This is a genomic window from Mycobacterium sp. E2733, assembly GCF_001667585.1.
Lineage (GTDB): Bacteria > Actinomycetota > Actinomycetes > Mycobacteriales > Mycobacteriaceae > Mycobacterium.
Genome location: NZ_LZJZ01000032.1, coordinates 1 through 57,671 on the forward strand (window position 1 = coordinate 1; position 57,671 = coordinate 57,671).

Sequence of the window (57,671 nt, forward strand, 5' to 3'; positions counted from 1 at the left end):
GAACCTCGATACGGCCCTGCTCGCCGGTAGGCATCTCGATGTCGTCTTCGACGGTCAGCAGATGGATCTGGGTGCCGGGCCGGGGCGCGCCGGCGCTTCCGCGGGCGCCGCCGGGGCCGCTTGCGCGGCTGCGGTCGTCGTTCCGCCGGCGGCTTCGCCGTTGGCTTCACCATTGCCGATGGCCTTGTCGAGGGCCTGGTCAAGCGATGTGTCCGGGCCCTTGGCCGGGGCCTTGGCGGCCGCCTTGGCCGCGGTCTTCTGGGGAGCCGGCTTGCCGCCCCCGAATGATTCGCGCAGTCGACGAGCGACCGGCGCCTCCACCGTGGACGATGCTGACTTTACGAATTCGCCCTGTTCATTCAGCCGGGCGAGAACTTCCTTGCTGGTAACACCGAGTTCCTTGGCCAACTCGTGTACGCGGGCCTTACCTGCCACTACATCTCCTGTCTAAGAGGCGACAGTCGTGGGGCCGCGCCTCGGGTTTAGCTATGACGCATGGTCATCGGGACTTCACGGTGTGCTCATGTTCTTTGCTACCTGTTCTGTTGCCGTGCTGGTCGAGCCCTTCCACGTGCCCGACCAGCGCGGATGTGTCCGGTGGACGGTCGATGCGCAGCGCCCTGGTGAAAGCCCGCCGCCGAATCGCCTGTTGCACGCACTGCGGTACAGGGTGCAGCCACGCACCCCGCCCCGGCCGGTTGGTCTTGGTGTCAACGAGCACGGCATATTCGCCGTTCCCGTTCGACACAGCCACCACGCGAAGCAGTTCGACGGCCAGCTCTCGCTTTCGGCACCCGACGCACGTTCGGACTGGTCCGTCCTCGCGTCTGTGCGCCCGGGCCGAAGGCTCACGCTGGATCACGGCTCAGTCTAGCGTCACTTATTCGATGGTCAGAACCGCCCGAGGGTGCCGGTGCGGAACCCCCGCGTCGGCGCCGTCCGACAGGGTCGGCCGCTAGTTAAGTTAGCGGTCGTGCGCCATCCCGTGGGTGGCGCCGTTTTCGGGGTGGCTCTCCGAATGCGACTCGGATCCCCCCGGCGTATCGCCGCGGATGTCGATGCGCCACCCGGTGAGCCGAGCGGCCAACCGCGCGTTCTGGCCCTCCTTGCCGATCGCCAGGGACAGCTGGAAATCGGGCACCACCACGCGGGCGGCGCGGGCGTTTTGGTCGATGATCGACACGGAAACCACCTTGGCCGGCGACAACGCGTTGGCGACGAAGCGGGACGGGTCCTCGTCATAGTCGATGATGTCGATCTTCTCCCCGGAGAGCTCGCTCATCACGTTGCGGACCCGCTGGCCCATCGGGCCGATGCAGGCCCCTTTCGCGTTCAGGCCGGGAACGTTGGACTTCACCGCGATCTTCGAGCGGTGGCCGGCCTCCCGGGCCACCGCCACGATTTCCACCGACCCGTCGGCGATCTCGGGGACTTCCAGGGAGAACAACTTGCGGACCAGGTTGGGATGCGTCCGGGACAGCGTGATCAGCGGCTCCCGGGACCCGCGGGTCACACCGATGACGTAGCAACGCACCCGGTTGCCATGTTCGTAGCTTTCGCCGGGCACCTGTTCGGCCGCCGGGATCACGCCTTCGGAGGCCTTGGTCTCGGTGCCCATCCGGACCACGACGAGGCCGCGGGCGTTGGCGCGGTTGTCGCGTTGAATGACGCCGGCGACGATCTCGCCCTCGCGGGTGGAGAACTCACCGTAGGTGCGCTCGTTTTCCGCATCCCGAAACCGCTGCAGCATGACCTGACGGGCGGTGGTGGCGGCGATCCGGCCGAAACCCTCGGGGGTGTCGTCCCATTCGCTGATGACGTTGCCGTCGTCGTCCGTCTCACGGGCGACCACCTTCACGACACCGGTCTTGCGGTCGATCTCGATGCGCGCGTCGTTCTGGTGTCCCTCGGTGTGCCGGTAGGCCGTGAGCAGCGCCGACTTGATCGTCTCGAGCAGCTCGTTGACCGAGATGCCGCGATCCACCTCGATGGCATGCAGCGCGGCCATGTCGATATTCATGATCCGGCCTCCGTCCTGTCGGCCTGGCCCGCCAGTTCCAACTCCGCTTGGGCTGGGGGCGAAAACTCCACCTGGACAACGGCTTTGGCGATATCGGCGAGCGGGAGCTCGCGTACCCGGTAGTCACGTCCCGCGCGGACCACCAGGGCAACGGAGTCGCCGCGCGTCTCGCCGACGCGACCGGTCAGCCGCGAACCGTCCGCGAGGACGACGTCGACCTTGCGGCCGCGGGCGCGACGGAAATGTTTTTCACTGGTCAGCGGGCGGTCCACGCCCGGCGAACTCACCTCGAGCACGTAGCGGTCCGCAACGTCGTCGAGGCCGTCCAGCAAAGCCGACGCCGAGCGCGACAGCGTCGCTATGGTGTCCAGGTCGAGGGCCTTGTCACCGTCGGCGACGACCATGATCCGCGGCGGGCGCGTCCGGGCGTCGATGACCACGTCTTCGATCTCGTATCCAGCGCGCGCGAACTCATCACCGAGTAGCTCGATCACCTGCGTCTGCGAAGGTAGCCCGGTGGTCACGGCGAGCTCCTCATCTTGAGTTGTTCGGTCAGCTGCAGGGCGTCGCCGCCCCCTTGGCCCTGCGGGCGGCTCCAGTGTCCTGGCGGAACGCGAAGGCTGCCGTTCCGCGAGAGCAGCTATCAACGATACGCCAGGAATCGCGTCTGACGGCGGGATCGCGTCCTGGCTTCCTACCCACCTCCGCAGCGATGGCAGGATGTGTTTGTGTCTAGCGCATTTCCGGTCGTCAACCGGCGGGGTGTGCTCGCCGGCGGCGCGGCTTTGGCTGCGCTCGGGGTGGTGACCTCCGCCTGCGGCGAGTCCCCGCCCAAACCCCCGCCAGTCGAAGAGCTGCTGGGCCCGCTGGACCAGGCCCGCAAGGACAGCGCGCTGGCCGGTGCCGCCGCGGCGGCCGTCGGCAATCCGCCGCAGATCGCCGCCGCGCTGGCGGTGGTCGCAAGCCAGCGCGCCGCGCACGCCCGCGCCCTGTCCACGGAGATCTCGCGGGCCGCCGGCAAGATCACCGCCTCGTCGACCAGCGAGACCGCGGGCCCCAGCTCGAGCGCCGCCGAACCGGCGGGACCGCCGCCGCCTCCCCCACCGGTGTCCGACGTGATCAACGCCTTACGCGCCTCGGCGGACAGCGCCAGCCGGATGGTGGCGGGAGAATCCGGCTACCGGGCGGGGTTGCTCGCCTCGATCATCGCGTCCTGCACGGCGTCGTACACCGTCGCCCTGGTGCCGGGGGGCCCGTCGATATGAGCTCCGGCAAAGACGCGGACAACGCGGCGCTGTGCGACGCGCTGGCCATCGAACACTCGACAATCTACGGCTACGGCATGGTCTCGGCGCTGTCGCCGCCGAGCGTGAACGACATGGTGGTGGAGGCCCTGGGCCAGCACCGCCAACGCCGCGACGACGTGATCGCGATGCTCAACGCCCGCAAGGTCACCGCGCCGGTCGCCGCCCCCGGCTACCAGTTACCGATCCTGGTGGGCAGCGCGGCGGATGCGGCGCGCCTGGCGGCGCGGATGGAGAACGACGGCGCGTCGGCCTGGCGCGTGGTGATCGAGCACGCCGAGACGGCCGACGACCGCGCGTTCGCCTCGACGGCACTGACGCAAAGCGCCGTGATGGCCGCCCGATGGAACCGGGTGCTGGGCGCCTGGCCCATCACGACGAGCTTCCCCGGCGGAAACGACTAGCGGCGCAAGGGTTTTCGAGCACTACCCGGTCAGGGCGGCCGCGACGTCGGTGGCCAGTGACGGCCCGGTGCCCAGCTCGCGCGTCTGCCCGCTGAAGCGGTCGCGCAGCTCCACCACGCCGTTACCCCAGCCGCGCCCCACCACCAGGATCCACGGGACGCCCAGCAACTCGGCGTCCTTGAACTTGACCCCCGGTGACGCCTGACGGTCGTCGAGCAGCACCTCGACGCCCAACCGGTCGAGGTCGGCGGCCAGCGCGGTGGCTCCGGTGCGGGCGTCCGCATCCTTGTTGGCGATCACCAGGTGGACGTCGAACGGCGCGACCGCCGACGGCCAGCGCAGGCCCAGCTCGTCATGGTGCTGCTCGGCGATCACCGCCACCATCCGCGACACCCCGAGGCCGTAGGACCCCATGGTCAGCCGCACCGGCTTGCCGTCCTCACCGAGCACGTCGGCGGTGAAGGCGTCGGTGTACTTGCGGCCGAGCTGGAAGATGTGCGCGACCTCGATACCCCGGGCCGCCACCAGCGGGCCGGCGCCGTCGGGAGACGGATCGCCGTCGCGCACCTCGGCGGCCTCGATGGTGCCGTCGGCGGTGAAATCCCGGCCGGCCACCAGGCCGACGACATGCCGCCCGGGCTCGTCCGCCCCGGTGATCCAGCTCGTGCCGTCCACCACCCGCGGGTCGACAAGGTACCGAACGCCGTTGTCCCGCAGCGCTTTCGGTCCGATGTAGCCCTTCACCAGGAACGGGTATTTGGCGAAGTCGGTGTCGTCGAGCAACGCGTAGTCGGCCGGTTCGAGCGCCGCGCCCAGCCTCTTGTCGTCGACCTCCCGGTCGCCCGGCAGGCCGATGGCCAGCAGCTCCCACTCGCCGCCGGGCTGACGCACCTTGAGCAGCACGTTCTTCAGCGTGTCCGCCGCGGTGACGGTGCGGCCCAGGCCGGCCGTGTTGGCCCAGTCCACCAGGGTGGCGATGGTTGGGGTGTCGCCCGTGTCGTGGACCACGGCGTCGGGCAGCCCATCGATGGGTTTGGCCTCCGGGCGGGCGGTGATGACCGCCTCGACGTTGGCCGCATACCCGGATTCCAGGCAGCGCACGAAGGTGTCTTCGCCGACCGGGCTTTCGGCCAGGAACTCCTCGGAGGCGCTGCCGCCCATCGCTCCCGATACCGCGGACACGATCACGTAGCTCACCTGGAGCCGGTTGAAGATGCGCTGGTAAGCCTCCCGATGCGCGTGATAGGCCGCCTTGAGCCCGGAGTCGTCGATGTCGAAGGAGTAGGAGTCCTTCATCAGGAACTCGCGCACCCGCAGGATCCCCGCGCGCGGACGCGCCTCGTCGCGGTACTTGTTCTGGATCTGATAGAGCAGCACCGGAAAGTCTTTGTAGGAGCTGTATTCGCCCTTGACGGTCAGCGTGAAGAGCTCTTCGTGGGTGGGGCCCAGCAGGTAGTCGTTGCCGCGGCGGTCCTGGAGCCGGAACACCCCGTCGCCGTATTCGGTCCACCGGTTCGTGGTCTCGTACGGCGCACGCGGCAGCAGGGCGGGAAACAGGATCTCCTGACCGCCGATCGCGTTCATCTCCTCGCGGACAATGCGCTCGATCTTGCGCAGCACGCGCAGCCCGAGCGGCAGCCAGCTGTACAGCCCGGGCGCGATCGGCCGGATGTAGCCGGCGCGGATCAGAAGTTTGTGGCTGGGCACTTCGGCGTCAGCGGGATCGTCGCGCAACGTGCGCAAGAACAGCTCGGACATCCGGGTGATCACAGCGGGCCAGCCTAACTTGTCAGGGGTGGGCGCCTGACAGCCGAGGACCCGCGCGAGGCTCCGCGAATCTGATATCGCCCGCGCTATCGCATCCGGCGCAACGACATTGGAGTTGGCCGCCATCGGCGGCCCGCCGCCTTACAGCTCGCCGGCGTCGATCGCTTCTTTGACCTCTTGCGCGTGGGCCACCTGCGCGGGCGTGTAGCCGATCAACAGCGCCGCGGCGCCGACGACGACGGCCACCCCGGCCACCCACAGCAGGCCGTAGGTGTAGCCCTGGTCGAGCGCGTGCAATTGGAGGTCGTTCATGATCTTCACCGGGCCGGTAGTGCCGCCCAGGTACAGCGTGCGGGAGGTGATCACGGCCTGGATGACGGCCAGCACTAGCGGCCCGCCGAGGCTCTGCAGCATCAACGCGATCGCCGACACCGGACCGATCTGGTCGAAACCGACCCCGGCGATCGCCGACAGCGTCAGCGGGACGACGCAGATGCCGATGCCGATTCCACCGACGATGATGGGCAGCACCAGGTTGGGGAAGTAGGGCACGCCGCGGTGCATGAAGCCCCAGCCGTAGAGCATCGCCCAGAACAGCAGGATGCCGCCGCCGATGGTCAAGACCCGGGGCGAAAACCGCGACACCAGTTGCGAGGAGACGCCCAGACCGATCCCCATCGCGATGACGAACGGGATGAAGCCGACGCCGGCGCGCAGGGCGCTGTAGCCGAGGATGTCCTGCACGTACAGGCCGATGCACACCGTCAGGCTGAACATGAGGCCGCCGGCCAGGAAGATCGCGGCGAAAGTGACCAGCCGGTTGCGGTCGCGGAACAGATCGAATGGGACGACGGGGTTTTCGGCGGTGCGCTCGACGATGATGAAGGCGAGCGCGGCGGCCATGGCGACCACGCCGGAGCCGATGGTGGTGATTGACACCCAGCCCTTCTCCGGTCCCATCGAGAAGGCGTAGACGGCGGCGGTGCACGCCAGCGTGGCCAGCATCGCCCCGGTCGCGTCGAGCTTCATCCGCTCCCGGTTGGTCTCGCGCAACGCGGTGCGGGCCAGGTAGATCATCACCAGCCCGATCGGGACGTTCACCAGGAACGCCAGCCGCCACGACACCTCGGTCAGCGCCCCGCCGACGACCAGCCCCATCACCGAACCGATGGCGGTCATGGCGGCGAACACCGCCGTCGCGAAGTTACGGGCCGGGCCTTTGGGGAAGGTGGTCGCGACCAGCGCAAGGCCCGTCGGCGAGGCGATGGCGGATCCGACACCCTGCGATAGCCGCGCGATGACCATGGTCGCCTCGTCCCAGGCCACCGCGCACAGCACTGAGGAGATGGTGAACAGCGCGACGCCGACGATGAAGGTGCGCTTGCGTCCGATGGTGTCGCCGAGCCGGCCGCCTAGCAGCATCAGCCCGCCGAAGGTGAGCACGTACGCGGTGATCACCCAGCTCCGGCCGGCGTCGGAAAGGCTGAGCTCGTTCTGGATCCGGGGAAGCGCGACGATGGCGACGGTGCTGTCCATGGTCGCCAGCAATTGCATACCGCCGATGGCGATCACGGCCGCGATGAAGCGACGGGACGGCAGCCAGGCCGGGTAGTACTTGCTGATGCGGGTGGAGGCGGTCTCCGCCAAGCGCGTGGCGCGCGCCGGGGCCGGACGATCGGGGCGCGCGGACGTGAACTTCCGTACCGCGCGCTCTGTGTCGTTGAGAGCCGTCATAAAGGGTTACCTTACAGTAATCTTAAGATCCGTTTAAAGCCCGAAGGCCGCCACCGGCCCGATCACGATGATCGCGGGAGGTCGAATGCCCTCGGCGCGGATCTTTTCCGGCGTGTCGGCGAGAGTGGCCCGCAAAGTTTGCTGAGCCGCCGTCGTTCCATGTTGAACCACCAGCACCGGTGTTTCCGCAGGTCGGCCGCCCGCTATGAGCGCGTCGGCGAAAAGCTCGATGCGTTCGACGGCCATCAGCAAAACGATGGTGCCGGAAAGCGCAGCCAGCGCATTCCAATTTACTAACGATTCGGGATGGCCGGGCGCCAGATGGCCGCTGACCACGACGAATTCGTGATTGATGGCCCGATGTGTGACCGGAACGCCGGCCAGTGCGGGCACTCCTATGGCGCTCGTCACACCCGGTACGACGGTGACCGGGATCCCCGCGCCGACGCACGCCTGCACTTCCTCGTAGCCGCGGGCGAAGACGAACGGGTCGCCGCCCTTGAGGCGGACGACGAACTTCCCGGCCCGGGCGCGTTCGATCATGACGTCATTGATCGCGTCCTGCGCCATCGCCCGCCCGTAGGGAATCTTGGCGGCATCGATGACCTCGACGTGCGGTGGCAGCTCGGCCAGCAGTTCCGGCGGCGCCAGCCGGTCGGCGACCACCACGTCCGCGTGCGCCAGCAGCCGGCGCCCGCGCACGGTGATCAGTTCGGGGTCGCCGGGCCCGCCGCCGACGAGCGCCACACCACCGCGCACCACGTCGGGGCTCGCCGCGCTGTCCGGGGTGATGACCCCGGTCTGCAGCGCCTCCCGGATGGCCGAGCGAATCGCCGCGGACCGGCGGTGCTCGCCGCCGGCGAGCACCCCGACCGATAACCCTGCGTAGCTGAAGGACGCCGGGGTGACCGCGGATCCCTCCACGGCGATGTCGGCGCGGACGCAGAAGAGGCGGCGGCGCTCGGCCTCCGCGACGATGGCCGCGTTCACTTGCGCGTCGTTGGTGGCGGCGATCGCGTACCAGGCCCCGTCGAGGTCGCCGTCGCGGTATTCGCGGAGCGACAACGTGATTCCGGTCATCGCCTCGACCGACCTGGTGGCGCTGCGGGAGATGACATGGACGTCCGCGCCGCTGGCGATGAGCAAGGGCAGCCGACGCTGGGCAACCGAGCCGCCGCCGACCACGACGACCTTTTTGCCGGCCAGCCGCAGTCCAGCGAGGTAGGCGTTCTCGGTCACCGGGCAAGCCTAGTGGCGACCGCGAGCGCGGCGGTAACGCCGGGCGCTGCGGGTCGCCACCGTCGGAACTAGTGGCGACCGCGAGCGCGGCGGGCGGCGGCGTGCGCGACGAACCGCGCGACGGCCTGTGGTGCCGCGGCCGGATGCGTGTGCAGGTATGAGGCGTGCACGCCGGCGTGCACGACGCCTTCGCGCACGGTATCCGCGTCATTGCCCCGATAGGCCCACGCGGGCTGGTAGCCGTCGCCGAAAGTAATTGCGGTGCGGTGGAATTCATGCCCCACCGCCCGCTGGCCGGCGGCATAGAGCGGCGAATCGGCCACGGCGACGGCGTCGCGGTAGGCCAGCGTCAGCTTCGGCGTGAACCGCGCCGACCCGGCCAGCACCCCGCACATCGGGTAACCGTCCAGTTCGGTGGCCAGATAGATGAGGCCCGCGCATTCGGCGTGCATCGGAGCGCCGGCGGCGGCCAGCTCGTTGATCTGCCGGCGCACGGCCTCGTTGGCCGAGAGCTCGGCGGTGAACTGTTCCGGAAAGCCACCGGGCAGCAGCACCGCGTCCGTGCCGTCCGGCAGTTCTTCAGCCAGCGGGTCGAATTCGACCACGTCGGCGCCGGCGGCCCGCAGCAACTCCGCATGCTCGGCGTAGCCGAAGCTGAACGCCTTCCCCGCCGCCATCGCCACGGTGGCCCGCCCGCCGGGCGTCTCCCCCACCGCTGTTGCCGGGTCCCAGGCCGTGGCGGTCCGGCTCGCGGCGACAGCCGCCAAGGCCCTCAGGTCGACATGACGGGCTACCAAGTCGGTCATCGCCTCGACCGCGAGCCGCGCCCGCCGACCGTACTCCACCGCCGTGACCAGACCCAGATACCTTGTCGGCAGCTCTAATTCGGCGGTGCGCGGAATCGCCCCCAGCACCGCGACGCCCGCCTGCTCGCAGGCCTGCCGCAGCACGTGTTCGTGCCGGGCCGAACCGACCCGGTTGAGGATCACGCCGCGGATCCGGGTCGCGGCATCGAACGTCGAAAAGCCATGCAGCAGTGCGGCGATGCTGTGGCTCTGGCCGCGCGCGTCGACCACCAGGACGACGGGCGCACCCAACAGGCCGGCCACGTGGGCGGTGGAGCCTTCCGCCGGGGCGGCCGCGGCGGGCCCGATCCGCCCGTCGAAGAGCCCCATCACCCCTTCGATCACCGCGATGTCCGCACCGCCGGAGCCGTGCGCGTACAGCGGTCCGATGAGGTTCTCGCCGACCAGCACCGGGTCGAGGTTGCGGCCGGGACGCCCGGCGGCGAGGCCGTGATAGCCGGGGTCGATGAAGTCCGGGCCGACCTTGAACGGTGCAACGGCATGGCCCGAACGCCGCAGGGCACCGATCAAACCCGTTGCGACGGTTGTCTTTCCGCTGCCCGACGCCGGCGCGGCGACGACGATCGCGGGGACAGTCACCACTCGATACCCTTCTGCCCCTTGCGCCCGGCGTCCATCGGGTGCTTGACCTTGGTCATCTCGGTGACCAGGTCGGCGGCGTCGATCAACCGCTGCGGGGCGTCGCGCCCGGTGATGACCACGTGCTGGTGGCCGGGCCGCGCCAGCAGCACGTCCACCACCTCGTCGACGTCCACCCACCCCCATTTCAGCGGGTAGGTGAATTCGTCGAGCACATAGAAGTCGTGGCGCTGCTCGGCCAGCCGGCGCGAAATCTCCGCCCACCCGTCGGCCGCGGCCGCCGCGTGATCGAGTTCGCTGCCCGCCTTGCGGGACCACGACCAGCCCGCGCCCATCTTGTGCCATTCCACGGGCCCACCGATGTTGTGCTGTTGGTGCACCTGGCCGAGTTGAGCGAGGGCGGTCTCCTCGCCCACCTTCCATTTGGCGCTCTTGACGAACTGGAACACCGCGACGGAGAGCCCAACGTTCCAGGCGCGCAACGCCATTCCGAATGCGGCGGTCGACTTCCCCTTGCCGGCGCCGGTGTGCACCGCCAGCACCGGGGTGTTGCGCCGGGCCTTGGTGCTCAGTCCGTCATCGGGGACCTGAAGCGGGCGGCCTTGTGGCATCGGGCGGTTACCTCTCTCAGGCCGCGTTGCGCACGGCGCGCGTCAGAGAGTCCGCATGCAGCTGCTCCAGGCGCACGGCCGGCGCGCCGAGGTGGCGGGCCAGTTGCTCGGCCAAACCCAGCCGCACGTAGGAGGTTTCGCAGTCCACCACCACCGCGGCGGCACCCTCGGCCACCAGCCGGGCGGCCGCGGCCCGGCTGCGGCCCAACGGGTCCGGCCCGGCGGTGGCCCGGCCGTCGGTGAGGACCACCACCAGGGAACGCCGGGCCCGGTCGCGCGCCTTCTCCCGGACGATCAGCTCACGCGCGGCGAGCAGGCCCTCGGCGAGCGGAGTCTTGCCGCCGGTGTCGAATCGAGCCAGTCGCCGCCCGGCGATGTGCGCCGACGATGTCGGCGGCAGCAGCAGCTGCGCCTCCTGCTGGCGGAACGTGATCACGGCGACCTTGTCGCGGCGCTGATAGGCGTCGCGCAGCAGCGACAACGTCGCGCCGCTCACCGCGGCCATCCGATCGCGCGCCGCCATCGACCCCGACGCGTCCACTACGAAGATGACCAGGTTGCCTTCGCGCCCCTCCCGGATCGCCCGTCGCACGTCGTCCGGCCCCGGCCGCAGTGGGCCGGGCCCGGCGCGCTCGGCGGCCGACAGCAGGGTGGCGAACAGGTGCAGCCCGTGCGCGCCGGAACTCGCGTCGTTGCCGTCGGCGGCCGCGATCACGCTGCCGTTGGCGTTGCGGGCCCGCGACCGCCGCCCGGGCGCGCCCGCACCGACCCCGGGCACCCTCAGCGCTCGGGCGCGGAAGGTCTTCGACGGCGGCGCGCTCGAGTTCGGTGACGATCGCGAGCGCGGCGCAGCCGGGCGCGGCGGGTCGTCACCCATCGAGTTCGGTGACGATCGCGAGCGCGGCGCAGCCGGGCGCGGCGGGTCGTCACCCATCGAGTTCGGTGGTTGCGGCTTCGACGGCGCCGATGAGTTCGATTGCGCCGCAGGATCGTCCGCGGACCGACCGCCCCCCGGCGGGTCGGGCTCGGGCTCGCGGTCGTCATCGCCGGCTTGCGCCAACGCCTCGTCGAGCTGGTCGCGGTCGATGCCCGGGTCGTCGAACGGGTCGCGGCGGCGACGATGCGGCAACGCGAGCTCGGCGGCCACCCGGACGTCTTGCTCTTCGACGGTCTTGGCCCCGCGCCAGGCGGCGTGCGCGGCGGCGGTCCGGGCCACCACCAGATCTGCCCGCATTCCGTCGACGTCGAACGCCGCGCACACCGCCGCGATGCGGCGTAACTCGTTGTCGGGCAACACCACTTCGCCGACAAGCGCCCGCGCGGCGGCGATGCGCCGGGCCAGTTCGGCCTCGGCGTCGGCGTAGCGCTCGGCGAACGCGTCCGGGTCGGCCTCGTAGGCCATGCGCTGCCGGACGACCTCCACCCGGACGTCGACGTCGCGAGAGGCGTGCACGTCGACGGTGAGACCGAACCGGTCCAGCAATTGCGGACGCAGTTCGCCCTCCTCGGGATTCATGGTGCCGATCAACACGAACCGGGCCTCGTGCGAATGCGAGATGCCGTCGCGTTCGATGTGCACCCGCCCCATCGCCGCGGCGTCCAGCAGCACGTCCACCAGATGGTCGTGCAGCAGATTGACCTCGTCGACGTAGAGCACCCCGCCGTGCGCGCGGGCCAACAACCCAGGCGAGAACGCTTGCTCGCCATCACGCAACACCCGCTGCAGGTCCAGCGAGCCGATCACCCGGTCTTCGGTTGCGCCGAGCGGCATTTCGACGAGGCCGGCGCTCGCGTCGCCGGTCGCCTCGGAGAGCAAGGCCGCCAGACCGCGCACGGCCGTCGACTTGGCCGTGCCCTTCTCGCCCCGGATGAGCGCGCCGCCGATCTCCGGGCGCACGGCGCACAGCAGCAGCGCGAGGCGCAGCTGGTCGTGCCCGACGATCGCGCTGAACGGATACTGCTTCACGGTAGCTCCGTCATTCCGGAACCCGGGCGTGGCGGCTTCACCATCGGCACGTGCGGAATGCCGTCGTCGACGAAATCATCACCGGCGCGGACGAACCCGTGCTGAGCGTACATGTCGGACAGGTAGGTCTGCGCGTCGATCCGGCACGGGTAGTCGCCGACCTCGGCCAGGGCGGCGCGCAGCAGCCGGGTGGTGTGACCCTGCCCCCGGGCGCTGCGTTTGGTGCACAACCGGCCGATCCGGAACGCCTTTTGGCCGCCGGCGTGCTCCTCCATCAACCGCAACGTGCAGATCACCTCACCGTCGGGCGTCTCCAGCCAGAAATGCCGGGTTTCGGCGAGCAGGTCGCGCCCATCCAGCTCGGGGTATGGGCAGGCCTGCTCCACCACGAACACCTCCACCCGCAACTTGAGCAGCGCGTAAAGGGTCTGGGCGTCAAGGTCTTTGGCCCAGGACCGACGCAACGCTTCACTCATGACCGAACCCCCGAATCGGACTTCAACTGCAGCACCTCGGTACCCCAGGACCACACCTCGTCGTACAACGCCGGCTCACGGGACAGCTCCACCCCCAGCGACGGCACCATCTCTTTGAGAGTGGGCAGCCAGGATTGATAGCGGTCGGCAAAGCACCGCTCCAACACTTCGAGCATGGCCGCCACGGCCGTCGACGCCCCCGGCGAGGCTCCCAACAGACCGGCGATGCTGCCGTCGGCGGCGGCCAGCACGGTGGTGCTGAAATCCAGCACGCCCCCTTTGCGCCGGTCCCGCCGGATCACCTGCACGCGCTGACCGGCCACCGTCAACTCCCAGTCGGAACCCGCTGCGGTGGGGGCGAATTCGCGCAGCGCGTGGATGCGGTCCGGTTCGGACAGCCGCAGCTGGCGGATCAGGTAGTTGACCAGCGTCAGCTGGGTCAGGCCGACCCCGAGCATGGACAGCGCGTTGTCCGGTTTCACCGAGCGGGGCAGGTCGCTGAGGCGGCCGTGTTTCAAGAACTTGGGCGACCAGCCGGCGTACGGACCGAACACCAGCCAGGACTTGCCGTTGACGAACCGGAGGTCCAGGTGCAGCGCGCCGAGCGGCGGGGCCCCCGGCGCCGGGACGCCGTACACCTTGGCCCGGTGCGCGGCGGTGAGCGCCGGATTTCCGGTGCGCAGGAACCGGCCACCGATCGGAAACCCGGCGAAGCCCCTGACCTCGTGGATGCCGGACTTCTGCAGCAACGGCAGCGCGTCGCCGCCGGCCCCGACGAAGACGAATTTGGCGTTCAGCCGGTGCTTTTCGCCGGTGCGGCGATTGCGGATCAGCAGCGTCCAGCTGCCGTCGGATTGCCGGCTCAGGTTGCGGACCTCGTGGCCGAACAAGGCGGTCGCGCCGCCCTGCACGCAGAAGCCGATGAGCTGTCGGGCCAGTGCACCGAAGTCGACGTCGGTGCCGTGTGGAGCCCAATTGAGCGCGGTCGGTTCGGAGAAGTCGCGCCCGGCGGCCATGAACGGCAGCCGGCGGGCGAACTCGTGCGGGTCGTCGATGAATTCGGTGCCGGCGAACAGCGGGTTGGCGGCCAGGGCCTGTTGCCGTCGGCGCAAGAACTCGACGTTTCGCGCCCCGCGCACAAAGCTCACATGCGGCAGCTGGTTGAGGAAGCCGGTATCGGTCAGGATCCCGCTCTCGACGGCGGAGGCCCAGAATTGGCGCGTCACCTGGAACTGCTCGTTGACGCGCACCGCTTTGGTGATGTCGATCGAGCCGTCCGGGTTCTGCGGGGTGTAGTTGAGCTCGCACAGCGCGGAATGCCCGGTGCCGGCGTTGTTCCAGGGACTGCTGCTTTCGGCGGCGACGGCGTCCAGGCGTTCGACGATGGTCATGGACCAGTCGGGCTGCAGCCGCCGCAGCAACGCACCCAGGGTTGCGCTCATGATGCCCGCGCCCACCAGCACGACGTCCGTCCGTGCGGTTCGGGCTAGCGATGACACCTGCTCCTGGTCCTTCCGTCGACTGTGCCGGTTCCCAGGCTATCCCGAGGCAAACCCGGCACGGACGGCGTGCGCCTCCCCGTAGCCAGCAAAACCTCTAAGCTGGCCTCGTGACTGGCTGGGTGCCCGACGTCCTGCCCGGTTATTGGCAGCGCACCATCCCCCTGGGGCCGGACCCGGTCGGTGAGGGCGAGATCGTCGCGACCCTGATCCGGCGCGGGGAGCCCGCCGGACCCACCGGCGCGGGGCACGCGGTGCTGGCGGTGCACGGCTACACCGACTACTTCTTCAACACGGCGCTGGCCGATCACTTCGCCGAGCGCGGCTTCGCCTTCTATGCGCTGGACCTACAGAAATGCGGCCGGTCGCGCCGCGACGGCCAGACGCCGCACTTCATCACCAACCTCGACGACTACGACGCCGAACTCGAACACGCCCTGGCGGCCATCCGCGAGCACCACCGACCCGCCAAGGTTCTGGTGTACGGCCATTCCTCCGGTGGGCTCATCGTGTCGTTATGGCTGGACCGCCTTCGCCGGCGCGATGCCGCGGCGCACGCCGGCATCGGCGGTTTGGTACTCAACAGCCCGTTCCTGGACCTGCACGGCGCGGCGGTGCTGCGCCATTCGGTGACCTCGGCGCTGATCGCAGGCCTGTCCCGGGTGCGGTCCAAGGGGGTGGTTCGGGCGCCCACCGAGGGTGGTTACGGCACCACTCTGCACCGCGACTATCACGGCGAATTCGACTACAACCTGCAGTGGAAACCGGTGGGTGGCTTCCCGATCACGCTCGGGTGGCTGCACGCCATCCGTCGCGGCCACGCCCGGCTGCACCGCGGGCTCGACGTCGGCGTGCCGAACCTGATCCTGCGCTCGGACCACACCGTGCGCGAAACCAGCGACGCGGCGTCCATGCAGTGCGGCGACGCGGTTCTCGACGTCACCCAGATCGCCAAGCGCGCCGGCTGCATCGGGAATCACAGCACCATCGTGCCGATCGGCGACGCCAAACACGACGTCTTCCTCTCGCTGTCGCAGCCGCGCCGGGCGGCCTACCGGCAGCTCGACCTCTGGCTGGACCACTACCTCCCCACCGACCGCACCGAGCCCTCTTCGAGGAAGGGGTGACCCGGTGGAGACCTATGACATCGCCATCATCGGAACCGGTTCGGGGAACACCCTTCTCGACGATCGGTTCACCGGCAAGCGTGCCGCGCTCTGCGAGCACGGCACGTTCGGCGGCACCTGCCTGAACGTCGGGTGCATCCCGACCAAGATGTTCGTCTACGCCGCCGAAGTCGCCATGACGATCCGGGACGCGTCGCGCTTCGGCGTCGACGCGCACGTCGACCGGGTCCGCTGGGAGGACATCGTCTCGCGCGTCTTCGGACGGATCGATCCGATCTCGATGAGCGGCGAAGACTACCGCCGCGCGGCACCCAGCATCGACTTGTACAGCCGGCACACCCGGTTCGGGCCGGTTCAGCCCCACGGGCGCTACCTGTTGCGCACCGACGGCGGTGACGAATTCACCGCCGATCAGGTGGTGATCGCGGCGGGGTCTCGCCCGGTCATCCCTCCCGCGATCCTCGACTGCGGCGTCGCCTACCACACCAGCGACACGATCATGCGGATCCCGGAGCTGCCCGAGCACCTCGTGATCGTTGGAAGTGGCTTCGTGGCAGCAGAATTCGCCCACATCTTCTCCGCCCTCGGCGTCCGGGTGACGCTGGTCATCCGCGGCAGCTCGATGCTGCGGCACTCCGACGACACCATCTGTAAACGCTTCACCCGCATAGCCGCGGCCAAATGGGAATTGCGCACACACCGAAATGTCGTGGGCGGCAACAACAACGGCTCCGGCGTCGCCCTGCGGCTCGACGACGGGTCGACGCTGGACGCCGACCTACTGCTGGTCGCGACCGGGCGGGTGCCCAACGCCGACCTGCTGGACGCCGAACAGGCCGGTGTCGAGGTCGAGAGCGGCCGGGTGGTGGTCGACGAATACCAACGAACGTCGGCGCGTGGTGTTTTCGCCCTGGGCGACGTTTCGTCGCCGTACCAGCTCAAGCACGTCGCCAACCACGAGGCCCGCGTCGTTGCGCACAACCTGCACTGCGCCTGGGATGACACCGAGTCGATGGTGATGACCGACCACCGACACGTGCCGTCGGCCGTGTTCACCGACCCTCAGGTGGCAGCCGTCGGGCTGACCGAAAACCAGGCCATTGCACAAGGATTCGAGATCTCGGTCGCGGTACACGACTACGGCGACGTCGCATACGGCTGGGCCATGGAGGACACCACCGGGATAGTCAAGCTGATCGCCGAACGGAACACCGGCCGCCTGCTGGGCGCGCACATCATCGGTCACCAGGCGTCGTCGATCATCCAACCGCTGATCCAGGCGATGAGTTTCGGACTTACCGCCCACGAGATGGCCCGTGGCCAGTACTGGATTCATCCCGCGCTGCCCGAGGTGGTCGAGAACGCGCTACTCGATCTGTACTAGTGGCGATCGCAAGCGCGGCGAAGCCGGGCGAAGTCCCCCGCAAGCGGGAGGTGCCCCCAGGTCGCCACCTTTGGGGGAAGGTCAGCGCTCCTGGCACTGCGGGCACAGGCCGTGCAGTGTCAGGCCCGCGGCTTCGGACAGCGCGAAGGAACTGCCCGCCATCGCGTGTTCGAGCGCCGAACTGAGCTGCCGGGCGGGCACCTCGATGATCGAGGCGCACTCGGTGCATACGGCGTGGTGGTGCGGCGCGGTGGCCATCCCGTAGGTGGTGACACCGCCGTCGAGGGTCAACGGGTGCAGCACACCCTGGCCGACCAGGGTGGTCACCGTGCGATAGATGGTTGCCACGTCGGGAGCGTGGCCGCCGTGCGGCAAAGACGCCTGCACCCGCCTGTGGATCTCCGCCACCGGCAGGTGGCCGTCGACCGGCTCGAGCACCGCAAGCACCTGGATACGCGACGACATCCGCCGCAGCCCGCGGGCGCGCAAAAGGTCGCCGATCCGGGCGGACGCGGACGGGTCCAGTGCCGGCGGCTTGAGCGTCACCCGCCCAGTGTCGCTCCGCCGCGCTGGGCGCGCCAGTCTTCGGCCGGATTGCCGCCCGGCACCGGCTCCGGGATTCCTGCAACCGCCTTGCATGTGGCCGACGGCGGCACATACAGTCGTGCCGGTTGTTCCCCGCACCCGATGCTGGAAGGAACCCAGTGGCCAGTACCGAGCTCGGCTGGCGCCCGTCATGGACGACCAGGCTGCGCAGCGCCCTGACCCCGGCGGAGTGGGGGCGACTCGCATCGATGTCGGCGATCATCGTCGCGCTCCACGTGGTCGGCTGGTTCACCCTGGTGGCCTTGGTCGCCCCGGCGCAATTCAGCTTGGGCGGCACGGCATTCGGGGTCGGCGTCGGGCTGACGGCCTACACCCTGGGGATGCGGCATGCGTTCGACGCCGACCACATCGCCGCCATCGACAACACCACCCGCAAGCTGATGAACGACGGCCAGCGCCCCATCGCGGTCGGATTCTTCTTCTCGCTGGGCCATTCCACGGTGGTCTTCGCGCTGGCTCTCCTGCTGGCGTGCGGGATCAAGACGATCGTCGGACCGGTCCGCGACGACTCCTCGATGCTGCATCACTACACCGGGCTCATCGGCACGGGCGTCTCCGGTGTCTTCCTCTATGCGATCGCACTCCTCAACGTTGTCGTGCTGGTGGGCATCCTGCGGGTGTTCGCCCGGGTGCGCCGCGGCGACTACGACCCCGACACCGACGGGGCCGAACTGGAACGGCAGTTGGACAACCGGGGCCTGATGAACCGATTCCTCGGCCGCTTCACCAAATCGGTCACCAGGTCGTGGCACTCCTACCCCGTCGGGCTGCTGTTCGGGCTGGGCTTCGACACGGCCACCGAGATCGCGCTGCTGGTTCTGGCGGGCACCAGCGCGGCCGCCGGGTTGCCCTGGTACGCCATCCTGTGCCTGCCCGTCCTGTTCACCGCCGGCATGTGCCTCCTGGACACGATCGACGGCTCGTTCATGAACTTCGCCTACGGCTGGGCCTTTTCGAATCCGGTGCGCAAGATCTACTACAACATCACCATAACCGCGCTGTCGGTGGTCGTCGCGCTGCTCATCGGCAGCGTCGAACTGCTCACCCTGTTCGCCGAGCAGTTCGGCTGGCGCGGCACGTTCTGGACCTGGATCGGCGCCCTGGACCTCAACGCAGTCGGCTACTTCATCGTCGGCGCGTTCGTCATCACCTGGGCCGTGGCCCTGCTCGTCTGGCGCTACGGGCGCCTCGAACAGAAGTGGACGTCATCCTGAATCGCGAGCCCTGAGAGCGGCTGCGCATCGGGTGCCTTCGGTGTAGAACAGTGCTCATGAGCCTCGCTGCGGCCGGACGCCGGTGACCGGCGGTGCATGAGCTGTCGCTGTGCGAAGCGATCGCCGGCGTGGTCAAGACACACGCCGACGGTCGGCACGTCGACGTGGTGCGCGTGCGGATCGGGGCGCTGCGCCAGGTGGTGCCCGAGTCGCTGTCGTTCTGCTGGACGCTCGTGCGGGACGCCGAGAACATGCCCGGGGCCGAGCTGGAACTCGAGTGCGTCGGGGCCGCGGTGCGCTGCCGTGCGTGCGGCCGGCAATCGGAGATCACGTCGGCCTGGTCGATCTGGTGTCCGGAGTGCGACAGCTCCGACGTCGAGGTGTTGCGCGGCAACGAATTCTTGGTGACGTCACTGGACGTCTCGTGAAACCGGCTCGCTCCGAACGGATTTGACCATGGGCAGATTTCATCGGCATGACGACGGGACCGTGCACACCCACGAGCACGACGACCGCGATCATCGGCACGGCGATCACGGCCAGTACCAGACCGGCAGGCAGCGGGTCGACGTGCTGGAGGCGATCTTCGCGGAGAACGACCTGCTCGCCGACGCCAACCGGGCGGCGTTCGAGAGCAACGGGGTGCGCACCCTCAACCTGATGAGCTCGCCGGGGTCGGGCAAGACGACCGTCCTGCAGGCCACGCTCGACGAGCTCGCCAATGAGCTCGCCATCGGGGTTATCGAGGGGGACATCGCCACCGACCTGGACGCCGCCAAGCTCAGCGGTCGAGGCGCCCAGGTGTCACTGCTCAACACCAGCAACGGTTTTGGCGGCGAGTGCCATCTCGACGCGCCGATGGTGAACCGCGCACTGCCGGGTCTCGACCTGCCCGCGCTGGACCTGGTGATCATCGAGAACGTGGGCAATCTGGTCTGCCCCGCCGAGTTCGACGTCGGCGAGCACGCCAAGGCCATGGTCTACTCGGTGACCGAGGGCGAGGACAAGCCGCTGAAGTACCCGGTGATGTTCCGGTCGGTGGATGTGGTGTTACTCAACAAGATTGACTTGGTTCCACACCTGGACGTCGATGTCGATGAGTACATCGCCCACGTGCGCAAGGTCAATGCGACGGCGACGATCCTGCCGCTCAGTGCGCGCACCGGGGCCGGGATGGGCGCTTGGTTCGGCTGGCTGCGACGATTCGCCGCGGAACCACCGGCCTGACGGTCCGTTCTCGCAAGGATTCGCATGACGTCGGGGCCATCGGCGCGGCCGCCGATCGCTCACGACCGGAACGAAAGACGTATGCAACGGTTGTCTAACTACTTGGTGCCGCAGAACCGTTGACACGCTGGGCGGTGAAGAGTAGACCCAGAAATTAGCGCTGCGCAAGTGGGCCGACGGTCGACTCCGGCGGCGCAGGGGTCTCAGCCCGGCCCCGGAAAGCTGCAGCATGCCAACAGAAGCAGCAGTCAAAGCGGAAGAAACGTTGATTCATGTTCTATGGATTAATGCGGGGCTCAGTTGTGATGGCGATTCGGTGGCGTTGACTGCCGCCACCCAACCGACGGTCGAGGAGATTGCCCTGGGCGCTCTGCCGGGGCTGCCGAAGGTCGCCGTGCACTGGCCACTAATCGATTTCGAGTGCGGACCCACCGGGGGGGCGGACGACTTCCTTTCGTGGTTCTTCAAAGCGGACCGCGGCGAACTGGAGCCCTTCGTGCTCGTCGTCGAAGGATCCATCCCCAACGAAAAGCTCAAAGACGAGGGCTACTGGTGCGGGTTCGGCAACGACCCGGCCACCAACCAGCCGATGACCACCAGCGAGTGGCTCGACCGATTGGCACCCAAGGCCACCGCGATCGTCGCGGTCGGGACCTGCGCCACCTACGGCGGCATCCACGCCATGGCCGGTAACCCGACGGGGGCCATGGGGGTGCCCGACTACCTGGGTTGGGACTGGAAGAGCAAGGCCGGCATTCCCATCGTGTGTGTGCCCGGTTGTCCGATCCATCCCGACAACCTGTCGGAGACGCTGACCTACCTGCTCTACATGGCGACCGGCCAGGCGCCGATGATTCCGCTCGACGACGCGCTGCGTCCCGCGTGGTTGTTCGGCGCCACCGTGCACGAGGGTTGCGACCGGGCCGGATACTACGAGCAAGGCGACTTCGCCACCGAGTATGGATCGCCGAAATGCATTGTCAAACTTGGCTGTTGGGGCCCAGTGGTCAAGTGCAACGTGCCCAAGCGGGGGTGGATCAACGGTGTCGGCGGCTGCCCCAACGTGGGTGGCATCTGCATCGGATGCACGATGCCGGGCTTCCCCGACAAGTTCATGCCGTTCATGGACGAACCGCCGGGCGGCAAGCTGTCGAGCACGGCAGTGGGGCTGTACGGCACCGTGATCCGCAATTTGCGGGGCATCACAGCGCGCACCGTCGACAAGGAGCCGCGGTGGCGCCACACCGGTAACGAACTCACCAGCGGAGCGCGTCGCACCTGGTAGGTCACCAGGCCGGCGCGCTTCGTTCTCCGATCTGAGCCCTCTGGCTCAAGAGCCCACAGCGGGAAGAAGAAGTGCGATGACAACCATCATTCCGGAGCCCACCCACGCCAAGCGGGAACCCGGCCAGCTGGTCGACATGGCCTGGGACCCCATCACCAGGATCGTCGGCAGCTTGGGCATCTACACCAAGATCGACTTCGAGAACCGCGAAGTCGTCGAGTGCCACAGCACCTCGTCGATCTTCCGCGGCTACTCGATCTTCATGAAGGGCAAGGATCCTCGCGACGCCCACTTCATCACCAGCCGCATCTGCGGTATCTGCGGCGACAACCACGCCACCTGCTCGTGCTACACGCAGAACATGGCGTACGGCGTCAAGCCACCGCACCTGGGCGAGTGGATCGTTAACCTGGGCGAGGCCGCGGAATACATGTTCGACCACAACATCTTTCAGGAGAACCTGGTCGGCGTGGACTTCTGCGAGAAGATGGTCTCCGAGACCAACCCGAGCGTGCTGTCCCTGGCGGAGAAGACGCCCGCCCCGCAGGCCGGCGCGCACGGGTACCGGACCATCGCCGACATCATGCGGTCGCTGAACCCGTTCACCGGCGAGTTCTATCGGGAGGCGCTGGCGGTCAGCCGCTGGACGCGAGAGATGTTCTGCCTCATGGAGGGTCGCCACGTGCACCCGTCCACACTGTACCCCGGCGGGGTCGGCACCGTCGCGACCGTTCAGCTGATGACCGACTACATGACGCGGCTGATGCGCTATGTGGAGTTCATGAAGAAGGTCGTGCCGATGCACGACGACCTGTTCGACTTCTTCTACGAGGCGCTGCCCGGTTACGAGAAGGTCGGGCTGCGACGCACCCTGCTCGGCTGCTGGGGTTCCTTCCAGGATCCCGAGGTGTGCAACTTCGCATACAACGACATGGAGCGCTGGGGCAACGCCATGTTCGTGACCCCGGGCGTGGTGGTGGACGGGAAACTGGTCACCCACTCGCTGGTGGACATCAACCTTGGCATCCGGATCCTTTTGGGCAGTTCGTACTACGACGACTGGACCGATCAGGAGATGTTCGTCAAGACCGATCCGCTGGGCAACGCGGTGGACCGGCGGCACCCGTGGAATCAGCACACCAACCCGCACCCGCAGAAGCGCGACTTGGACGGCGGGAAATACAGCTGGGTGATGTCGCCGCGCTGGTTCGACGGCAAGGACCACCTGGCGCTGGACACCGGCGGCGGTCCGCTGGCCCGGCTGTGGGCGACCGCGCTGGCCGGCCTGGTCGACATCGGCTACGTCAAGGCGACCGGCAACAGCGTCAAGATCAACCTGCCCAAGACCGCGCTCAAGGGTCCGGTCGAGTTCGAGTGGAGGGTGCCCAAGCACGGCAGCAACACGATCGAACGGGACCGCGCGCGCACCTACTTCCAGGCCTACGCGGCGGCGTGCGCGCTGCACTTCGCGGAGCAGGCCCTGGCCGAGATCCGGGCCGGCCGCACCAAGACGTGGGAGCGCTTCGAGGTGCCCGACGAAGCCATCGGGTGCGGTTTCACCGAGGCGGTGCGCGGCGTGCTCAGCCACCACATGGTGATCCGGGACGGCAAGATCGCCAACTATCACCCGTACCCGCCCACGCCGTGGAACGCCAACCCGCGCGACAGCTTCGGCACGCCGGGGCCGTACGAGGACGCGGTGCAAGGTCAGCCGATCTTCGAGGAGAACAGCCGGGAGAACTTCAAGGGCATCGACGTCATGCGCACGGTGCGCAGCTTCGATCCGTGCCTGCCCTGCGGCGTGCACATGTACCTGGGCAAGGGCAAGACCCTGGAGAGACTGCACACACCAACTCAGTCACCCGTCGGGGAGTGAGGAGATGGTGGATCGCCCGGGAACCCTTGACGACAGTGCGGCGCGTTGGCGCACAGCGGGCGATCGAATCCAGACCCTGCTGGATTCCTGCGCGGCGAGCGGCGCGGCCGCACAGGAATGCGCCAGGGAGTTGGTCCGCGAGGTGGTCGGGCTCTACGGGGCCGGGCTGGAACGGATCATGCAGTTGGCTCAAGAGGGCCCACTGGACGGACCAGGCCCCGGCCTGGCCGAGCGGCTGGCCACCGACGACCTGGTGGCCAGCCTGCTCCTTGTCCACGGCCTGCACCCACACACCGTGCACCGCAGGGTGTCCGACGCGCTCGACCGGGTGCGACCCTACCTCGGCTCCCACGGCGGTGACGTCGACCTGATCGGAATCGACGGCGATACCGTGCGGCTCGCGTTCACGGGCAGTTGCAAGAGCTGTCCGTCATCGGCGGTGACGCTGGAATTGGCGGTCCAGGACGCCGTGCGCGCCGCCGCACCCGAGGTCTCGTCGATCGAGGTGGTGACCGCCGAATCCGCGCCCGGCCCGGCCGTGATACCCGCCGAATCGCTGATGGCCCACCTGCATCCGACTAGCTCGACCTGGTATCCGGTCCCCGAACTGGCCGAGCTGGCGCCCGGCGAGGTAGCGGGATTCCTGGTCTCGGACACCACGCTGCTGGTGTGCAGGATCGGCGACCTGCCACTGGCCTACCGCGACCACTGCCCGGTGTGTGACGACTCGTTGGCGGGTGCGCGACTGCGTGAGACCCTGCTGAGCTGCCCGCGCTGCGGCACGCAGTTCGACATCGTGCACGCGGGTGCCGGGCCCGACGGGGCGCACCTCGAGCCGCTCCCCCTGCTGCTTCGCGACGGGGTGCCATCGGTAGCGCTGGCCGAGCCGATGGGAGCCGGCGCGTGACAACTCCCTACGAGGTCCTGACCCGCATCCGCAGCAACCGGCCGGCGCCCGACCCGGCCGGCGAGCGGTGCGAGATGTGCTCGGAATCGATCGCGGACACCCACCAGCATGTGGTCAATGTGGCTGACCGCCAGCTGATGTGCGTGTGCCGCGCCTGCTATCTACTGTTCACCGACTCGCGGGCGGAACTCCGGTACCGCGCGGTGCCCGACCGGTACCTGTCCTTCCCGGACTTCGCGCTGGACCGCCGCGCCTGGGAGGCGCTGCAGATCCCGGTGGGCGTCGCCTTCTTCTTCAGAAACTCCGCGCTCGGGCGCACCGTCGCCTTTTATCCCGGACCGGCCGGCGCCTGTGAATCCGAGCTCGCGCTGGACGTTTGGGACGCGCTCAGCGGCGCCGACGCCCGGGTGGGAGTGCTGGCCGACGACGTGGAGGCGCTGTTGGTCCGCGTCCCCGAAACCGGTGCGCCGCAGAGCTATCTCGTCCCCATCGACGCCTGCTACGAATTCGTCGGGCGGCTGCGCATGCTGTGGCGTGGATTCGACGGAGGGCAGGAGGCGCGTGAGTTCATCGACGGCTTCTTTTCCCACCTCGAAGCGCGCGCCGTGAGAACACCGCCATGATGGACGTCGACTTCTCGGTCCTGGACGTGGCACCCGAGCCGTACACCGTCAGCCCGGTGCTGACCGCGCGCGTCGCCGTGGACACCGGTGGCAGCGCGGCGGAGCCGGTGCACGCGATCGCCCTGCGCTGCCAGGTCCGCATCGAACCGCTGCGGCGCTCGTACTCCGACGCCGAAGCCGAGGGATTGCTGGACCTGTTCGGGCCGCGCGAACGCTGGGCGAGCACCCAACGCACCTTCCTCTGGCAGCATTGCACCGCGATGGTGCAGGGCTTCACCGGCAACACGACGGTGGCGCTGCCGCTGGATTGCACCTACGACTTCGAGGTCGCCGCCGCCAAATACCTGCATGCGCTGCGAGACGGTGCGCTGCCCCTCCAATTCCTCTTCAGCGGGACAATCTTCGTCAAATCCGAACGCGGGTTCTGCGTCCAGCAAGTTCCATGGGACTGCGAAAGCCGCTACGACATGCCGGTCACGGTCTGGCGGCAGCTGATGGCCCAGCACTACCCGAACACCGGCTGGCTGCGGCTGAGCCACGAGACCATCACCGCCCTGGCCGCCTACAAGTCGGCGCACGGGCTGCTCGACCTCGACCACGCGATCACCTCGCTGCTGGACACGGACCGGGAGGCGGCGCGGTGACCGCGGATCGCGACCGGGCCCGCGCCGTCGCCGACGCGGTGCTCTACGAGGGCTACCTGCTCTACCCGTACCGCGGAACGTCGAGCAAGAACCAATCACGCTGGCAATTCGGCGTTCTGGGCCCGCCCGGGGCCGCCGAGGCCGGCCTCGGTGAGGACGACACCCTGGCGGCGCAGTTTCTGGTCGACGGCGCCGGCGAGCTGAGCCTGGTGGTGCGATTCCTGCAGTTGCAGCACCGCCGGGCCGAGCGCGAAGTCACGGCCGGGGAATACGCGCCCGTCGACGAGCTCACCACCCCGGGCGGATCGTGGCTGACCTGGGACGAAGCGGTCGAATGCGAAAGGTCCTTCGGCCCTGTCGCGCTGGACGGCCGGCCGTGGACACTGTCGGTGGCGGCGGACGCGGGCACCGACGTCGAGTGTCTCGATGGCGGGCGCCTAGTGCGGCAACGACGGGAGGTACGTGGCGTGCTCACGGTCGCCAGCGAGGCCGACGGCGACCTGTGCCAGGTGTCGGTACGGGTCAGCAACATCGGCGCCGGCGCAGCGGACAAGAACGACTCGATCGCGCGGTCCATGATCGGAACCCACCTCATCGCCGAACTCGAGGGCGGGCAGTTCGTTTCGCTGCTCGAGCCGCCGCACGGGGCGGCCGACGCGGCATCCCGGTGCAGCCAGCACCGCTGCTTTCCGGTGCTGGCCGGCCCTCCCGGCACCCGGGACCTGCTGCTGATCTCGCCGATCATTCTCTACGACCACCCGGAGGTCGCCGAGCAGAGCGACACCGCCCTGTACGACTGCACGGAGATCGACGAGATCCTCACCCTGCGCGTGATGACCATGACGGACGAGGAAAAGGCGCAGGCCCGGGCCACCGATCCGCGAGCGGCGCGGATCATCGACCAATGCGACGCCATGTCTCCCGAGGCGATGGCTCGCCTGCACGGCGTGCTGCGCGACCCGCACACGATCTCGGACCTGGTCCCGCAGATTCCCGACGGGGTCGATTGGTGGGATCCGCTGGCCGACAACGCGGTCCGCCCGGAAATCGATGCGGTCCTGGTGAACGGGGTCCGGGTAGCGCGCGGCAGCCGGGTCCGGTTGCGGCCGAGGCGCAACGCCGACGCGCAGGACATTTTCGTCACCGGCAAGACCGCCCGCGTCACCTCGGTGCACTCCGACGTCGAGGGCAACAAGCACATCGCGGTCGTCGTCGAGGACGACCCGGCCGCCGACCTGCACGACTGGTACGGCCGTTACCTGTACTTCTCCCCCGACGAAATCGAGCCTTTGGAAGCTCAACGCAGCCCGGCAAACTCGTGAAAGGAGTCCGAAGATGGAGATCCTGGGTTGGATATTCGTCGCGATCATCGCGTTGGTGGTCGCGATCGGATTGGGGCTTGGGGTGGTATCCCTGCCCGATGCCCGCCGCTACCTGAAACTGAGGCGGATGTAATTGCCCGGACGGCGGAGATGACGGCGCGCATCCTGGTAGCGGGCATCGGCAACATCTTCCTGGGCGACGACGGATTCGGGTCCGAAGTGATCCGCAACGCCGAGATCCCGCAGGGCGATTCGAATGTCCGGGTCACCGACTACGGCATCAGCGGGATGCACCTCGCCTACGACCTGCTCGAGGACTGGGACACGCTGGTCCTCATCGACGCGGTGCCCAGCCGCGGCAACCCCGGCACGTTGCATGTCTTTCAGGCCGATCATAAATCAAATCCCGCCACAACGGGTTTCGATGGCCACAGCATGGATCCGGCCGCGGTGTTCGCCAGCCTGCGGGCGCTGGGCGGCAATCCGCCCTACACGGTCGTCGTGGGGTGCGAGGCGGGCAGCGTCGAGGAGGGCATCGGCCTCACCGACCCCGTTGCCAAGGCGGTTCCACGCGCCGCCCGGGCCGTCGAGGAGATCGTCGCGGCGTTGCAATCCCACTCGTCGCAACCGGCCGAGAGGAACGCTGAACCATGTGTCTAGGGATTCCCGGCCAAGTGATCCGGATGCTGGACGGCTTCGAAGGGCAACTCGCCTTGGTCGACGTCACCGGCGAACAGCGCCGGGTCAACGTCGGCATGCTGCCCGAAGAGACGTTCGCGCCCGGCGACTGGATCATCATTCACATGGGCTTCGCCATCGAGAAGACCGACCGTGCCGGCGCCGAGCAGGCGATGGCCGGCCTGGAGCTGATGGGCCGCGGCCGCACGGAGCCGATGGACTTCCCGGAGGGCGGCTGAGATGACCCAGTCCCCCCTGCTGCTACGGCGCGGACGCTCTGATATCCGGGTTCGGCAGCGCTTCACCGTGACCGGTGTCGTGCAGGGGGTTGGCTTCCGGCCCTTCGTCCACCGCATCGCGACCGAACTCGGCCTGTCCGGCTTCGTCGGCAACGATTCGGGCGCCGTATTCGTCGAAGTGCAGGGCGAGCCCGCACGCATAGCCGAATTCGGCAGGCGCCTGCGCGCCGAGGCGCCGCCGCTGGCGCGGATCAGCGGCATCACGGTCAGCGACATCGCCGCCGACGCCGGCCGCCGACCCGGGTTCAGGATCGTGGCCAGCCGGGCCGTCCCCGGCGGGACGACGCCGATTCCGCCCGACATCGCCGCCTGCGACGACTGCGTCGCCGAACTCTTCGACCCAAGCGACCGGCGCTACCGCCACCCCTTCGTCACCTGCACCAACTGCGGGCCGCGATTCACCATCATCCGCGAGCTGCCCTATGACCGCCCGGCCACCACGATGTCCGGATTCACCATGTGTGCGCGCTGCGCCGCCGAATACCACGACCCGGCAGACCGGCGCTTCCACGCGCAGCCGATCGCCTGCACCGACTGCGGGCCGTCCCTGTGGTTCCGGTCGGCGGACGGCCGCGTCGACGGTGCGGATGCCGCCCTGGCGGCCACCCAACGCGCGCTCGCCGCCGGTGCGGTGGTGGCCATCAAGGGCGTCGGCGGCTACCACCTGGCCTGCACCGTCAGCGACGGCTCGGCGGTCGCCGTGCTGCGGGCGCGAAAGGCCCGCGGCGCCAAGCCGTTTGCCATGCTGGTCCGTGATCTGGAGATCGCGCGCCGCTACGCCTACGTCGACGACGACGAGGCCGCGGTGCTGCTGGGTCCCGCCCGCCCGATCGTGCTGCTGAGGCGCCGACCCCCGAACGACACTGCGCCGGTCGCCGACGCCGTCGCGCCCGGCAGCCCGCTGCTGGGCCTGATGCTGCCGTACTCCCCCATCCACCACCTGCTGATGGCGCCGGTGCCCGGCGCCGCCGAGGCCGCCCCCACCGCGCTGGTGCTCACCAGCGCCAATCGATCCGACGAACCCATCTGCTTCACCGACGACGATGCCTCACAACGACTTCCGGCCCTGTGCGATGCCGTCCTCGACCACGACCGCGCGATCCACGTCCCATGTGACGACTCCGTGGTACGGGTGTTGAAAGACGAGGGGGTCGGGCGCGAACTGCCGATCCGGAGGTCCCGCGGGTATGCGCCGCTGCCGGTCGACCTGAATGTCGAGGGCCCGGCGGTGCTGGCCGTCGGCGGGGAATTGAAGAACACCTTCTGCCTCACCGACGGCTCGCGCGCCTACCTGTCCGGGCACATCGGCGACATGGGCACCTGGGAGACGCTGCGCGCGTTCGAGCGGGCGGTGCGCCAGCTCAGCGAAATACGCGGTGAGCCCGCACGGTTGGCCGCCGACCTGCATCCCGGGTATCACACCCAAAATTGGGCGGAGCGCCGCGCGGACCGTCGACCGCTGGACCTCGTTCAGCACCACCACGCGCACGTGGTGTCGTTGCTGGCCGAGCACGGGCGTATCGGTGAACCGGCCGTCGGCGTCTCCTTCGACGGCACGGGTTACGGATTTGACCAGACCATCTGGGGCGGGGAAATCCTCTCGCTCGGCGTCGACAGCCAGCGATTCGTCCGGGCCGGCCACCTGTTGCCGGTGCCGCTGCCCGGCGGTGATGCCGCGGTCCGCAACCCGTGGCGGATGGCGCTGTCGCAGTTGTGGTCGGCCGGCATCGACTGGATGGCCGACCTGGCGCCCGTAGCGGTGGCGACGCCCGACGAATTACGCCTTACCCGTTCCCAATTGGAGACGGGAACCGGATGCGTTCCCTGCTCGAGCATGGGCCGCCTGTTCGACGCGGTCGCCTCGTTGCTCGGCGTGCGGCACCGCATCGACTACGAAGGGCAGGCCGCCATCGAGCTGGAAGCGCTGGCCGAGTCGGCGGGCGCGCAGGCCGGGCCGTCGCTGCCGCTCATGGTGGACGCCGACGGGGTGATCGACCCCGCCCCCATGGTGCAGACGTTGGTGTCCGCGCTCTACGCCGGTACGCGGCCCGCGCTGCTGGCCAGGGCTTTTCACGAGTCCGTCGCGGACGCCGTCGCCAAGGCGGTCGGTCAGGTGGCCGGCGCCACCCGGTTGGTGGGCCTCACCGGCGGGGTATTCCAGAACGTGTTATTGCTGAGAGCGTGTCGTCAGCGGTTGCAGCTGGCCGGATTCGAGGTGCTGACCCACCACACCGTTCCGCCCAACGACGGCGGGCTCGCCCTGGGTCAGGCCGTGATCTCCATGCTGACCGCGCGGGAGGAGACTGAGCCATGACCACCACAGCCATCGATCGCGGACTAGGCGCCGAATTGGCCGAAGACCTCGCCGCCACCGCATTCACACTCGCCAAGCGCTTCGCCGCCGGCGCCACCATGTGGTCCATCGCGCCGTCGTGGGAGCCCCACGCACTGCACATCGCGGTCGAGTTCGTGCACCCGGTGATCATGGGCAAACGGGCCCTGCCCGCGGTGGCGCTGACCGGACCCGACCTGGTGGATTTGGTCCGAGTGTCCGTGCGGCCCGGCGACATCATGGTCGCGGTCTCTGGAGCCGACGACGCGCAAGTCCGCTCGGTGATGCGGCGCGCCCCCGCATGGGGCGCGACGACGATCTGGATCGGCAGCGGCGAACGCCCCGGGGCTGGCATGGCCGACCACGTGCTGTGGCTCGACGACCCCGATCCGCGCGTGCCCGCGACGGGTGGCTTTGTGCTGTTCTATCACCTGCTGTGGGAATTGACCCACGTGTGCTTCGAGCACCCCGGCCTGCTCAAACCCGAGCGAGCGGACTCGGTTTGCGTCACCTGTAGCGACGAGGGACGGCCCGGCGAGGCGGTGACGGCGTCGGCCGACGGGCACGCCACGGTGCGCACCGCGCGCGGCATCGAGAACGTGGTGACCACCCTGATCGACCCCGTTGTCGCCGGGGACCTGATCCTGGTGCACGCGGGCATGGCGATCGGCAGACTGGAAGACGAGGAGGGCCGATGACTCCCGCCGAGGAACCCACCAACTTCCTGTACCCGTTCATCGACGCCGAAGAAGACGATGCCGGTTCGCTGCTGGCCGACCTGGCCGCGTCCGCGCAGGCGAAGGCGGCCGAGAGCCTGGCGCTGCGGCGCTCGACACTGGAAGCCAACGCCGCATTGCTGGAGCAGGCCGCCGCCGAGCTGGCGCGCCGCTTCGCGGCGGGCGGGCGTATGTTCACCTTCGGAAACGGCGGCAGTTGCACCGATTCCACCACCCTGGCGAGGCTGTTCGCCCGGCCGCCGGTTGGCATGCCGTTGCCCGCGTGGCCATTGACCACCGATCAGGCGATCCTGACCGCGCTGGGCAACGACGTCGGATTCGAGTTGGTGTTCGCCCGGCAGTTGATTGCCCGCGCCAAGGCCGGTGACATCGCCATCGCCATGTCGACCAGTGGCGGTTCGCCCAACCTGCTCGCCGCGCTGGCCGAGGCGCGCCAACGCGGCCTGTACACCATCGGTTTCGCCGGTTATGACGGCGGCGCGTTCGCGAACAATCCGAATGTGGACGCCTGCTTCGTCGTTCGTTCGCAGAGCGTGCACCGGATCCAGGAAGCGCAAGCGCTGCTGGGCTACCAACTGTGGCTGAGCGTGCATCAACAGCTCGGCGGTGAGAAACGCATGGGGGCGGCATGAGTCGCGCCGACGACGATGCAGAGCGAGCGATGAGGAGGAGCGGCGCAGTGAGCACATCGGCGGGTGAATACCTTTCCTCGGGGCCACGATTCGCCGAGGGCGAGGTGATCGAGCGGATCGAGTCGTTCCGCAGGCGCCGCCCCCGCTTGCTCGACGACCATGTGACCCTGGCGCACGGCGCGGGGGGCAAGGCCTCGGCGGCGCTGGTGGACGCGGTGTTTCTGGAGGCGTTCCGCAACCCGCTGCTGGAGTCACTGGGTGACAGCGCGGTCCTGACGCTGCCCGGCGGCGATCGCCTGGCGATGTCGACGGATTCATTCGTGGTGCAGCCCAGGCGCTTTCCCGGCGGCTCGGTCGGCGCGCTTGCCGTGCACGGCACCTGCAACGATCTCGCGATGGCCGGCGCGGTGCCGTCGTGGATCTCGGCGGCATTCGTGCTCGAGGAGGGTTTCCCCATCGCCGAATTGAAGGAGATCGTCGCCGACATGGCGGCGGCGGCCGCCACGGCCGGCGTGCGGATCGTCACCGGCGACACCAAGGTGGTGCCCAAGGGCGCCGCCGACGGCGTGTTCATCACCACCGCCGGGGCCGGTGTCATTCCGGCGGGACGCGCGCTGTCCGCGGCGTCGGTGCGGCCCGGTGACAAGCTGCTGCTGTCGGGGTCGATGGGCGACCACGGCATGGCGGTCATGCTGGCGCGGGGCGACCTGGCCATCGAGGCCGACATCCACTCCGACACCGCGTCGGTCAGCCCGCTGGTGGAGCTGCTGATGGCGGCCGCGCCGTCGACCCGCTGGCTGCGCGATGCGACAAGGGGCGGGGTGGGCACCGTCTGCAACGAACTCGCCCAGGCCTGTGGTCTCGGGGTGCTGCTCGAAGAGGAACGACTTCCCTTGGCGCCCATGGTCAATGGCGCCTGCGAGCTGCTCGGCATCGACCCGCTGTACGTTGCCAACGAGGGCAAGTTCGTCGCGGTCGTCGCGCCGGAGGAGGCGCAGGCCGGGCTCGACGTCTTGCGGTCGCATCCGTTGGGCGCCGACGCCGCCGAGGTCGGGGAAATTGTCACCGAACCAGCCGAAAGCGTGGTGCTGCGCACCGGATTCGGCGGAACACGGATCGTCGACATGCTCGTCGGCGACCCGCTGCCGCGGATCTGTTAGGGCGCGGCGGGTCGCCACCAGAAAGTAAGGGAGGCCGCACATGTGTCTGGGAATTCCGGGGCGGATCGTCGAGATCACCGACCCCGCCGAATATTTGGCGAAGGTCGACGTCAGCGGCGTGCAGCGCACCATCAGTGTGCGGCTGCTCTCCGACGACATGCCCGAACCCGACGACTGGGTGCTGGTGCACGTCGGGTTCGCGATGGCCAAGATCGACGAGACGGAGGCGCTGCTCACCCTGGCCGCCGTTCAGAAACTCGGCGACGCCTACGACACCGAGATCCAAGCCTTCGACTCGTCGGCCATCATCTGAAGGGGACGCACATGAAATTCGTTGACGAGTTCCGTGATCCGGCCGCGGCACGCAAGCTGCTGGGCGCCATCGAACGCTTGGCCGGCGCCGATGGCGACCAGTTCAAGTTCATGGAAGTGTGTGGTGGGCACACGCACACGATCTACCGGCACGGCATCGAGCATCTGCTGCCCGACAACGTCGAGTTGGTGCACGGCCCCGGCTGTCCGGTCTGCGTGATCCCGATGGGCCGAATCGACGACGCCATGTGGCTGGCCGGCCAACCGGACGTGATCTTCACCTGCTTCGGCGACATGATGCGGGTGCCCGGGTCGCACGGCAGCCTGCTGGACGCCAAGGCGCGCGGCGCCGACGTGCGGTTCGTCTACTCCCCGCTGGACGCGCTGAAGATCGCCCTCGACAATCCCGACAAGCACGTGGTGTTCTTCGCCATCGGCTTCGAAACGACCGCGCCGTCGACGGCGGTCACCCTGGCCCGGGCGCGCGACCTGGGGCTGAGCAATTTCAGCGTGTTCTGCAATCACGTGATGATCGTGCCCCCGATCAAGGCCATCCTCGAGTCGCCGGACCTGCGCCTGTCGGGGTTCATCGGCCCCGGGCACGTTTCCACGGTGGTGGGCAACCGTCCCTACCGCTTCGTGCCCGAGGTGTATCGAAAGCCGTTGGTGGTGGCCGGTTTTGAGCCCCTGGACATTCTGGCTGCGGTCGCGATGCTGCTGACGCAGATCCGCGAGGGCCGCTGCGAAGTGGAGAACCAGTACACCCGTGTGGTGCCCGAGGGCGGCAACCCGGCGGCTCTGGCGTTGATGGGCAAGGTGTTTGCGCTGCGCCCCCACTTCGAGTGGCGCGGGCTGGGCTTCATCTCCCAAAGCGCGCTCCGGCTGCACGACGACTTCGCGGAGTTCGACGCCGAGCTGCGGTTCGCGATGCCCGGTGTGCGGGTCGCCGACCCCAAGGCCTGCCAGTGCGGCGAGGTGCTCAAGGGCGTGCTCAAGCCTTGGGAATGCAAGGTTTTCGGTACCGCGTGCACCCCGGAGACCCCGATCGGCACGTGCATGGTGTCCCCCGAGGGCGCGTGCGCGGCCTACTACAACTTCGGCCGCATGCACCGGGACGCGGTCAAGCTGGTGGGGCGCGCTTGACCGGTAACACCGACGGCCCGGACATGTTCGCGCGCTATGCATACGCACCCAACGCGCTGGGCTATTGCGGTCCCCCGCTGGGCGCCACCCTGCGGGACGGTTCGGTCGACGAGGTGCGCCGCGCCGCAACGAAGTTCTCCGGGGCGTGGCCGTACCTGCGGGTGCTGTCGACGCTGACCGGGATCGCCGACCCGCTGGATTACCGGCTCGTCGAGTCGTACTGGCTGGGCGGGGGCGTCGGCGCCGACCTGGACCCGCGAGACTTCTTCGACGCGTTGCTGGCGATCATCGGCCCGCAGGCGGGCCGCTACTGGTCACACCTGACCCCGGACCTGGCCGGCGAGGCCGCCGCCAACCACTGCTTCCACGTGTTCGGCGTCTACCCGTGGACGCGGTTCTTGGGCCGCGGCATGGATCGGCATCCCCTGAACGTGCTGGACAGCTGCCGGATCACCTGGGGAACCGTGCTTTCGCGTGACCGCGACCGGATCGAGGTGCTGCACGCAAAGCTGGTACTCGACGGTGACGCGCTGGTGCTCTCCGAACCGTCGTCCGGCGCGTTCGACGTCTGGACCGACGGATACAGCGCGGTGCCCGATGTCGCCCCGGGCGACGTGGTCGCGCTGCACTGGGGGCGGCTGTGCGGCCGGCTGTCACCGCGACAGGTCCGCGACCTCGCCGACGGAACCGAGCGCCAACTGCGTGTGACGAGCCGCCGACTGGCGCGCGTCTAACGGCGATCGCGGCCCGTGCCAGACTGGCCCCCGTGCCCGGTTCCCTCTGCGATGTGCTGCCCGCGGCCGCCGCCCTGCTCGGCGCGCCGGGCGCCGTCGACGAGCTGGGTTTGGCCGACGGGCTCGGCGGGGCGGACGGAGTCGATCGCGTCGGGGTGGTGCTGGTGGACGGACTGGGCTGGCACCTGCTTGCGGAGCTGGCCGGCAGCGCCCCGCTGCTGGCCTCCGTGGCCGCCCGGCAGACCGGCCACCTCACCCAGCTCACCAGCACCTTCCCGTCGACCACCCCGACCAGTTTGGTCTCGCTGGGCACGGGGGCGCAGCCCGGTGAGCACGGGATCCTGGGCTTCACGCTCAACGTGCCGGGCACCGACCGGGTACTCAATCACATCCTGTGGCGTGACGACCCGCCGCACGCCGAGTGGCAGCCCCTACCCACCTGGTTCGGGCGGCTCAACGAAGCCGGCGTGAGCGCGCGCGCCGTGTTGCCGGCCGCGTTCATGGGTAGCGGGCTGACCGAGGCGGCGTATCGCGGCGCCGAGTTCCGCCCGATCCAGCCGGCGGACGACAACGCTCAGCGAATCGCCGATGAGCTGCGCGCGGCGCCCGGCCTGGTTTACGGCTACACCGCCGCCCTGGACACCGCGGCCCACGCATTCGGTGTCGGATCGTCCCAGTGGCACGAAGCGGCGGCCCGGGTGGACACGCTGCTCAGCCGGCTGGTCGAAGCGCTGCCGCCGAACGCGGCGCTGCTGGTGACCGCCGACCACGGCGGTTTCAACGTTCCACCGAACGCGCGGATAGACGTCGACACCGACCCGAGGCTGGCCGCGGGAGTGCGCGTGGTCGCCGGCGAGCCGCGGGTGCGCTACCTGCACACCGAGCCGGGCGCCGCCCCGGAGGTGCAGGCGGCCTGGAGCGAGGCACTCGACGGCAGGGCGCACGTCTACAGCCGCGAGCAGGCGGTGGCGACCGGCATGTTCGGACCGGTCAGTCCGGCGCACCTGGCGCGAATCGGCGATGTCGTCGCCGTCTGCACCGGCGATACCGCCGTACTGGCAACCGGGCACGAGCCGCCGGAAACGGCTCGCCTCATAGGCTTTCACGGCGCCGCGACGCCCGCCGAAATGGCCATCCCGCTGATCGCCTTCAAATCCCCTGCCGCGGTTGGTTAGTCGAGACCGCGGCTACTTCCGCCGAAACCCTCACAGCCCAAATGGGGCTACCTTTAAGCCTTTTCAAAGGGACCTCGCCGCGCCGCCACTCACCCGCGCTGCTACGGTGGCAGCACTGTGAGTTTTCGTGGTGCAGGCAGACCCCCAAGGCCACGACGCCAGGCGGCCATGGCGGTAGTTGCTGCCCTGTCCCTTTTCGCCGCTGCCTTCGGGTTTTGGGCGTTGCAGGTTGGAGCGGTGGCCGGCCCACCGCAGCACGTGGCGGTGTCGGTGGCGAGCACCGACACCGGGCTACTGCAATTGCGGGACGGCTCGGCACCGCACAGCCGTCCGGACTTCGGCTCCACCCTGAACGACGACAAGGCATTCAAGAGCGCGGGATTGAAGCGCGATCGGCCGACGACCTTTTCGCTGTCCGTGCCGCGCTGGTCGTGGACGATGTCGTCAGTCGCGTCGGCGACCGGAGCCCAGCGGCCCGTCGACGCATGCCCGTCACGCGCGCCTTCGACTGTCCTTGCAGGTCAAGATCTCTTGACCAAGCTTTGCGTGTCCCGTCGCTGATCGGCGTCCCGACCCCTTCATAGACATCTCTGGCCCGGCGCCGCGCGCCGGTGAACAGCCAACCGCGTCGGCGTCCGCCGCAGCGCTTGAGCCTGTCGGCAGGCGCGGTCGCTACCTATCCCTAGGAAAGTCATGTTTGCAGCCAACTCGGTCACGCCCGCGGGATCCGCGGCGAACAACCCCGTCCCGAGCGGGGGCAGATAGCGGTGGACTTCGGCGCGCTACCCCCGGAGATCAGCACCGCGCGAATGTATTCCGGCCCCGGCGCCGCATCATTGCTGAGCGCGGCGACAACGTGGCAGCGGCTGGCCGACCACCTCCGCGCGGCCGCGACGAAGTACCTCGTTTCCGCGGGGCTGCTGGACGGCCTGCGCGGCCCCGCCGCGGTGCAAATGGGCGACAGGACGGCGCCGTACATAGCGTGGCTGCATGCCACCGCCGCGTCAGCGGAGCAAACCGCCGCCCGGGCCGGCGCGGCGGCCGACGCGTACGAGTGGGCGTTGGCCGCGACCGCACCCCCGCAGACCATCGTCGCCAACCGGGGATTGCGAAGATCGCTGGCAGCGACGAATCACCTGCGCCAAAACACCACGGCGATCGCGTCCGCGGAGGGCCACTACGACCAGCTGTGGGCGCAGAACGCCGCCGCCATGTACGCCTATGCCGCTGCCGCTGCGGCCGCCTCGACTGTGCCGCCCTTCACGTCCCCGCCCGCCGCCGGCGACGGCAACGAGGTGATATCGGCTGGCGGGGAACTGATTTCGATGCTGCCCGCTGCGCTGAACGGACTATCCTCGGCATCTTACTGGCGATTCCGCACCGCGGTGCTGTCGATGTCATCGCCGCTGTCCAGGCTGAGTTCCCTGCGCACCGGGTTCGCCAAAGCGGCCAGCGTCCCCCTTGCCGTGGCCATCGGTGGCGCGGCGGCGAAGGCGGTCAGGGGTAACCGCGCCGCGGCGCTCGCGGGTTTCGGACGCGCGATCGCGATCGGCGCGTTGTCGGTGCCGCCGGCCTGGCAGCCGGTGGCGACGCCGGACCCGGCGGGCAGCGTGTTCCACAGCCCCGATACCGCACGGCGGGCAGGCGGCCAAACCCACACCGGACTTTGATCGTTTTCACAGCTCGCTGGGCTTGTCGCCCAAGCCTGGTGTTGTAGGTTCGGGCCATTGTGACAGCTGGCGACACCCGGAGAACTCGACGACTGCGGTCGGCCATCGCGATGGTCGCGATGCTCGGGGTGTTCTGCGCGGTCACCGCGGGTTGGGCCTCGCGCGGGAGTGCGGTCTCCGGCGTCGCCGGCGTGAATGCCGCGCAGGTGCAGGCGCAGCACCGTAACGCTGCCGCGCCGGGCTTCTCCGCTGGCTCCTCGCCGACGCATCACAAGAGCACCCACACGGCGTGGATGACGCGGGATCGTCCGCCGACAAAGACCCGCTCGTTGCCGCCGTCGATCGGGTCGCCGTTACCTACTTCGTTTGCGGCCGCGGTATTTCGGCCGCCCCGCGCGCCGTGCCGTGCGCTCGGGGCGGTTCCATCCGCCCGGGATCTGTTGACCCAACTCTGCGTCGCCCGTTGCTGAGGGCTCCGTCGTCGGCGCCAACCGCCGTCGTTGCACTGCCGCAAAGGCAGGTAGGCCTGTAACCCCCTGGCCTACGTCCCAACAGAAAAGTCCCGTTCGAACCACGGCCCAACCGCCGTCGTTAGGCAGAGATAGCAATGAATTTCACGACGCTCCCTCCCGAAATGATTTCCGGACTACTGCATGCCGGCCCCGGCTCGGGGTCGATGGCCGAAGCGGCGTCGGCCTGGGCCCGCCTGGCCACTCGGCTGCACACCGCGGTCGCCGACTACCGGGCGGTGACTTCGAAGCTGCTGGCCAGCTGGGCGGACCCCACGGCCGCGCCCGAAGGCGCGGCGCCCTACATCGAATGGCTCAACGCCACCGCGATTCGGGCCGAGCAGGCGGCCACCCAGGCCGCCGCGGCGGCGAGCGCCCATGAAAGGGCGTTGGCGGCAACGGTGCCGCCGCCGACCATCGATGCCAACCTTGCGCAACGCAGATCGCTGGCCATGGCGAACTCCCTGGGTCTGGCGAGCCCGGCGATCGCCGACACCGAGGCCGACTACGAACGGATGTGGGCAACGGACACCGCGGCCATGTACGCCTACGCGGGGGCCTCGGCGGATGCCTCGGCCATCGCGCCGTTCACGTTGCCGCCCGGCAGCGGCAACCAAGGCACGTGGGCACTGAGATCGGCGCCCGAGGTGGTATCGGCAGGGCGGCAGCTGATCTCGGCCGCGCCGGGCGCGCTCCGGGCGCTGTCCCGCTCACCGCTGGCCACGTTCGACGTCTCCCTCGCGTCGGCGACCTGCCCCCTGTCGAAACTGAGCTCACTCACGGCGCCGTCGGGCGTAGCGATCGGCTACCTGAATGCGCTCAACAAGGCGGCGGCGTTGCGCTGCCTGCTGTCCAACCAGCGTGGTGTTCGCGGCCCGGCGATCACCGCGCGGCTCGGGCGCGCAACGTCGGTCGGGACGTTGTCGGTACCACGGGTCTGGGCGACGGCCGCTGCGCCGATGGCCGTCTACCGCGGGACGGTCGCGTAGGGGGGTCAACCCGCGCGCCCGGCATACGACCGCGCGGCGTCGACGATCGCGGTGAAGAGGCGCAGGTCGTCCAGGGACTGTTCCGGATGCCATTGCACGGCAAGCACAAACCGGTCCCCCGGCAACTCCAGCGCCTCGACTACACCATCGGCGTCCCACGCGGTGACCACCAGGCCCGCACCGACTTCGTCGATCGCCTGATGGTGGTGGCACGGCGCATCCGTGCACTCCCCCAGCAGCGCGGCCAGCCGGCTGCCCGCGGCGGTGCGCACCGGCAACCTGGTGAACACCGCGTTGCCGGCCCGATGTCCGTCGTGCCCGAGAACCTCGGGCAGGTGCTGGTGCAGGGTGCCGCCGAGCGCCACGTTGAGCACCTGGGCGCCGCGACAGATGCCCAGCACCGGCAGACCGCGATCCAGCGCGCCGCGCAACAACGCGAATTCCCAGGCGTCGCGGGCGGCGCGCGGCGGATCGGTTGTCGGATGCGGCGGCTGGCCGTACGCGGCGGGGTCGACGTCGTAGCCGCCGGTGATGACCCACGCGTGCAGGCTGTCGAGGACCGGGCCCACGGTCTCCGGTTCCGCCGGCTGCGGCGGTAGCAGCACCGCGGCCCCGCCGGCCATCACGACACCCTGGAAGTAGTCGGCCGGCAGATAACCGGCGGGGACGTCCCAGATCCCGGCCCGCACCTGCTCCAGGTACGAGGTCAGGCCCACCACCGGGCGCCAGTTCACAACCGCGCATCCTTTCGTCGACCGCCACGGTACCGCCCTGAAGCGATCAGCGCGTCCACGACCCGCGGAGCGGGCGGGAAACCGCTTGTGCGAGTTGCTGTTCGGCGCGCCGATTGGACTACCAGGTACTGGTGCGCAACACGATCTCGGCGGCCAATTGTGCCGTCGACTCCTGCACCGTGCGCCGGCCCAAATGCACCACGCGGTAGTCAGCGTAGACATACTGCTGGCTGGCGCGGGCCACCGCCCGCGCGGCCGGGGAGCTGACCAGAACCGTGGTGCCGATCTCCACCGGCGGGCAGTGCCCGTCACGAACCGCACCGTCGCGATCGGCCGCCCGCGGATGGCCGCGGTCGATCACCACCAGGCCGACGAACCGGCCCAGCTTCGTCGCCGCGAGTTCCCAGGCCAGTTCGCCGCCGGCGCGGTCGCCCACCACCACAGCCCAACCGATTCCCAGTGCGTCGAGGATGCCGACCACCGACTTCGGGGTCAGGCGCGGGTCGAGTCCGATGACGACCGTCCGAAGCGACGCGGTGTGCAGACGCTCGCAAACCGCGTCGTACGCGGCGGGGACGCGCTCCTCGTCACCCAGGATGACGACCACGACACCCTGTTCCGGACCAGCCACGGCTACCGGGACGGGGAACCCGTCGAGCGTGGTCATCATTGAGGGCATCTACGCACGCTACAGCCGACCTGCCCGCACGCGCGACGCTTTCTTCACATCCCTGCGTTCAGCGGCTATCGCTGCGGGCACGCTCGGCGCGTTTTGCGTCATCGTCAATTCGCTGGTCGTGCAGCCGCGGCTCGACGAATGCCCTACGGCCCCAACCGAGTTGCGAGGCGCGGTCGGCGGGGCGGCGGACCGTCGAGCAGGCCGAGGACTGCGTCGGTGTCCAGATGGGCGGCCAGCAGATCGGCGATCGCGTCGAGTTGGGCTTCGCGCCGCGCGGCGACGTTCGTGTCGGCGACGACGAACCCGTCGCGGCCGGCCGCGGCCGCGACGGTGGTGAGCCACGCGCGACGAAAGTCGTCGTTGTCGAGCAAGCCGTGCCAGTGGGTGCCGAAGACCGCGCCCCGCACGAGGCCGTGCGGTTGGCAGTCGCGCCCGCCCTCCGCACCGAACCAGGTGTCCTCGGCGCATCGCGACACCCGGCCGTGACGGATCTCGTATCCGGCGAGCGGCGGTGGCCACCGGCGCAGGATCTTGGTCTCGCCGAAGGCGATGTCGGCGTCCAACAGCCCCAGCCCGGCGACCTCGCCGAGCCTTGATTCCACCGGGTCATCGACGCGCCGGCACAGCATCTGAAAGCCACCGCAGATACCGAGCACCGGTTTGCCGGTCGCGGCGTGCGCGGTGATCGCCTCGGCCAGGCCGTGATCGCGCAGCCAGGTCAGGTCGGCGACGGTGGATTTGCTGCCCGGGATCACGATCAGGTCTGTGTCGGCCAGGTCGGCGGGGTCGGTGGTCCAGCGCACGATGACGCCCGGTTCGCACGCCAGCGCCTCCACGTCGGTGGAGTTGGAGATCCGGGGCAGCCGGATGGCGGCCACTCGCAGCCACTCGCGCCCGCGCGGCGGTTCCGGGGTGCCGACGACGCGGCGGGCGACCAGCGACAGCGAATCCTCGGCGTCCAGCCAGAGTTCGTCGGCGTACGGCAGCACCCCGTAGGTCGGACGGCCGGTCATCGCGTGCAATTGGCGCAATCCGGGTTCCAGCAGCGCGGGGTCACCGCGGAACTTGTTGACGACGAAGCCGGCGATCAGTGCTTGGTCGTCGGGCTCGAGCACCGCGACCGTTCCGAACAGGTGGGCGAGCAGCCCGCCCCGGTCGATGTCTCCGACCAGGATCACCGGCAGGTTCGCCGCCCTGGCCAGGCCCATGTTCGCCAAATCCGTTGCACGCAGGTTTATTTCGGCCGGTGAGCCCGCCCCCTCGCAGATGACGGCGTCGAATTCGTCGCGCAGGCAAGATAATTCGTTTGCGACGATCCCGGCCAGGCGGTCGCGATGCCGCACGTAGCTCGCGGCCGTGACCGAATCGGCGACCCGGCCGCGAATCACCAGCTGCGACGTCCGGTCACTGCCCGGTTTGAGCAGGATCGGGTTGAGCCGCACGCTGGGCTCCAACCCCGCCGCGCGCGCCTGGAGCGCCTGGGCCCGGCCGATCTCGCCGCCGTCGACGGTGACCACGGAGTTGTTGGACATGTTCTGCGCCTTGAACGGCGCCACCCGGACGCCGCGGCGCGCCAGCAACCGGCACAGGCCCGCGACCACCACGGATTTTCCGGCGTCGGAGCTGGTGCCGGCGACCAGCAGCGCCCCGCTCAACGATTCACGGCTTGTTATATCGAGGTGAGGATCTCGACGCCGGTGTCGGTCACCAGCAAGGTGTGCTCGAACTGCGCGGTCCACTTGCGGTCCTTGGTGACCACCGTCCAGCCGTCATCCCAGATCTCGTAGTCCAGGCCGCCGAGGTTGATCATCGGTTCGATGGTGAACGTCATGCCCGGCTGCATGGTCGTCGTGACTGACGGCTGGTCGTAGTGCAGCACGACCAGGCCGTTGTGAAAGGTGGTGCCGATGCCGTGGCCGGTGAAGTCACGAACCACGTTGTACCCGAACCGATTCGCGTACGCCTCGATCACGCGGCCGACGACCGACAGCGCCCGCCCGGGCTTGACAGCGTTGATCGCGCGCATCGTCGCCTCGTGGGTGCGCTCCACGAGCAGCCGGTGCTCCTCCGAGACGTCGCCGGCCAGGAAAGTCGCGTTGGTGTCGCCGTGCACCCCGTCGATGTAGGCCGTGACGTCGATGTTGACGATGTCGCCGTCTTCGACCACCGTCGAGTCGGGGATCCCGTGGCAGATGACCTCGTTGAGCGACGTGCAGCAGGACTTCGGGAAGCCCTTGTAGCCCAGGGTCGACGGGTAGGCACCGTGGTCGATCATGTACTCGTGGGCGATCCGGTCCAGTTCGTCGGTGGTCACCCCGGGCGCCACCGCCTTGCCCGCCTCCTGCAGCGCGCCGGCCGCGATCCGGCCGGCGACCCGCATCTTCTCGATCACCTCCGGGGTCTGCACCCACGGCTCGCTGCCCTCGCGCACGGTGGGCTGCCAGGCATACTCCGGACGGGGGATGCGGCCGGGCACCGGCAGAGTCGGGGACAACTCTCCGGGGGAAAGCGCAGTGCGAGAGGGCATGCCGACCAGCTTAATCACGCCGCCCGGCGGCGGCTCAGCCTCGCGTGTGAATCGACGGCGTTGAGTGTGACGGTGCGGCGACGACACGCCGAATTTGGCCGCCGTCGCTGCACACGCGACGCGGGCGGTCAGCCGAAGCGGCCGCGACGGATCAACGAGCGCCGCGGCCCGCGGATGATCACCGAACCGCACACCACCCGTCCCGTCAACACGACGTGCGGGCGCCCTTCGCCGGGTGCGTCCTTGCGGCGGTCGCTGGCGCTGCCCACGTAGACCTCCACGTCGTCGATCGACGCGCTGGCGCCGTCCGGCAACCGGATCTCCACCGAGCCGAATCGCATGTCGAGTTCGATGACCACCACCGGGCCCGCGAATCGGGCCTTGGTGAGGTCGAGCTCGATGGAGCCCAGCCGGCGGACCAACGCCAGCCGGGTGGGCACCGTCCATTCCCCCTGGCGCTTGAGCGAGCCGGCCCAGCCGCGCAGCTCGACCCGGTCGGCCGCGGAGGTGACGATCGCGCCCGGACCGGGCAGGTCACCGACCAGCCCGTCGAGCTCTCCCCGGGTGCGCGCATAGGACACCTGCGACGAACGCTGCTCGAACTCGTCGATATCGATCAGCCCGAGCGCGACGGCGTTGTGCAGTCGCCGCATCGTGCCGTTTCGGTCGGCGTCCGAGACCCGTAACGCCACCATCTCTCCACCGGTCTCAGTCATGGCTTTCCTGACGCTCGAACCCTCGGCCTACCCTCGCAACTTACCGCTGGGGCGGGCCGCCGGCGTCAGGCCAGGAAGTCCGGCGGCAGGGATTCGAACATCACCTTGGTCATCCGGACCGCGTATTCCGAGCTGCCGCCACCGACGATCAGTGCGGCGAACGCCAGATCGCCGCGGTATCCGGCGAACCAGGAATGCGATCCTCCCGGGAACTCGGCCTCACCCGTCTTCCCGTAGACCGCGCCGCAGCCCGCGATCTCCTTGGCGGTCCCGTTGGTCACCACCAGCCGCATCATGGGCCGCAGCGCGTCCACCATCTTCGGGCTGATCGGCGTGGTGTCGCCCTGAACCGCCGTCGGCCGGCCCGCGATCAGCTGCGGCGTCGGGGTCTTGCCCGCGGCAACGGTCGCCGCCACCAGCGCCATGCCGAACGGGCTGGCCAGCACCTTGCCCTGGCCGAAGCCGTCTTCGGTGCGCTCGGCGAGGTCCACGGTCGGCGGCACCGATCCGGTCACCGTGGTGATGCCGTCGACCTCATAGTCCAGCCCGATCCCGTACTGGCTGGCCGCCTGCGTCAGGCCGCGCGGCGGCATCTTGCTGCTGAGCTCGGCGAAAGTGGTGTTGCAGGAACTGGCGAACGCCCGCGACATCGGCACCACGCCGAGGTCGAAGCCACCGTAGTTGGGGATGGTGCGGTGCCCGATGTCGAGATGGCCCGGGCAGCCCAGCATGGTGTTGGGGGTGGCCATGTCGCGGTCGACGGCCGCGCCGGCGGTCACCATCTTGAACGTCGACCCCGGCGGGAACAGGCCGGTGGTGGCGAGCAGGCCGTCCGCGTCGGCGCCCCCGTTCTGCGCGATCGCCAGGATCTCCCCGGTCGACGGCTTGATCACGACGATCATCGCTTTGCCGCCGCGGGTGTCCACCGCACGCTGGGCGGCGTTTTGCACCACCCGGTCGAGCGTGATCGAGATCGAGGGCGCCGGCGACCCCGGAACCTCGTGCAGCACTTCGACTTCGACACCGTTCTGGTTGACGCTGACCACCCGCCAGCCCGCCTCGCCGTCGAGTTGGTCGACGACCGCCTTCTTCACCTCGGTCATGGCAGCCGACGCGAAATGCGGATCGGTCGGCAGGATCTCGGGCTGCGGCGTGACGACGACGCCGGGCAGCCGGCCGATCGCCGGGTAGATCTTGTCGTTGTCGTCGGGATGTAGCGTCACCAGGTCCACCGGCTGCGTCGCCGAGCTCGCCTGCTCGGCGAGCAACTGCGGGTCGTTCAGCGTGTCGTTGAAGGGGCGCAGGACGTCCACGATCGCGTGCGCCGTCCCGCTCAGGGCGGATCCGGATCCGGCCTGGGTGGCGTCCAGCGTGTAGTGGTACAGGTAGCCCGGCACCAGCACGTCGGTGCCGCCGAGTTCGTTCACCGAGGCGCGCCGCGGCGCATCGGCCCGCAACGCGAACGTCTGATGCTCGCCCAGCTTGGGATGCAGGTCGGTGGGGGTCCACCGGACCTCCCAGTGCCCCTCGTCGCGCGCCATTTTCAGCTGGCCGTCATAGGTCCAGGTCCGGTTCTTGGGCAGGCGCCAGGTGAAGCGATAAGCGACCGTGCCGGTGTCCTCGGCGTACTTGGCGTTGAGGATCTGCGTGTCGAGGTGCGTCGCCTGCAACCCCGCCCAGGCCGCGTTCAGCGCTTCGCGGGCCTCGTTGGGGTTGTCGCTGAGTTGGGCGGCCGTGGCGGTGTCGCCGACTGCCAGGGCGCCGAAGAACTTTTCGGCCGCCGGACCGGGGCCGTCGGGGCGCGGGGTGCATCCGGACATCGCGACGGCCGCAAGGAGCAATCCGGCCGCCACGATTACCAGTGGGGTTCTTGTGACCATTGGTACAGATGTTATGAACCCCGGCTGCCGCACCGGCGTCGACACACCGAGATCAGATCGTGATGTCGGGCGTTCGGCGGCGAGCTTCTCAGTCCAGCAGCACCGTTGCGAAGGTGCCCACCTCGTCGAAGCCGACTCGGGCGTATGCGGCGCGCGCCACCGTGTTGAAGCTGTTCACGTACAGGCTGGCGGTGCGCCCGCTCCCGACGACGACGGCGGCCACGGTCGCTGTGCCTGCGGTGCCCAGGCCCAGGCCACGCCACTCCGGGTGCACCCATACCCCTTGGATCTGGCCGACACCCGGCGACTGCGAGCCCACTTCGGCCTTGAAGACGACCTGGCCGTGTTCGAAGCGGGCCCAGGCGCGGCCGGCGGCGATGAGGCTGGCCACCCGCCGCCGGTAACCCCGGCCGCCGTCGCCGACCCGCGGGTCGACGCCCACCTCGCCGATGAACATGTCCACGGCGGCCACCAGATAGGCGTCCAACTCGTCCGGTCGAACCTGGCGCACGCCGGGGTCGATGTCGCAATTGGGGTGCCTGGACAGCGCCAGCAGAGGCTGGTGGTCACGCACGTCACGGGCCGGGCCCCACGCCGACTCGAGCCGCTCCCACATCCGCATCACCAGGTCGGACCGCCCGACCAGCGACGAACAACGGCGCGTCCCGCTCATCGCCTCGTCGGCGAAGGCGTCCATGTCCTCCGGCGCGCCGCGCAGCGGGATCAAGTTGGCGCCGGCGAAGCACAGCGACTCCTCCGCGCCGCGCAGGGTCCACAACTCCCCGCCGATCGAGTTGGGATCGATGCCGTGGTCCGCCACCCGGGCCGCGACCATGCACGACCCGACGGGATCCTCGTCGAACACCCTCCAGACAGCGGCGGCGTCGCGCACCACGGACACCCGTCGCTCACCGACCAGGCGGAAGAGGGGCGGAGCCGACATCTGGCGAACTCTCTGTGATGCGAACTAACGGACCAGCAACCGGGAACAGGCCCCCATCAGCTTACGGTCACGATCGGCGAACCGCTTGATGTTGTGTCAGGACCGTGATCGGTCCCCATCTCCGAGGCGAGTCGCATGGCCTCCTCGATGAGCGTCTCGACGATCTGGGCTTCCGGCACGGTCTTGATCACTTCGCCGCGAACGAAGATCTGCCCCTTGCCATTTCCCGAGGCGACGCCAAGGTCGGCTTCCCGGGCCTCACCCGGACCGTTCACCACGCAGCCCATCACGGCCACCCGCAGCGGGACGTCCAGGCCGTCCAGCCCGGCGGTGACCTCGTTGGCCAGTTTGTAGACGTCGACCTGCGCGCGACCGCACGACGGGCAGGACACGATCTCGAGCCCGCGCGGCCGCAGGTTCAGCGACTCGAGGATCTGGATGCCGACCTTGACCTCTTCGACCGGCGGCGCGGACAGCGACACCCGGATGGTGTCGCCGATTCCCCGGGACAGCAGCGCGCCGAAGGCGACCGCGGACTTGATGGTGCCCTGGAAGGCCGGACCGGCCTCGGTGACACCCAGGTGCAGCGGGTAGTCGCATTGGGCGGCCAGCTGCTCGTAGGCGGCAACCATCACGACCGGATCGTTGTGCTTGACGCTGATCTTGATGTCGCCGAAGCCGTGCTCCTCGAACAGCGAGGCCTCCCAGAGCGCGGATTCGACCAGCGCCTCGGGGGTGGCCTTGCCGTACTTCTCCATGAAGCGCTTGTCCAGCGAACCGGCGTTGACGCCGATGCGGATGGGGATGCCCGCCGCGGCGGCCGCCTTGGCAACCTCGCCAACCCGGCCGTCGAATTCCTTGATGTTGCCGGGGTTCACCCGCACGGCGGCGCAACCGGCGTCGATGGCGGCGAAGATGTACTTCGGCTGGAAGTGGATGTCGGCGATCACCGGGATCTGGCTGTGTCGGGCGATCTCGGCCAGCGCGTCGGCATCCTCCTGACGCGGGCAGGCCACCCGCACGATGTCGCAGCCGGCTGCGGTCAGTTCCGCGATCTGCTGCAGCGTCGTGTTGACGTCGTGGGTCTTGGTGGTGCACATCGACTGCACCGAAATCGGATATTCGCTACCCACCCCGACGTCGCGGACCATCAGTTGGCGCGTCTTGCGCCGGGGGGCCAGCGTGGGCGCCGGAGTGTCCGGCATGCCCAGGCGAACGGTCATTTGCGCCACTCCTCCTCATCGCTTCGCTCTGCATCGTCGCCGGCGCGGGTCACTGTTCTGATTCCTTCTTGCTTATTGGAAGAGCCTGATCGGATTGACCAGATCGGCGGTCACGGTCAGCAGCATGTACCCGACCACGAACACCAACACCACGTAGGTGGCGGGCATCAGCTTGAGGTAGTTCACCGGTGCGGCCGCGACCTTGCCGCGGGCCGACCGGACGAGGTTGCGGATCTTTTCGAACACCGCGATGGCGATGTGGCCGCCGTCGAAGGGCAGCAGCGGCACCAGGTTGATGGCACCGAGAATGAGGTTCAGCTGGGCCAGGAAGAACCAGAACGCGACCCAGAGCCCGTGGTCGACGGTGTCGCCGCCGATGATGCTGGCGCCGACCACGCTCATCGGGGTCTGGGGGTCACGCTGTCCACCGCCGATGGCGTGCACCAGCGCGCCCACCTTGGTCGGGATGGTGACCAGCGCCTTGCCCACCTCGCGGGTCAGGTCGCCGGTGAACGCGAACGTGGCCGGCACCGCGGAAAGCACTCCGTAGTGCGTGGGCGCGAGCTTGACGGCGGCGACGCCGATGGCGCCGACCGTCGAGGGTGCCGCCTGAGCGCCCTGCCCGTTGGCCGCATTGCTCAGGTAGCGCTGGGTGGGCGTGACGTCGACGTAGGTGGTGATCGTGGTGCCGCCACGCTCGACGACGACCGGAACGGTGCCGTGCATCTTGCGGACCGCGGCGGCCATGTCCTCGAACGTGGACACCGGGGTGTCGCCGACCTTGACCACAACATCGCCGGCGCGGATCCCGGCGGCCGCGGCCGGGCCCGGACCGGTGCACTCCGCGATCTTTCCGGGCGCCACTTCCGGTGCGACACAGGCGGTTTCGCCGATCACCGCCCTGGTCGGCGGGTGCAGGTTCGGCAACCCCCACACCAGTGCGATGCCGTAGATCAGCACCACGCAGATGACGAAATTCATGGCCGGCCCGGCGAACAGCACCGCGACCCGCTTCCACGCGGCCTGCTTGTACATCGCGCGGTCGGTCTCGTCGGGCGCCAGTTCCTCGACCGAGGTCATCCCGGCGATATCGCAGAAACCGCCCAGCGGCACGGCCTTGAGGCCGTACTCGGTCTCACGGCGCCGCGTCGACCACAGCGTGGGCCCGAACCCGACGAAATAGCGGCGGACCTTCATGCCGGTGGCGCGGGCGACCCACATGTGGCCGCACTCGTGCAAGGCCACCGAGATCAGGATGGCAAGGGCGAACAGCACAATGCCGATAACGAACATCATCTCCGCTGCGGGACCTTTCTCACACCATTCCGGAGGCGTTGACGGAGGCCTCGGTGGGTCGTGCGTGTGCGACGGCGCGTCGGGCTCGCTCCCGCGCCCAGCGCTGCGCGTCTAGTACCTCATCCACGTTAGCGGGTGAAACCGCCCACTGGTCTGCGGCGTGCAGCACGTCGGCGATGGTTTTGACGATGACGGGGAATCCCACCCGGCCCGCGAGGAACGCCTCCGCCGCTTCTTCGTTGGCCGCGTTGTAGACGGCGGTCATGCAGCCGCCGGTCTGGCCGGCGTACCGGGCCAGTTCCACGGCGGGGAAGACCTCGCTGTCCAGCGGTTCGAATTCCCAGCTAGAGGCGGTGCTGAAGTCGCAGGGCGCGGCCACGCCGGGAACCCTGTCCGGCCAGCCCAGTGCCAGGGAGATGGGCAGCTTCATGTCCGGGGGGCTCGCTTGCGCGATGGTCGAGCCGTCAACGAACGTGACCATCGAATGAACAATCGACTGCGGGTGCACGACGACGTCGATGCGGTCGTACGGGATGCCGAACAGCAGGTGCGTCTCGATGAGTTCGAGCCCCTTGTTGACCAGCGACGCCGAGTTCAGCGTGTTCATCGGGCCCATCGACCAGGTCGGGTGGGCGCCGGCCTGCTCCGGGGTGACACCCTCGAGCTGGGCGGCGGTCCAGCCGCGAAACGGCCCGCCGGAGGCGGTCAGCACCAGCTTGGCGACTTCCTCGGCGGACCCCCCGCGCAGGCACTGGGCCAGCGCGGAGTGTTCCGAGTCGACGGGCACGATCTGACCCGGCCGCGCCGCTCGCAAGACCAGCGGACCGCCGGCGACCAGGGATTCCTTGTTGGCCAGCGCCAGCCGGGCGCCCGATTCCAGGGCGGCCAGGGTCGGGCGCAGACCCAGCGCACCCACCAGCGCGTTCAGGACGACGTCGGCTTCGGTGTCCTCGATCAGGCGGATCACGGCGTCGGACCCGCGGTACGGGACGTCGGCGGCCTGCGCCGCGCGTTCGTCGGCGACGGCGATGTTGGTGACCCCGGTCTCGGCGCGCTGCCGCAGCAGGGTGTCGACGTTCGCGCCGCCCGCGGCCAGGCCGACCACCTCGAAGCGGTCCGGGTGGGCCGCGATCACTTCCAGGGCCTGGGTGCCGATCGAGCCGGTACTGCCCAGCACCAGCACCCGCAGGCGGCCCCCCGGTGTCGCGTTTGTCACTCACTCATTGTGCCCCGCCCGCTGACGATGCGAGGGCTGCGGGACCTCGCCGCGGGTATGCCAGAATCGCTGCAGGACCGACGAAAGGGATTCACCGTGGCCAGTACCGAGGTGGAACACTTCAGCGGCGTCGACACCGTTGAGGTGCCGTCCGCGGCGTGGGGTTGGAGCAGGATCAATCACCGCACCTGGCACATCACCGGCCTGGTCGTCATCGTGTTCCTGCTGGCGATGCTGCGCGGCAACCACGTCGGCCACATCGAGAACTGGTTCCTGATCGGGTTCGCGGCGCTGGCGCTGGTCGCGCTGGTGCGCGACCTGTGGGGCCGCCGGCGCGGCTGGATCAGGTAGTCGTCAACCGCCCGCTACGTCTTTCGGCGGCCAGCTGTCCACAAGCCCCGGCCGATTCACCTTCGCTCCAGCTACCCGCCCGCTAGGTCTTTTCGAAGGCCAGCTGTCCGCAGGCGGCGCTGATCTCCCGGCCGCGGGTGTCCCGGACCGTGCAGGAAACCCCCTGCGCCCGGACCCGGCGGACGAACTCCCGCTCCACCGCCTTCGGGCTGGCATCCCATTCACTGCCCGGCGTCGGGTTGAGCGGGATGAGGTTCACGTGCACCAGCGGGCCGAGCGCACGATGCAGGCGCTTGCCCAGCAGACCCGCCCGCCACGCCTGGTCGTTGACGTCGCGGATCAACGCATACTCCACCGATACCCGGCGTCCGGTCACGTCGGCGTAGTAGCGGGCGGCGTCAAGCGCCTCGGTGATCTTCCAGCGGTTGTTGACCGGCACGAGGGTATCGCGCAGTTCGTCGTCGGGCGCGTGCAGCGACAGCGCCAGCGTCACCCCGAGCCGCTCGTCGGCGAGTTTGCGGATGGCCGGCGCCAGGCCGACCGTCGAGACGGTGACCGAGCGGGCCGAAATGCCGAAGCCGTGCGGCGGCGGTTCGGTGATGCGCCGCACCGCCGCCACCACCCTGGCGTAGTTGGCCAGCGGCTCCCCCATCCCCATGAACACGACGTTGGAGAGCCGATCGCCGAAATCCTCACGCAGGGTCACGGCGGCGGAACGGACTTGTTCCAAAATCTCCGCGGTCGACAGGTTGCGGGTCAGGCCCCCCTGCCCGGTCGCGCAGAACGGGCAGGCCATGCCGCAGCCGGCCTGTGACGAGATGCACACGGTGTTTCGCTGCGGATAGCGCATCAGCACCGACTCGAACGTCGTCCTATCGGTGCCACGCCACAGCGTCTTCCGGGTCTGCCCGGCGTCGCAAGTGACTTCGGTGGCCGCGGTGAGCAGATGCGGGAACATCGCCTCGGCGATCCGGTCCCGCACGGCCGCCGGGAGATCGGTCATCTCGCGAGGATCGGCGATCAGGCGACCGTAGTACTGCTGGGCGAGCTGTTTGGCGCGGAACGCCGGCAGCCCCAGTTCGGCGACGGCCGCCGCGCGGGCTTCCGCGTCGAGGTCGGCCAGGTGCCGCGGCGGCCTGCTGGGGCGGGGTTCGGTGAAGACCAGTTCTTGGACCATGACCAGTCCAGTATCGGCCCTCTCAGGGCACGAGTGTCAGCACGATCCACGCGGCGACGGCCGACGGGAGCACGCCGTCGAGCCGGTCCATCAGGCCGCCGTGGCCGGGCAGCAGGCGGCCCATGTCCTTGATCCCCAGGTCGCGCTTGATCTGGGACTCGACCAGATCGCCCAGCGTGCTGGTCAGTACGAGGACGACACCGAGCAGCGCGCCGATCCAGGGCGGTTTGCCGGCCAGGAACGTCGCCGTCAGCATTGCCGCGGTGATTCCGAACACCAGGGACCCGGCCAATCCCTCCCAGGACTTCTTGGGGCTGATCGCCGGGACCATCGGGTGCTTGCCGAAGAGCGCCCCGACGGCATATCCGCCGGTGTCGGAGGCGACGACGGTGATCATCAGGCAGAACACCCGCCCTGCCCCGTCGTGCGGGTAGACCAGCAGCACGCCAAAGGACGCGAACAGCGGCACCCACGCGGCCAGGAACACCGTCGCCGAGGCGTCCCTGAGGTAGTTGGCCGACGGCGAGCCGGCGAACGGCTCGGGCCGCTTGCGGTTGTCCTGCATGAACAGCCGCCAGACGTTGCAGACCACTACGGTGGCGCCGAAGCCGGCCAGGGCGCCGGCGGCATGGTACGGCCAGGTCAGCCAGACGGTGGCCTGCCCGCCGATCAGCAGCGGGATGAGCGGGATGACGTATCCGGCCTCGCGCAGGCGCCGCACCACCTCATGACTGGCGACCGGGATGGCGAGCGCGACGATGACAACCCAGAAGCGCGGCGCGAAGACCAGCGTCACGATGAGCACGCCGCCGATTCCTAAGCCGACCGCGATGGCGGCGCGCAGGTCGCGTCCCGCGCGGGAGGTCTTCTTTGCCGGCTGTTGCATGGTGTTTTTGCCCTCACGCCCCGGCTCGTCGGGCGGGCTGGCTGCGCCGGTGGTTGCCACGGACCTGGGTGAACTCAGCTGCTGGGCGGCCGCTAGACCTCCAGCAGCTCGCCCTCTTTGTGCTTGACCAGGTCTTCGATCTGGGTGATGTACTGGTGCGTGGTCTTGTCGAGGTCTTTTTCCGCGCGCCCGACCTCGTCCTCGCCGGCCTCGCCGTCCTTGCGGATGCGGTGCAGCTCTTCCATCGCCTTGCGGCGGATGTTGCGCACCGACACCTTGGCGTCTTCCCCTTTGCCCTTGGCCTGCTTGACCAGCTCCCGACGCCGCTCCTCGGTGAGTTGCGGCACTGCCACGCGGATCAGGGTGCCGTCGTTGGTCGGATTGACGCCCAAATCGGAATTGCGGATCGCCGTTTCGATCGCGCCGAGCTGACTGGTTTCGTACGGCTTGATCACGACGAGCCGCGCCTCGGGGACGTTGATGCTGGCCAACTGCGTGATGGGGGTGGTGGCGCCGTAGTAGTCGATGACGATCCGGGAGAACATGCCGGGATTGGCGCGGCCGGTCCGGATGGTTGACAAGTCGTCGCGGGCCACCGCTACGGCCTTCTCCATTTTCTCTTCGGCGTCGAAGAGAGCCTCGTCAATCATCGTTCGCTTCCCCTCAGGTGGTGACCAGTGTCCCGATTTTCTCACCGGCGACCGCGCGGGCGATATTGCCATTGGTCAGCAAGTTGAACACCAGGATCGGCATGCCATTGTCCATGCACAGGCTGAACGCCGTGGCATCGGCCACTCGCAGTCCCCGGTCGATGACCTCGCGATGGCTGATCGCCGCGATCAGCTCGGCGTGCGGATTCTGCCGCGGGTCCGCTGAGAACACCCCGTCGACCGCCTTGGCCATCAAGACCACTTCCGCGCCGATCTCCAGGGCCCGCTGCGCGGCGGTGGTGTCCGTGGAGAAGTACGGCAGGCCCATGCCGGCCCCGAAGATCACCACCCGGCCCTTCTCCAGGTGGCGGACGGCCCGCAACGGCAGGTAGGGCTCGGCCACCTGGCCCATCGTGATGGCGGTCTGGACCCGGGTGACGATGCCCTCTTTCTCCAGGAAGTCCTGCAGGGCGAGGCTGTTCATGACGGTGCCGAGCATGCCCATGTAGTCCGAGCGCGTGCGCTCCATTCCGCGCTGCTGCAGCTGCGCGCCCCGGAAGAAGTTGCCGCCGCCGATCACCACCGCGACCTGCACACCGCCGCGGACCACCTCCGCGATCTGGCGGGCCACCTGGGCGACGACGTCGGGATCCAGCCCGACCTGACCGCCGCCGAACATTTCGCCACCAAGCTTGAGCAACACCCTGGAGTATCTGGGCCGCGTCCGCGGCTGCCCGGCAGCCGATCCATTCTCCGGTGCGGTGGGCTCCGGCTTCGGGGCCGCCGCGCCGGCGGCTTGGGGCTCCCTGGGCTCCGTCATCAGGCTCCTCGCATGAGAGTGCCATCCCGGGGTTAACTCCTCCGGAACGGCATTTCACATCCTGCCTCATCGCAGCACAAGCCGGCGCCGGTGGGGTGCGTTATGCGCAGAGTTGGCGATGCGGACGACTTTTGGCGGCGATCGGCCCAGGTGACGCGTCGGCGGTCCCCCGTTCCGCCACCTTGCCGCTATCGATGTTTGAGGGACGGCCATCGTGGGGAATCCGCACCATCGCGGTGGGAATTCACGGTCTTGAGAATAAGGGCCAACCTCGCCGTATGACCGGATCGATCGCGTTGGCGATCGGTAGTGAGCGCGAATCGCTCAGGTACGCCTACGAGAGGAACTGATCCATGGCGGACAACAACTCGGGACCTGCTGAAGCTGTCAAGGGCGTCGTCGAGGACGTCAAGGGCAAGGCGAAGGAGGCCGTTGGTGCGGTGACGGGCCAAGACGACCTCACCCGCGAGGGCCAGGCCCAGCAGGACAAGGCGGAGGCACAGCGCGACGCGGCGAAGAAGGAAGCCGAGGCCGAAGCGGCCCGCGGCGGCGCCGAGGCCGCTGAGGAGCGCCAGAAGGCCAATCAGTAGCTTGCTGGGAGGATGGGTCCGGTCTGTGGAAACGGACCGGGCCCATCGACTTTTCTGGGTGACGATGGTCGCGCCGGTTTAGCCGGGCCGACGCGGTGTGCAAGCGTCGGACATTCGTTTGCATATTTTCGCGGCGAGTGGGTAGTCACCGCTGCGCAGGCTGACATCTCCCAGGAGATGCCTGCGGGCCGGGGGCAAATGCAGACCCACATTTCGGGAGCTGTCGTTGGACGTTCTACTGCTAACCGACGCAGACGACTTCGAGCGCGCCCTGCCGCGAGTGGCGTCCTTCGCGAGAATCGTGCGGCGTGCGCCGCTTACCGGTAACGGCCAGGGGCAGGTCGAGGCCGGCGACGTCGCCATCGTCGACGCTCGGGGCAACCCGGCGGCGGCGGAGTCGGCCTGTCGGCGCCTGACGACCGATGCCCCCGCCACCGCGGTGGTGGCCCTCGTGGCACCGACCGACGGCGTAGCGGTGGACGCCGCGGACTGGCATTTCGACGATGTCATGCCGCTGGGAACCGACACGGACGAGCTGCTGGGGCGGATGCGGCGGGCGATTGCGCTGCGGCGCAGCGCAATCAACGGCAGCTTGCGGTTCGGCGCCCTGCTGCTGCACCCGACCAGCCTCACCGGGTCGCTGGAGGGCAGGGACCTCGGTCTGACGCTGACCGAGTTCAAACTGTTGAGTTTCCTTGTGCAGCATGCCGGTCGGCCGTTTACCCGTACCCGCCTGATGCACGAGGCGTGGGGCTATGACAGCAACGGCCGAGTCCGTTCGGTGGACGTCCACGTCCGGCGGCTTCGCGCCAAGCTCGGGCCCCGGCATCACTTGATGGTGGACACCGTCCGCGGCGTCGGCTACATGGCCGCGACCCCGCCGTATCCGGAGTGGATCGTCAGCGAGCCGACGCTGACGACGGATCCCGGCGGGGACCCCGTTCCGCATTGACGCGAAACACCGACTCGAATAGCTCTGTCCCCGAGGGTGTTCGGATCGGTCAGCCGAACAGCGGGAAGGCGCGCTTGCGCGCTAGTGCGTCCATGCCGTCCTGGATGGAGTCCTGGATCTCACGGTACTTGCGGTCGACGTACGCCTCGTCGTCCGCGCGTGCGGGATCGTGGTCGAGCTCCACGGCCGGCATGAACCGGGTCCTGATCTTGGCCGGCAGCGGCAGCTGCGGAAGTGCCGCCGGCGCGATCCCCCACGGCAGCGAGATCGCCAGCGGGAAAACCTTGAGGCGCAGCAGGCGGTCCAGCCGCAAGGCCTTCGACAGCTTGTCGCCGCGGATCAGCACGGGCATGGCGTCGGCACCGCCGACCGTGGCGATCGGCACGACAGGCACGCCGGCGCGAATCGCCATCTTGACGAAGCCTTTTCGGCCCGCCAGGTTGGCCTCGTCGCGCTCGGTCCACGGGCGCAGCGAGTCCACTTCCCCACCGGGCCACAGTGCAACGTCGCGCCCTTCGGCCAGAGCGGTGGCGATCGCGTCCGGGGCGGCCGGAAGCACACCCATCGACCGGAAGTAGCGTCCGAAGATCGGGATGGCCATCAACGCGTCGTGGGCCGTGCCGTGCAGTGGGCGGTCCTGCCCGAAGCGCCGCCACCATTGCAGTCCGACGGTCCAGGCGTCCCACACGAAGGGAGCGCCGGAGTGAATCCCCACCAACAGCGCCGGCGGCTTCGGCGGGATGTTCTCCCAGCCGTCGATCTCCATGCGAAACCAGTAGTCCACCAGCACATTCCACAGATACTTCTGCCGCTGCAGGGTGGTCTCGTCCTGACCCCTCAGGTCCCACCTGCCGGCGCGCTCGGCGACCCAACCGGCGACGCCGCCGTCCTGCTTGCGGCGCCGCTCGTCCATGCTCACCTGCGTCCGTCTGGCGTGGAGCTTCGCTTGGGCACGTACTTCGGCTGGCCTGTGATCTGGGTTACTCATGGGTACGGGGTACCCGATTCATGCCCGCGCGATGCAATGCCCGGCCCCAAAAAGTGACCTCCCCGCGTCGCATGCGCAACGCGGGGAGATAACTGCTAGCCGGATCAGGCGTGTGGCGCCGGGGCGGGCGGTTGGCCCGGTGCCGGGCTTGCGTTCGGCGGTACGCCGGGCGCCGCGCCACCCTGCACGTTGGACGTCCACATCAAGACGTCTTGCAGTCCGTCGTTGTAGACGACGCCGTTCGGCGGCGCGCCCGTCACGTCGAAGTACAGGGTGCCGGTCGATTCGCTACCCTGCGGAATCGGCGCCGGGTTCAGGGCATTCGGTGCCCCCGCCTTGTCGATCAGCTTGTAAGTCTGACCGTTGGGCCCGCGTGCGCTGAAGTCCTTGACCATCGGTGTAACGAGCCCACCATCCGACCGGGCGGTGATGTCCGCCTGGTACAGCGTCCCCTTGGGCGTGTAGCCCGGAATCGAGACGTTGCTCGGCTGCAGGTTGCTCACCGTGTAGTTGGTGATCAGCGGCCCGTCCACGAGTTGCTCACTGGTGCCGAAGCCCTGAATGTTGGGCGGCGCGGCAGACGCCGGCACCGCGGCGAAAACGCTTGCCGCCGCTATCCCCCCGGCAGCAGCAGCTGTCTTAAGGGCGGTCTTGGTGACCTTCATTGCTCATTCCTTTCGTGTCGAACAATCGCCCCCCGGAAGGGCAATACGCAATAAGCCGCAAATAACCCCTTGCTGCCAGCTTTAAACATCTGGGCCCCTTTTATTTCGCAATTTTCGGTCGGCTAGCTGGCGAAACGGTGTTGTTTTGCCGGGCAGCACCTTTCGCATCGTTCTTAACATCCGTATCGCTATTCACGTCGAATCACCGCGGCCACGGCAACAGGAGCGGACTCGGACGGCCGGTTAGCCCCCGCCGCGGCGGGTAGTCGGAGCGGAGAATTTCGACGAGACGAAAGGGGCCGTCCATGGAACGCGGAAGCTCTAAGCA

At 68.9% G+C, this 57,671-nt stretch carries 57 protein-coding genes and 2 pseudogenes (1 of these 59 running past the window's edge); 30 read left to right on the forward strand and 29 right to left on the reverse strand.

Annotated elements, in window-relative coordinates; all coding sequences use genetic code 11:
• Positions 1-162 precede the first annotated feature (162 nt).
• The 4 genes and pseudogenes from A5678_RS07635 to rimP form a co-directional block, all read right to left on the reverse strand.
• A pseudogene (locus A5678_RS07635) lies at positions 163-435 on the reverse strand (translation initiation factor IF-2 N-terminal domain-containing protein); the annotation flags it as partial.
• A 64-nt stretch (positions 436-499) separates the two neighbouring features.
• Complete coding sequence (locus tag A5678_RS07640; protein WP_082945439.1) at positions 500-862, reverse strand: YlxR family protein; 363 nt, start codon at positions 860-862, stop codon at positions 500-502.
• A 102-nt stretch (positions 863-964) separates the two neighbouring features.
• Complete coding sequence (gene nusA / locus A5678_RS07645; protein ID WP_068040509.1) at positions 965-2,020, reverse strand: transcription termination factor NusA; 1,056 nt, start codon at positions 2,018-2,020, stop codon at positions 965-967.
• Positions 2,017-2,544, reverse strand: a complete 528-nt coding sequence (rimP, locus tag A5678_RS07650; protein ID WP_068040511.1) for a ribosome maturation factor RimP — start codon at positions 2,542-2,544, stop codon at positions 2,017-2,019. The genes nusA and rimP overlap by 4 nt, the downstream gene beginning before the upstream one ends.
• Before the next feature lie 204 nt (positions 2,545-2,748).
• On the opposite strand from rimP, the gene A5678_RS07655 reads away from it, so the two are divergent.
• Together A5678_RS07655 and A5678_RS07660 are read left to right on the forward strand one after the other, a co-directional pair.
• The gene (locus tag A5678_RS07655; RefSeq protein WP_068040762.1) at positions 2,749-3,285 is read left to right on the forward strand and encodes a hypothetical protein; all 537 of its coding nucleotides are present in this window, start codon (positions 2,749-2,751) and stop codon (positions 3,283-3,285) included.
• Positions 3,282-3,728: a ferritin-like domain-containing protein gene (locus A5678_RS07660; RefSeq protein ID WP_068040513.1), complete on the forward strand. Its 447-nt coding sequence runs from the start codon at positions 3,282-3,284 to the stop codon at positions 3,726-3,728. The genes A5678_RS07655 and A5678_RS07660 overlap by 4 nt, the downstream gene beginning before the upstream one ends.
• 21 nt (positions 3,729-3,749) lie before the next feature.
• Here the strand turns inward: A5678_RS07660 and A5678_RS07665 are convergent, their stop codons facing one another.
• The 8 genes and pseudogenes from A5678_RS07665 to mqo form a co-directional block, all read right to left on the reverse strand.
• Positions 3,750-5,498, reverse strand: coding sequence for a proline--tRNA ligase (locus A5678_RS07665; protein ID WP_068040515.1), 1,749 nt, complete (start codon positions 5,496-5,498; stop codon positions 3,750-3,752).
• A 138-nt stretch (positions 5,499-5,636) separates the two neighbouring features.
• Positions 5,637-7,229: an MFS transporter gene (locus A5678_RS07670; protein WP_068040517.1), complete on the reverse strand. Its 1,593-nt coding sequence runs from the start codon at positions 7,227-7,229 to the stop codon at positions 5,637-5,639.
• Positions 7,230-7,251: 22 nt separating this feature from the next.
• A pseudogene (cobA, locus tag A5678_RS07675) lies at positions 7,252-8,468 on the reverse strand (uroporphyrinogen-III C-methyltransferase).
• A 68-nt stretch (positions 8,469-8,536) separates the two neighbouring features.
• On the reverse strand, positions 8,537-9,913 hold the full coding sequence (locus A5678_RS07680; protein WP_068040521.1) for a cobyrinate a,c-diamide synthase: 1,377 nt from the start codon (positions 9,911-9,913) through the stop codon (positions 8,537-8,539).
• Positions 9,910-10,524, reverse strand: a complete 615-nt coding sequence (gene cobO, locus A5678_RS07685) for a cob(I)yrinic acid a,c-diamide adenosyltransferase (RefSeq protein WP_068040523.1) — start codon at positions 10,522-10,524, stop codon at positions 9,910-9,912. The genes A5678_RS07680 and cobO overlap by 4 nt, the downstream gene beginning before the upstream one ends.
• A gap of 16 nt (positions 10,525-10,540) precedes the next feature.
• Positions 10,541-12,490: a magnesium chelatase subunit D family protein gene (locus tag A5678_RS07690; RefSeq protein ID WP_068040525.1), complete on the reverse strand. Its 1,950-nt coding sequence runs from the start codon at positions 12,488-12,490 to the stop codon at positions 10,541-10,543.
• Positions 12,487-12,966 carry a GNAT family N-acetyltransferase gene (locus tag A5678_RS07695; RefSeq protein WP_068040527.1) on the reverse strand — a complete coding sequence of 160 codons (480 nt, stop codon included), beginning with the start codon at positions 12,964-12,966 and terminating at the stop codon, positions 12,487-12,489. Before A5678_RS07695 ends, A5678_RS07690 begins: the two co-directional genes overlap by 4 nt.
• Positions 12,963-14,465, reverse strand: coding sequence for a malate dehydrogenase (quinone) (gene mqo / locus A5678_RS07700; protein WP_082945440.1), 1,503 nt, complete (start codon positions 14,463-14,465; stop codon positions 12,963-12,965). Before mqo ends, A5678_RS07695 begins: the two co-directional genes overlap by 4 nt.
• A 110-nt stretch (positions 14,466-14,575) precedes the next feature.
• Between mqo and A5678_RS07705 the strand changes: the two genes are divergently transcribed.
• Both A5678_RS07705 and mtr read left to right on the forward strand, forming a co-directional pair.
• A complete protein-coding gene (locus tag A5678_RS07705) occupies positions 14,576-15,592 on the forward strand; it encodes an alpha/beta hydrolase (protein ID WP_068040529.1) in 1,017 nt (338 codons plus the stop codon).
• Positions 15,593-15,596: 4 nt separating this feature from the next.
• Positions 15,597-16,976 carry a mycothione reductase gene (gene mtr, locus A5678_RS07710; RefSeq protein ID WP_068040530.1) on the forward strand — a complete coding sequence of 460 codons (1,380 nt, stop codon included), beginning with the start codon at positions 15,597-15,599 and terminating at the stop codon, positions 16,974-16,976.
• Positions 16,977-17,057: 81 nt separating this feature from the next.
• Here mtr and A5678_RS07715 read toward each other — a convergent pair whose 3' ends face one another.
• Entirely contained in the window at positions 17,058-17,522 is a 465-nt protein-coding gene (locus A5678_RS07715) for a Fur family transcriptional regulator (RefSeq protein ID WP_068040532.1), read from the reverse strand.
• A 158-nt stretch (positions 17,523-17,680) separates the two neighbouring features.
• On the opposite strand from A5678_RS07715, the gene A5678_RS07720 reads away from it, so the two are divergent.
• The 22 genes from A5678_RS07720 (at position 17,681) to A5678_RS07825 (ending at position 39,050) form a co-directional block, all read left to right on the forward strand.
• Complete coding sequence (locus tag A5678_RS07720) at positions 17,681-18,796, forward strand: HoxN/HupN/NixA family nickel/cobalt transporter (protein WP_068040535.1); 1,116 nt, start codon at positions 17,681-17,683, stop codon at positions 18,794-18,796.
• A gap of 92 nt (positions 18,797-18,888) precedes the next feature.
• Positions 18,889-19,224 carry a hydrogenase maturation nickel metallochaperone HypA gene (locus tag A5678_RS07725; RefSeq protein WP_068040537.1) on the forward strand — a complete coding sequence of 112 codons (336 nt, stop codon included), beginning with the start codon at positions 18,889-18,891 and terminating at the stop codon, positions 19,222-19,224.
• Positions 19,225-19,252: 28 nt separating this feature from the next.
• Entirely contained in the window at positions 19,253-20,023 is a 771-nt protein-coding gene (gene hypB / locus A5678_RS07730) for a hydrogenase nickel incorporation protein HypB (protein WP_068040539.1), read from the forward strand.
• A 229-nt stretch (positions 20,024-20,252) separates the two neighbouring features.
• Positions 20,253-21,308: a hydrogenase expression protein HypE gene (locus A5678_RS07735; protein ID WP_068040542.1), complete on the forward strand. Its 1,056-nt coding sequence runs from the start codon at positions 20,253-20,255 to the stop codon at positions 21,306-21,308.
• 76 nt (positions 21,309-21,384) lie between these two features.
• A complete protein-coding gene (locus A5678_RS07740) occupies positions 21,385-23,184 on the forward strand; it encodes a nickel-dependent hydrogenase large subunit (protein WP_068040543.1) in 1,800 nt (599 codons plus the stop codon).
• Positions 23,185-23,188: 4 nt separating this feature from the next.
• Positions 23,189-24,091 carry a NifU family protein gene (locus A5678_RS07745; protein ID WP_068040545.1) on the forward strand — a complete coding sequence of 301 codons (903 nt, stop codon included), beginning with the start codon at positions 23,189-23,191 and terminating at the stop codon, positions 24,089-24,091.
• Entirely contained in the window at positions 24,088-24,714 is a 627-nt protein-coding gene (locus tag A5678_RS07750; RefSeq protein WP_068040547.1) for a DUF5947 family protein, read from the forward strand. The genes A5678_RS07745 and A5678_RS07750 overlap by 4 nt, the downstream gene beginning before the upstream one ends.
• The gene (locus tag A5678_RS07755) at positions 24,711-25,358 is read left to right on the forward strand and encodes a DUF6084 family protein (RefSeq protein ID WP_068040549.1); all 648 of its coding nucleotides are present in this window, start codon (positions 24,711-24,713) and stop codon (positions 25,356-25,358) included. Before A5678_RS07750 ends, A5678_RS07755 begins: the two co-directional genes overlap by 4 nt.
• The gene (locus tag A5678_RS07760; RefSeq protein WP_068040551.1) at positions 25,355-26,680 is read left to right on the forward strand and encodes a hypothetical protein; all 1,326 of its coding nucleotides are present in this window, start codon (positions 25,355-25,357) and stop codon (positions 26,678-26,680) included. Before A5678_RS07755 ends, A5678_RS07760 begins: the two co-directional genes overlap by 4 nt.
• Before the next feature lie 150 nt (positions 26,681-26,830).
• Positions 26,831-27,340, forward strand: coding sequence for a hydrogenase maturation protease (locus tag A5678_RS07765; protein WP_068040553.1), 510 nt, complete (start codon positions 26,831-26,833; stop codon positions 27,338-27,340).
• Positions 27,331-27,597, forward strand: coding sequence for a HypC/HybG/HupF family hydrogenase formation chaperone (locus tag A5678_RS07770; protein ID WP_068040556.1), 267 nt, complete (start codon positions 27,331-27,333; stop codon positions 27,595-27,597). The genes A5678_RS07765 and A5678_RS07770 overlap by 10 nt, the downstream gene beginning before the upstream one ends.
• 1 nt (position 27,598) lies before the next feature.
• Complete coding sequence (gene hypF, locus A5678_RS07775) at positions 27,599-29,971, forward strand: carbamoyltransferase HypF (RefSeq protein WP_068040558.1); 2,373 nt, start codon at positions 27,599-27,601, stop codon at positions 29,969-29,971.
• Positions 29,968-30,687 (forward strand): HypC/HybG/HupF family hydrogenase formation chaperone, encoded by a 720-nt coding sequence (locus A5678_RS07780; RefSeq protein ID WP_068040560.1) that lies wholly within the window; start codon positions 29,968-29,970, stop codon positions 30,685-30,687. Before hypF ends, A5678_RS07780 begins: the two co-directional genes overlap by 4 nt.
• Positions 30,684-31,358, forward strand: coding sequence for an SIS domain-containing protein (locus A5678_RS07785; RefSeq protein WP_068040562.1), 675 nt, complete (start codon positions 30,684-30,686; stop codon positions 31,356-31,358). The genes A5678_RS07780 and A5678_RS07785 overlap by 4 nt, the downstream gene beginning before the upstream one ends.
• 47 nt (positions 31,359-31,405) lie before the next feature.
• Positions 31,406-32,518, forward strand: coding sequence for a hydrogenase expression/formation protein HypE (gene hypE / locus A5678_RS07790; RefSeq protein WP_082945441.1), 1,113 nt, complete (start codon positions 31,406-31,408; stop codon positions 32,516-32,518).
• Positions 32,519-32,558: 40 nt separating this feature from the next.
• A complete protein-coding gene (locus A5678_RS07795; RefSeq protein WP_068040564.1) occupies positions 32,559-32,831 on the forward strand; it encodes a HypC/HybG/HupF family hydrogenase formation chaperone in 273 nt (90 codons plus the stop codon).
• A gap of 11 nt (positions 32,832-32,842) precedes the next feature.
• The gene (gene hypD / locus A5678_RS07800) at positions 32,843-33,973 is read left to right on the forward strand and encodes a hydrogenase formation protein HypD (protein WP_068040566.1); all 1,131 of its coding nucleotides are present in this window, start codon (positions 32,843-32,845) and stop codon (positions 33,971-33,973) included.
• The gene (locus tag A5678_RS07805) at positions 33,970-34,707 is read left to right on the forward strand and encodes a DUF6390 family protein (protein ID WP_255396902.1); all 738 of its coding nucleotides are present in this window, start codon (positions 33,970-33,972) and stop codon (positions 34,705-34,707) included. The genes hypD and A5678_RS07805 overlap by 4 nt, the downstream gene beginning before the upstream one ends.
• Positions 34,708-34,739: 32 nt before the next feature.
• Positions 34,740-35,882 carry an alkaline phosphatase family protein gene (locus A5678_RS07810; RefSeq protein WP_068040571.1) on the forward strand — a complete coding sequence of 381 codons (1,143 nt, stop codon included), beginning with the start codon at positions 34,740-34,742 and terminating at the stop codon, positions 35,880-35,882.
• Between the two features lie 168 nt (positions 35,883-36,050).
• Entirely contained in the window at positions 36,051-36,443 is a 393-nt protein-coding gene (locus A5678_RS07815) for a hypothetical protein (RefSeq protein WP_068040573.1), read from the forward strand.
• Positions 36,444-36,649: 206 nt separating this feature from the next.
• Positions 36,650-37,552 carry a PPE family protein gene (locus A5678_RS07820; protein ID WP_068040575.1) on the forward strand — a complete coding sequence of 301 codons (903 nt, stop codon included), beginning with the start codon at positions 36,650-36,652 and terminating at the stop codon, positions 37,550-37,552.
• Positions 37,553-38,159: 607 nt separating this feature from the next.
• A complete protein-coding gene (locus A5678_RS07825) occupies positions 38,160-39,050 on the forward strand; it encodes a PPE family protein (RefSeq protein WP_068040577.1) in 891 nt (296 codons plus the stop codon).
• Positions 39,051-39,055: 5 nt separating this feature from the next.
• On the opposite strand, the gene A5678_RS07830 is transcribed toward A5678_RS07825, so the two are convergent.
• The 10 genes from A5678_RS07830 to dxr all read right to left on the reverse strand — a co-directional run bounded on the left by A5678_RS07830 (position 39,056) and on the right by dxr (position 50,264).
• Positions 39,056-39,784, reverse strand: coding sequence for a gamma-glutamyl-gamma-aminobutyrate hydrolase family protein (locus tag A5678_RS07830; protein ID WP_068040579.1), 729 nt, complete (start codon positions 39,782-39,784; stop codon positions 39,056-39,058).
• Between the two features lie 118 nt (positions 39,785-39,902).
• Positions 39,903-40,463 carry an alpha/beta hydrolase gene (locus A5678_RS07835; RefSeq protein WP_197502070.1) on the reverse strand — a complete coding sequence of 187 codons (561 nt, stop codon included), beginning with the start codon at positions 40,461-40,463 and terminating at the stop codon, positions 39,903-39,905.
• 143 nt (positions 40,464-40,606) lie between these two features.
• The gene (locus A5678_RS07840) at positions 40,607-42,118 is read right to left on the reverse strand and encodes a cobyric acid synthase (protein ID WP_068040583.1); all 1,512 of its coding nucleotides are present in this window, start codon (positions 42,116-42,118) and stop codon (positions 40,607-40,609) included.
• Between the two features lie 14 nt (positions 42,119-42,132).
• Complete coding sequence (gene map, locus A5678_RS07845) at positions 42,133-42,990, reverse strand: type I methionyl aminopeptidase (RefSeq protein WP_068040769.1); 858 nt, start codon at positions 42,988-42,990, stop codon at positions 42,133-42,135.
• Between the two features lie 128 nt (positions 42,991-43,118).
• Positions 43,119-43,706 (reverse strand): DUF1707 domain-containing protein, encoded by a 588-nt coding sequence (locus tag A5678_RS07850; RefSeq protein ID WP_068040586.1) that lies wholly within the window; start codon positions 43,704-43,706, stop codon positions 43,119-43,121.
• Positions 43,707-43,771: 65 nt separating this feature from the next.
• On the reverse strand, positions 43,772-45,586 hold the full coding sequence (locus A5678_RS07855) for a penicillin-binding transpeptidase domain-containing protein (RefSeq protein WP_068040588.1): 1,815 nt from the start codon (positions 45,584-45,586) through the stop codon (positions 43,772-43,774).
• Positions 45,587-45,674: 88 nt separating this feature from the next.
• On the reverse strand, positions 45,675-46,529 hold the full coding sequence (locus tag A5678_RS07860) for a GNAT family N-acetyltransferase (RefSeq protein WP_068040591.1): 855 nt from the start codon (positions 46,527-46,529) through the stop codon (positions 45,675-45,677).
• Between the two features lie 56 nt (positions 46,530-46,585).
• Positions 46,586-47,752, reverse strand: a complete 1,167-nt coding sequence (ispG, locus tag A5678_RS07865; RefSeq protein ID WP_068040594.1) for a flavodoxin-dependent (E)-4-hydroxy-3-methylbut-2-enyl-diphosphate synthase — start codon at positions 47,750-47,752, stop codon at positions 46,586-46,588.
• A 72-nt stretch (positions 47,753-47,824) separates the two neighbouring features.
• Complete coding sequence (locus tag A5678_RS07870) at positions 47,825-49,048, reverse strand: RIP metalloprotease (protein WP_068040596.1); 1,224 nt, start codon at positions 49,046-49,048, stop codon at positions 47,825-47,827.
• Positions 49,049-49,067: 19 nt separating this feature from the next.
• Positions 49,068-50,264, reverse strand: coding sequence for a 1-deoxy-D-xylulose-5-phosphate reductoisomerase (gene dxr, locus A5678_RS07875; RefSeq protein WP_068040598.1), 1,197 nt, complete (start codon positions 50,262-50,264; stop codon positions 49,068-49,070).
• 96 nt (positions 50,265-50,360) lie between these two features.
• On the opposite strand from dxr, the gene A5678_RS07880 reads away from it, so the two are divergent.
• Complete coding sequence (locus A5678_RS07880; protein ID WP_068040771.1) at positions 50,361-50,615, forward strand: DUF2631 domain-containing protein; 255 nt, start codon at positions 50,361-50,363, stop codon at positions 50,613-50,615.
• A gap of 82 nt (positions 50,616-50,697) precedes the next feature.
• Here A5678_RS07880 and rlmN read toward each other — a convergent pair whose 3' ends face one another.
• From rlmN to pyrH, 4 genes are all read right to left on the reverse strand, one after another.
• Entirely contained in the window at positions 50,698-51,792 is a 1,095-nt protein-coding gene (gene rlmN, locus A5678_RS07885; RefSeq protein WP_068040601.1) for a 23S rRNA (adenine(2503)-C(2))-methyltransferase RlmN, read from the reverse strand.
• 22 nt (positions 51,793-51,814) lie between these two features.
• Positions 51,815-52,678, reverse strand: a complete 864-nt coding sequence (locus A5678_RS07890; protein ID WP_068040773.1) for a phosphatidate cytidylyltransferase — start codon at positions 52,676-52,678, stop codon at positions 51,815-51,817.
• 92 nt (positions 52,679-52,770) lie between these two features.
• Positions 52,771-53,328, reverse strand: a complete 558-nt coding sequence (frr, locus tag A5678_RS07895; protein ID WP_068040603.1) for a ribosome recycling factor — start codon at positions 53,326-53,328, stop codon at positions 52,771-52,773.
• A gap of 13 nt (positions 53,329-53,341) precedes the next feature.
• Entirely contained in the window at positions 53,342-54,148 is an 807-nt protein-coding gene (pyrH, locus tag A5678_RS07900; RefSeq protein WP_068040606.1) for a UMP kinase, read from the reverse strand.
• A 353-nt stretch (positions 54,149-54,501) separates the two neighbouring features.
• Between pyrH and A5678_RS07905 the strand changes: the two genes are divergently transcribed.
• Positions 54,502-54,738 (forward strand): CsbD family protein, encoded by a 237-nt coding sequence (locus tag A5678_RS07905; protein ID WP_007171420.1) that lies wholly within the window; start codon positions 54,502-54,504, stop codon positions 54,736-54,738.
• A 220-nt stretch (positions 54,739-54,958) separates the two neighbouring features.
• Positions 54,959-55,690 (forward strand): response regulator transcription factor, encoded by a 732-nt coding sequence (locus A5678_RS07910; protein WP_068040608.1) that lies wholly within the window; start codon positions 54,959-54,961, stop codon positions 55,688-55,690.
• 49 nt (positions 55,691-55,739) lie between these two features.
• On the opposite strand, the gene A5678_RS07915 is transcribed toward A5678_RS07910, so the two are convergent.
• Positions 55,740-56,678, reverse strand: a complete 939-nt coding sequence (locus A5678_RS07915) for a lysophospholipid acyltransferase family protein (RefSeq protein WP_068040611.1) — start codon at positions 56,676-56,678, stop codon at positions 55,740-55,742.
• Positions 56,679-56,782: 104 nt separating this feature from the next.
• Positions 56,783-57,343 carry an MPT63 family protein gene (locus A5678_RS07920; RefSeq protein WP_068040613.1) on the reverse strand — a complete coding sequence of 187 codons (561 nt, stop codon included), beginning with the start codon at positions 57,341-57,343 and terminating at the stop codon, positions 56,783-56,785.
• A gap of 305 nt (positions 57,344-57,648) precedes the next feature.
• Here A5678_RS07920 and A5678_RS07925 point away from each other — a divergent pair, with 305 nt between their 5' ends.
• Positions 57,649-57,671, forward strand: the beginning of a protein-coding gene (locus tag A5678_RS07925) for a hypothetical protein (RefSeq protein WP_068040615.1). The gene runs 157 nt beyond the window's last position; the window shows 23 of its 180 coding nt (coding positions 1-23); it begins with the start codon at positions 57,649-57,651; its stop codon lies off the right edge, out of view.

Coding starts and splice junctions, on each gene's coding strand:
- nusA (WP_068040509.1), bottom strand. CDS start 2,020: ATGAATATCGACATGGCCGCGCTGCATGCCATCGAGGTGGATCGCGGC.
- A5678_RS07660 (WP_068040513.1), top strand. CDS start 3,282: ATGAGCTCCGGCAAAGACGCGGACAACGCGGCGCTGTGCGACGCGCTG.
- A5678_RS07670 (WP_068040517.1), bottom strand. CDS start 7,229: ATGACGGCTCTCAACGACACAGAGCGCGCGGTACGGAAGTTCACGTCC.
- cobO (WP_068040523.1), bottom strand. CDS start 10,524: ATGCCACAAGGCCGCCCGCTTCAGGTCCCCGATGACGGACTGAGCACC.
- A5678_RS07695 (WP_068040527.1), bottom strand. CDS start 12,966: ATGAGTGAAGCGTTGCGTCGGTCCTGGGCCAAAGACCTTGACGCCCAG.
- hypB (WP_068040539.1), top strand. CDS start 19,253: ATGGGCAGATTTCATCGGCATGACGACGGGACCGTGCACACCCACGAG.
- A5678_RS07735 (WP_068040542.1), top strand. CDS start 20,253: ATGCCAACAGAAGCAGCAGTCAAAGCGGAAGAAACGTTGATTCATGTT.
- A5678_RS07740 (WP_068040543.1), top strand. CDS start 21,385: ATGACAACCATCATTCCGGAGCCCACCCACGCCAAGCGGGAACCCGGC.
- A5678_RS07745 (WP_068040545.1), top strand. CDS start 23,189: ATGGTGGATCGCCCGGGAACCCTTGACGACAGTGCGGCGCGTTGGCGC.
- A5678_RS07755 (WP_068040549.1), top strand. CDS start 24,711: ATGATGGACGTCGACTTCTCGGTCCTGGACGTGGCACCCGAGCCGTAC.
- A5678_RS07765 (WP_068040553.1), top strand. CDS start 26,831: ATGACGGCGCGCATCCTGGTAGCGGGCATCGGCAACATCTTCCTGGGC.
- A5678_RS07770 (WP_068040556.1), top strand. CDS start 27,331: ATGTGTCTAGGGATTCCCGGCCAAGTGATCCGGATGCTGGACGGCTTC.
- hypF (WP_068040558.1), top strand. CDS start 27,599: ATGACCCAGTCCCCCCTGCTGCTACGGCGCGGACGCTCTGATATCCGG.
- A5678_RS07780 (WP_068040560.1), top strand. CDS start 29,968: ATGACCACCACAGCCATCGATCGCGGACTAGGCGCCGAATTGGCCGAA.
- A5678_RS07785 (WP_068040562.1), top strand. CDS start 30,684: ATGACTCCCGCCGAGGAACCCACCAACTTCCTGTACCCGTTCATCGAC.
- A5678_RS07795 (WP_068040564.1), top strand. CDS start 32,559: ATGTGTCTGGGAATTCCGGGGCGGATCGTCGAGATCACCGACCCCGCC.
- hypD (WP_068040566.1), top strand. CDS start 32,843: ATGAAATTCGTTGACGAGTTCCGTGATCCGGCCGCGGCACGCAAGCTG.
- A5678_RS07815 (WP_068040573.1), top strand. CDS start 36,051: ATGGCGGTAGTTGCTGCCCTGTCCCTTTTCGCCGCTGCCTTCGGGTTT.
- A5678_RS07825 (WP_068040577.1), top strand. CDS start 38,160: ATGAATTTCACGACGCTCCCTCCCGAAATGATTTCCGGACTACTGCAT.
- A5678_RS07835 (WP_197502070.1), bottom strand. CDS start 40,463: ATGCCCTCAATGATGACCACGCTCGACGGGTTCCCCGTCCCGGTAGCC.
- map (WP_068040769.1), bottom strand. CDS start 42,990: ATGCCCTCTCGCACTGCGCTTTCCCCCGGAGAGTTGTCCCCGACTCTG.
- A5678_RS07850 (WP_068040586.1), bottom strand. CDS start 43,706: ATGACTGAGACCGGTGGAGAGATGGTGGCGTTACGGGTCTCGGACGCC.
- A5678_RS07855 (WP_068040588.1), bottom strand. CDS start 45,586: ATGGTCACAAGAACCCCACTGGTAATCGTGGCGGCCGGATTGCTCCTT.
- A5678_RS07860 (WP_068040591.1), bottom strand. CDS start 46,529: ATGTCGGCTCCGCCCCTCTTCCGCCTGGTCGGTGAGCGACGGGTGTCC.
- ispG (WP_068040594.1), bottom strand. CDS start 47,752: ATGACCGTTCGCCTGGGCATGCCGGACACTCCGGCGCCCACGCTGGCC.
- A5678_RS07870 (WP_068040596.1), bottom strand. CDS start 49,048: ATGATGTTCGTTATCGGCATTGTGCTGTTCGCCCTTGCCATCCTGATC.
- rlmN (WP_068040601.1), bottom strand. CDS start 51,792: ATGGTCCAAGAACTGGTCTTCACCGAACCCCGCCCCAGCAGGCCGCCG.
- A5678_RS07890 (WP_068040773.1), bottom strand. CDS start 52,678: ATGCAACAGCCGGCAAAGAAGACCTCCCGCGCGGGACGCGACCTGCGC.
- frr (WP_068040603.1), bottom strand. CDS start 53,328: ATGATTGACGAGGCTCTCTTCGACGCCGAAGAGAAAATGGAGAAGGCC.
- pyrH (WP_068040606.1), bottom strand. CDS start 54,148: ATGACGGAGCCCAGGGAGCCCCAAGCCGCCGGCGCGGCGGCCCCGAAG.
- A5678_RS07905 (WP_007171420.1), top strand. CDS start 54,502: ATGGCGGACAACAACTCGGGACCTGCTGAAGCTGTCAAGGGCGTCGTC.
- A5678_RS07915 (WP_068040611.1), bottom strand. CDS start 56,678: ATGAGTAACCCAGATCACAGGCCAGCCGAAGTACGTGCCCAAGCGAAG.
- A5678_RS07920 (WP_068040613.1), bottom strand. CDS start 57,343: ATGAAGGTCACCAAGACCGCCCTTAAGACAGCTGCTGCTGCCGGGGGG.